This window comes from Pseudoxanthomonas sp. J35 (assembly GCF_000513995.1).
Classification (GTDB): domain Bacteria; phylum Pseudomonadota; class Gammaproteobacteria; order Xanthomonadales; family Xanthomonadaceae; genus Pseudoxanthomonas.
The window spans coordinates 166,698-224,368 of sequence record NZ_AZVB01000002.1 but is presented as its reverse complement, the minus strand read 5'-3'; the positions used below and the strand labels follow the sequence as shown (position 1 = coordinate 224,368).

Here is a 57,671-nt window from a genome sequence, read left to right as displayed (position 1 = left end):
AGAACCCGGCTTACCGGCCGGCTCCGCCACTTCCTTTCATCCCTGCCCTGGAGGGTGCGCCCGGCTGCCGGCCGGCGGCGGTCATCCTCCCGGTGAAGCCGTTTCGCGCGAAACCTTCCCCTGAATACAGGGCGTTGTCCTGGCGGTGCTGTCCCGGGACAGGGTGCGCCTGCGCGGATCTCACATGGCCTTCACAAGTGCGAAATCTCAAAATTTGAGACTAAACAGCGACTTGTGGAAAACCCTTGAACTTGTCTGTGAACATCGCTGCAACTCATTGACGCAACAGGCGATTTTTTCCTTGAAATCCTGTTGACAACCCTGTTGGTGAATCCTAAGGTGGGCTCCCGGGGGAAAACCGGGGTTTTTGTGGTTTTCCGTGGTTGTAGAGCCTCCAGCAGCAGGGTGCGGGTAGCAGCGACGTGTTCCAGGGCGAGACCGCCATCACAGTGGACGACAAGGGACGGGTGGCCATTCCCACGGCCTACCGCGACCTCGTCGCGCGCGAGTGCGGCAACCGCCTGGTCATCACCTACAACCCGTTCGAGGCCGGCTCGCTGTACCTGTACCCCCACGCGCAGTGGGAGCAGGTCCGCGACCAGGTCAACGCCCTGCCGAAGACCCGCGCCGCGCACCGCAGCCTGCAGCTGAAGCTGGTCGGCGCCGCCGTGCCGGTGGAGCTGGACGGCAACGGGCGCATTTCCATCCCTCCCAGCCACCGCAGCGCGGTGGGCATCGACCGCAAGGCGGTGCTGCTGGGCATGGGCGACAAGTTCGAACTGTGGAGCGAGCAGGCGCATCACGCGCAGATCCAGCGGACGCTGTCCGACGAGGATCTGAGCGAGCACATGCTCGATCTGAAGTTGTGACGGCGGGGGACCGGATGCGCACGGGCGCGCAGGCCGGCCACCCCGCTGCCCCGTCAGCGCCGGCGGCGCACCTGCCGGTGCTGTACGCGCAGGTCATGGACGGGCTGCGTGTGGTCGAGGACGGACGTTACCTGGATGGCACCTTCGGCCGCGGCGGCCACGCCCGCGGCGTGCTGCAACAACTCGGCCCGGGAGGCCGGCTGCTGCTGATGGACAAAGACCCGGAAGCGATCGCGGAAGCCGAACGCGGTTTCGGCGGCGACGCGCGCGTGTCGATCCGCCGCGGCAGCTTCGCCACGCTCGCCGGCTGGGAAGAGGCGCGTGACCTGGACGGGGTGCTGTTCGACCTGGGCGTGTCCTCGCCGCAGCTGGACGTGGCCGAGCGCGGCTTCTCCTTCGGCAAGGACGGTCCGCTGGACATGCGCATGGACCCGGAATCCGGCGAGAGCGCGGCGCAATGGCTGGCGCGCGCCGACGAGGCCGAGATCGCCGAGGTGCTGTGGCGCTACGGCGAGGAGAAGCAGAGCCGGCGCATCGCCCGCGCCATCGTCGCCCGCCGCGCGCAGCCGCTGACCCGCACCGCCGAGCTGGCCGCGCTGATCGCCTCGGTGGTGCCGCGCGGCAAGGACAAGAGCAACCCGGCCACCCGCAGCTTCCAGGCCATCCGCATCCACATCAACCGCGAGCTGGCCGACCTCGAGGCCGGGCTGGACGCGGCGCTGGCCGCGCTCAAGCCGGGCGGCCGCCTGGCGGTGATCAGCTTCCATTCGCTGGAAGACCGCATCACCAAGCAGTTCATCGCCCGCCACGCCAAGGCGCCGCCGGCCAACCGCCGGCTGCCGCAGGCGGAAGTCTTCGTGCCGGTGCTGGCCGACCTGGGCGGCGCGATCCGCGCCGACGAGGCCGAGCTGGCCGCCAACCCGCGCGCGCGCAGCGCGGTGCTGCGCGTGGCCGAGAAGCTCGACGGGCAGGGGAGGCGGGTCGCATGAGCCGGATCCTGCTCGCCGTGCTGCTGCTGGCCACCGTCGCCACCGCCATCGCGGTGGTGTACGAGCGCTACCGCCACCGCCAGCTGTTCGTCGAACTGACCCGCGCCGAGCGCGAGCGCGACGAACTGAACATCGAATTCGGCCGCCTGCAGCTGGAGCAGGCCACCTGGGCGCAGGCCAACCGCATCGACCAGGTGGCGCGCGAACGCCTCGGCATGAAGTTCCCCGAGGCCGAGGACATCGTGGTGGTGCGCCCGTGAGCCGGCCCAACCGCAACCGCAGCGCGTTCGACCTGCGCGGCCGCATGATGCTGGTCGGCGTCGCGCTGGGCCTGTGTTCGGTGGCGCTGGTCGGCCGCGCCGCCTGGATCCAGCTGGTCAACGCCGATTTCTACCAGCGCCAGGGCGAGGCCCGCTTCGTCCGCGAGATCCCGATCCCGACCTCGCGCGGCATGATCACCGACCGCAACGGCGAGCCGGTGGCGGTGTCCACGCCGGTGGAATCGGTGTGGGGCAACCCGCAGGAACTGCTGCGCCATCCCGAGCGCCTGCCGGAGCTGGCGCAGGCGCTGGGCGTGCCGGCCGACGAGCTGATGAGCCGGCTGTCGCAGCGCGCCGACAAGGAATTCGTCTACCTCAAGCGCCGGATCAACCCGGACCAGGCCAAGGCCATCCTCGCCCGCAACATTCCGGGGGTGTTCTCGCAGCGCGAGTTCCGCCGCTTCTACCCGCAGGGCGAGGCCATGGCGCACGTGCTGGGCTTCACCAACATCGACGACCGCGGCCAGGAAGGCCTGGAGCTGGCGTTCGACGAGTGGCTGCGCGGCAAGCCCGGTTCCAAGCGGGTGATCCGCGACCGCCACGGCCGCATCGTCGAGAACATCGAGCTGGTCAGCGCCGCCGAGCCGGGCAAGGACCTGACCCTCAGCATCGACCGCCGCATCCAGTTCCTGGCCTACCGCGAACTGCGCAACGCGCTGAACACCTACAAGGCCAGCAGCGGCTCGGTGGTGGTGCTGGACGTGGCCACCGGCGAAGTGCTGGCGATGGTCAACCTGCCCAGCTACAACCCCAACGCGGTCGGCGGAGCCAGCCAGGACGCGCACCGCAACCGCGCGGTCACCGACCTGATCGAGCCGGGCTCGACGATGAAGCCGATCACCGTGGCCGCCGCGCTGAGCACCGGCAGGATCACCCCGGCCACGCGCTTCGACACCAACCCCGGCTACATGTCGCTGGGCCGCTACACGATCCGCGACCACCACAACTACGGCGTGCTCGATGTCTCCGGCATCATCACCAAGAGCTCGAACCTGGGCGCGGTGAAGCTGGCCGAGCCGCTGTCGCCGCAGTACTTCTACGAGTTCATCCGCGGCTTCGGCTACGGCCAGGCGCCCAACAGTGGCTTTCCCGGCGAGGCGATCGGTTCGCTGCGCGAGCCGGCGCGCTGGGACGGCCTGACCAAGGCGACGATGGCCTACGGCTACGGCCTGTCGGCCACGCCCCTGCAGATCGCGGTGGCCTACGCGGCGCTGGGCAACCACGGCCGGCTGATCACCCCGACCTTCGTCAAGGGCCAGGTCAACGAGGCCCGCCAGGTGGTCAAGCCCGAGATCGCCGACCAGGTGCTGCGGATGATGCAGACCGTGACCGAGCCGGGCGGCACCGCCACCCAGGCCGCGATCCTCGGCTACCACGTCGCCGGCAAGACCGGCACCGCGCGCCAGGCCGCCGCCGGCGGCTACGCGCGCCGCTACACCACCACCTTCGCCGGCCTGGTCCCGGCGTCCAACCCGCGCTTCGCCACGGTGGTGGTGATCAACGACCCGCAGGCCGGTTCCTATTACGCCGGCCTGGTATCGGCGCCGGTGTTCCGCAACGTGATGGAGGATGCGCTGCGGCTGATGGACGTGCCGCCGGACGACATCGATACCTGGCTGGCCGCGCAGGCGCGCGGCGAGGCCAAGCGCCAGGCTTCGCTGCCGCCGTTGCCGGCGGCGCTGGAGGAGCCGGCCGAGGATCCGACGATTCCACCGGCGATGGTCGGTGGCGGGGGCGTGCCATGACCCGCCGCATGCCCCTGTCGCGCCTGATCCCCGACGTCGCGCTGCCGCGCGACATCGACGTTTCCGGGCTGGTGATGGACAGCCGCGAGGTGCGTCCGGGCGACGCCTTCGTCGCCATCGCCGGCTTCGGCACGCATGGCCTGGCCTTCGCGAAGCAGGCGCAGGAGCAGGGCGCGGCCGCGGTGCTGTTCGAACCGCCGGCCCCGGACGAGTACCCGGCGCCGGCCGATGCCATCGCCGTGCCCGGGCTGCGCGCGCGGCTGGGCGCGATGGGCGACCAGTTCCATGGCCATCCCTCGCATGCGATGACGATGGTCGGGGTCACCGGCACCAACGGCAAGACCTCGACCGTGCAGCTGCTGGCCCAGGCCTGGCACCTGCGCGGCATCGCCAGCGGCAGCATCGGCACGCTCGGCGCCGGCCGCCACGGCCAGGTGCGGCCGACCGGCTTCACCACGCCGCTGGTGCTGCCGATGCACGCGCTGCTGGCGCAGCTGCGCGACGACGGCGTGCAGGCGGTGGCGATGGAAGTGAGCTCGCACGCGCTCGACCAGGGCCGCGTGGACGGCGTGCACTACGACGTGGCGGTGTTCACCAACCTCACCCGCGACCACCTCGACTACCACGGCGACATGGACAGCTACGGCGCGGCCAAGGCGCGCCTGTTCACGCGACCCGGGCTGAAGGCCGCGGTGCTGAACCTGGATGACGCCTTCGGCCGCACCCTGCGTGGCTGCCTGGCGCCGGGCCTGCAGGCCGTCGGGGTGAGCTCGCGCGGCCAGGCCGGCGCCACCGTGCGCGCCGAGGCGCTCGGCTTCGACAACCGCGGCCTGGCCTTCGAGCTGTTCGCCGGCGAGGACTCGCATCCGGTGCGTTCGCCGCTGCTGGGCCGCTTCAACGTCGACAACCTGCTGGCCGTGGCCGGCGTGCTGCATGCGCTGGGCGACGACGTGCCGACGATCGCCACGACGCTGTCCCGGCTGCAGCCGGTGCCCGGGCGCATGAACCGCCTTGGCGGCGACGGCGTGCTGCCGCTGGTGGTGATCGACTACGCGCATACCCCGGACGCACTGGCCCAGGCGCTGACCAGCCTGCGCGCGCACGCCGCCGCGCGGCTGGTCTGCGTGTTCGGCTGTGGCGGCGACCGCGACCGCGGCAAGCGTCCGCAGATGGCGCAGATCGCCGAGGCCGAGGCCGACCTGGTCATCGTCACCGACGACAACCCCCGCACCGAGGACGGCGACGCGATCGTCGCCGACATCCTCGCCGGCTTCGCCGCGCCGCAGGCGGTGGTGGTGGAGCGCGACCGCGCCGCCGCCATTGCCAGGGCGATCGGCGATGCCGGCCCCGAAGACATCGTGCTGGTGGCCGGCAAGGGCCACGAGCCGTACCAGGAAGTGAACGGCGTGCGCCATCCCTTCGACGACACCGACGTCGCCCGCCGGGCGCTGGAGGCGCGCGCATGAACCGCCTTCCGCTCTCCCTGATCGCCCACTGGGCCGGCGGCGAACTGCATGGCGACGACACCGTGGTCGACGCGGTCAGCCACGACACCCGCCAGCTGCGCGGCGGCAGCCTGTACGTGGCCCTGCGCGGCGAGCGCTTCGACGGCCACGACTTCGCCACCGACGCCGCCATGCGCGGCGCCAGCGCGCTGCTGGTCGAGCGCCTGCTTGAACTGGATCCGCCGCTGCCGCAGATCCTGGTGACCGACAGCGAGCGCGCGCTGGCGCGGATCGCCGCCGGCATGCAGCGCGACCGCGCGGCGAAGGTGGTGGCGATCACCGGCAGCAACGGCAAGACCAGCGTCAAGACGCTGGCCCTGGCCGTGCTGCAGCGCGCCGGCCTGGCCTATGCCAACCCGGGCAACCGCAACAACGAGATCGGCCTGCCGCTGGCGGTGATCGACGCGCCGGAAGATGCCGACTTCGCCATCTACGAGATGGGCGCCGGCAAGCCGGGCGACATCGCCTACCTGACCGCGATCGCGCGGCCGGACGTGGCCCTGGTCAACAACGTCGCCGCGGCGCACCTGGAGCGGATGGGCAGCCTGCTCGGCGTGGCCGGGACCAAGGGCGCCATCTACGCCGCGCTGCCCGATGGCGGCACCGCGGTCATCAATGCCGACGATGCGTTCGGTGCATGGTTCGAGCAGCAGGTGGTGCGTCCGGCCGACAGCGGCCGCACGGTGCTGCGCTTCGGCGTGGACGCCAGCGCCGACGTCACCGCGCGCGACATCCGCGTGGCGGGCGAGGGCAGCCGCTTCGTGCTGGTGACCCCGGCTGGCGAGGCCCAGGTCGAGCTGGCGCTGCCGGGCCGCCACAACGTGTGCAACGCGCTGGCCGCCGCCGCGATCGGCCTGGCCTGCGGCATGGAGCCGGAGGCGATCGCCGCCGGCCTGGGCGATGCGCGCCCGGTCGCCGGCCGCCAGGTGGCGCACGCGCTGCCCGGCCATGCGCTGCTGGTCGACGACAGCTACAACGCCAATCCCGGTTCGGTGGCCGCGGCGATCGACGCGCTGGCCACTTCCGGCGACGAGGCCTGGCTGGTGCTGGGCGACATGCGCGAGCTGGGCCCGGAGGCCGAGGCGCTGCACGCCGACGCCGGTCGCCGCGCGCGCGCCGCCGGGATCGCCCGCCTCTACACGCTGGGCCCGCTGAGTGCCGCCGCCGCGCGCGCCTTCGGCGAGGGCCGGCATTTCGACACCCACCAGGCCCTGGCCGCGGCGCTGCACGACGACCTGCGCGCGCGGGTCCCGGCCGGTGCCGCCCCGGGCAAGGCCCTGCGGGTGCTGGTGAAAGGTTCGCGCGGCAGCGCGATGGACAGGATCGTGACCGCGCTGCTCGCGCAAGGGGATGCCGATGTTGCTTGAACTGGCGCGCTGGCTGCAGGGCCTCGAGAACTTCTTCGGCCTGTTCGGCTACCTGACCTTCCGCGGCATCCTCGCCGCGCTGACCGCCCTGTTCCTGTCGCTGTGGCTGGGGCCGGCGGTGATCCGCAGGCTTGGCCAGCTCAAGGGCGGCCAGCCGATCCGCAAGGACGGCCCGCAGTCGCACTTCTCCAAGGCCGGCACCCCGACCATGGGCGGCGCGCTGATCCTGATCACCGTGCTGCTGTCGGTGCTGCTGTGGGGCGATCTGCGCAACAAGTACGTGTGGGTCGTGCTGCTGGTGATGGCCGCGTTCGGCGCGATCGGCTGGTACGACGACTGGATCAAGATCGTCAAGCGCGACCCGAACGGCCTGAAGTCGCGCTGGAAGTACCTGCTGCAGTCGATCTTCGGCCTGGCCGCCGGCCTGTACCTGTACCTGTACGCCGACGTGCCGGCGGCCACCACGTTCTACGTGCCGTTCTTCAAGTCGATCGCGCTGCCGCTGGCCGGCGTCGGCTTCGTCGCCATCGCCTACTTCTGGATCGTCGGCTTCTCCAACGCGGTCAACCTGACCGACGGCCTGGACGGCCTGGCGATCATGCCCACGGTGCTGGTGGCCTGCGCGCTGGGCGTGTTCGCCTACGCCTCGGGCAACGCGGTGTTCTCCACCTACCTGCAGATCCCGCAGGTGCCCGGGGCCGGCGAGCTGATCATCATCTGCGCGGCGATCGCCGGCGCGGGCCTGGGCTTCCTCTGGTTCAACACCTACCCGGCGATGGTGTTCATGGGCGACATCGGCGCCCTGGCGCTGGGCGCGGTGCTGGGCACGATCGCGGTGATCGTGCGCCAGGAGCTGGTGCTGGTGGTGATGGGCGGCATCTTCGTCATCGAGACCCTGTCGGTGATGATCCAGGTCGCCTCGTTCAAGCTCACCGGCAAGCGCGTGTTCCGGATGGCGCCGATCCACCACCACTTCGAGCTGAAGGGGTGGCCGGAGCCGCGCGTGATCGTCCGCTTCTGGATCATCTCGGTGATCCTGGTCCTGGTCGGCCTGGCCACGTTGAAGGTGCGCTGATGAACGACCTCTCGCGCCAAGCGACCCGGCTGGAGGCCATCGGCGGCCACTTCGACCCGTGGCTGGCGGCCGCGGCCGTGGCGCTGGCCTGCCTGGGCGTGGTGATGGTCGGTTCGGCCTCGGTGGCGATCGGCGAGAACCTGGGCGTGGGGCCGTTCCACTACCTGGTGCGCCACGTGGTCTTCCTGTGCGTCGGCATCGGCCTGGCCGTGCTGGTGATGCGCACCGAGCTGAAGACGGTGGAGAAATACAACCAGCTGCTGCTGCTGGGCTGCTTCGTCCTGCTGCTGCTGCCGTGGCTGCCGGGCCTGGGCGTGAGCGTCAACGGCGCCCGGCGCTGGGTCAACCTGGGGCTGTCTCGCTTCCAGGTGGTCGAGGCGGTGAAGGTGCTCTACATCGTGTGGCTGGCCAGCTACCTGGTCCGCTTCCGCGACGAGGTCAACGCGACCTGGCCGGCGATGCTCAAGCCGCTGGGCGTGGCGGCGCTGATGGTGGTGATGCTGCTGGCGCAGCCGGACTTCGGTTCGGCCACGCTGCTGCTGGGCATCACCGCCGGCATGCTGGTGCTGGGCGGGGTGAACCTGCCGCGGATGTCGTTGCCGATCGTGCTGGGTCTGCCGCTGCTGGTGATCGTCGCGATCATCGAGCCGTACCGCCTGCGCCGCATCACCTCGTTCATGGACCCGTGGAAGGACCAGCTGGGCGCCGGCTACCAGCTGTCCAACGCGCTGATGGCGGTCGGCCGCGGCGAGTGGTTCGGCGTGGGCCTGGGTGCGTCGGTGCAGAAGCTCAACTACCTGCCCGAAGCGCACACCGACTTCATCTTCTCGGTGATCGCCGAGGAGCTGGGCTTCGCCGGCGTCTGCCTGGTGATCGGCCTGTACATGCTGCTGGTCGGGCGCGCGCTGCACCTGGGCCTGAAGTGCGTGGAGATGCGCCGCCACTTCGCCGGCTACATCGCCTTCGGCGTAGCCCTGTGGATCGGCATGCAGGGCTTCGTCTCGATCGGCGTGAACCTGGGCATGCTGCCGACCAAGGGCCTGACCCTGCCGCTGATCTCCTCCGGCGGCTCCAGCGTGATGATGACCTGCGTGGCCATCGGCCTGCTGCTGCGGGTCAGCTACGAGCTGGACCGCGCCGAGCGCCAGCGTGCCGTGCGCCAGGATGCGATGCCGGCCGAGCCCGCCGCTCCGGCCGCCGCGCCCGCCGCGCCGGCGCCGGCCGCCGCGCCGCGTGCGCCCGCGAAGGTGGCCCCGGTGGCTGCCGCCACGGTGCCGGCTTCGGCATCGGCCATCCTGCGCGGGCGCGGCACCTCGCGCATCGAACCGACCTTCGGAGGCCTGCCGTGAGCAGCGTGCAGCCTTCCGCTTCCGCGCGCCCGGTGATGGTGATGGCCGGCGGTACCGGTGGCCACATCTTCCCGGCGCTGGCCGTGGCACACGAGCTGCGCGAGCGCGGCGTGCCCGTGGTCTGGCTGGGCGCGGCCGGCGCGATGGAGACGCGGCTGGTGCCGCAGCACGGCATCGAGATCGACACGCTGCCGGTGGCCGGCGTGCGCGGCAAGGGTGCCGCGACCCTGCTCGCCGCGCCGTTCCGCCTGGCGCGCGCGGTCAACGCGGCGCGCGCGGTGCTGCGCCAGCGGCGTCCGCGCGCGGTGATCGGCTTCGGCGGCTTCGCCTCCGGCCCCGGCGGGGTCGCCGCCTGGCTGTCGGGCCTGCCGCTGCTGGTGCACGAACAGAACCGCGCGCCGGGCATGACCAACCGCGTGCTGTCGCGCCTGGCGCGGCGCACGCTCGCCGGCTTCCCGGGCAGCTTCGCCCGCGAGGAAGTGGCCGGCAATCCGGTGCGCGCCGCGATCGCGGCGCTGCCGCCACCGCAGCAGCGCCTGGCCGGCCGCGAAGGTCCGCTGCGCCTGCTGGTGCTGGGCGGCAGCCAGGGCGCACGCGCGCTCAACCAGGCCGTGCCGGTGGCGCTGGCCGCGCTGCGCGACCTGCCGGTGCAGGTCCGCCACCAGTGCGGCGAGAAGCTGCGCGCGGAAGCAGACTCCGCCTATGCCGCGGCGGGCGTGGACGCCAGCGTCGAGGCCTTCATCGACGACATGGCCACCGCTTATGCCTGGGCCGACCTGGTCGTGTGCCGCGCCGGCGCCTCCACCCTGGCCGAGCTGTGCGCGGCCGGCGTCGGCAGCGTGCTGGTGCCGTTCGCCGCCGCGGTCGACGACCACCAGACCCGCAACGCCGAATACCTGGTCGAGAACGGCGCCGCCCTGCTGCTGAAGCAGGACGCACAGCTGGCCGCGAACCTGCAGGGCGCGCTGCGCGCGCTGGCCGCCGACCCCGCGCGTCGCATGGCGATGGCCATGGCTGCGCGCGGCCTGGCGCGCCCGGACGCCGCCGCACGGATCGCCGCCATCGTCCTCGAAGAATCCCTTTCCCCCGATACGTCTACTGGAGTTTCCCCATGATCCGCCGCCTGCACGACACCGGCGACCTGGTACGCGCGTTCCCGCGCGTGCATTTCGTCGGCATCGGCGGCACCGGCATGAGCGGCATCGCCGAGGTGATGCTGACGCTGGGCTACGAGGTGTCCGGTTCGGACACCGCCGACAACGCCGCGACCCGCCGCCTGGTGCGGCTGGGTGCGCGGGTGATCCGCGGCCATTCCGCCGCCAACGTGCTGGGCACCGACTGCGTGGTCGTCTCCAGCGCGATCCGCGAGGACAACCCGGAACTGATGGAGGCGCGCAGCCAGCGCATCCCGGTCGTTCCGCGCGCGGCGATGCTCGCCGAGCTGATGCGCTTCCGCCGCGGCATCGCCGTGGCCGGCACCCATGGCAAGACCACCACCACCTCGCTGACCGCCGCGGTGCTCAGTGAGGGCGGACTGGACCCGACCTTCGTGATCGGGGGCCAGCTGCTGGCCGCCGGCGCCAACGCCAAGCTCGGCGGCGGGCAGTGGCTGGTGGCCGAGGCCGACGAGAGCGACGGCAGCTTCCTGCGCCTGAACCCGCTGATCTCGGTGATCACCAACATCGATGCCGACCACCTGGAGAACTACGGCGGCGATTTCGCCCGCCTGCAGGGCGCGTTCGCCGAGTTCCTGCAGCGCCTGCCGTTCTACGGCCTGGCAGTGCTGTGCATCGACGATCCGGAAGTGGCGAAGCTGGCCGCGCAGACGCCGCGCCACGTGATGACCTACGGCACCGCCGAGAATGCCGACGTGCGCGCCGACGACATCGTCCAGGAAGGCCCGCGCATGCGCTTTACCCTGCGCCTGCCCGAAGGCGCGACGGTGCCGGTGAGCCTGGCCCTGCCGGGCCGCCACAACGTGCTCAATGCGCTGGCCGCCGCCGCGGTGGGCTGGCAGCTGGGCGTGTCGCCGCAGGACATCGCCTCGGCGCTGGAGAAGTTCGCCGGCATCGGCCGCCGCTTCAACGACCTGGGCGAGGTCAGCACGGTCACCGGCGCAACGGTGCGCGTGGTCGACGATTACGGCCACCATCCGCGCGAGCTGGCGGCGGTGTTCGCCGCCGCCCGTGGCGGCTGGCCGCACAAGCGCCTGGTCGTGGCCTTCCAGCCGCACCGCTACAGCCGCACCCGCGACCAGTTCGACGCCTTCGCCGCGGTGCTGTCGGAGGCCGACGCGCTGGTGCTGAGCGAGGTCTACCCGGCCGGCGAGGCGCCGATCCCGGGCGCCGACGCGCGCGCGCTGGCCCGCGCCATCCGCGCGCGCGGCCGCAGCGAGCCGGTGGTGGTGGGGCAGGTCGGCGACCTGCGCCACGTGCTGCCGGACGTGCTCCAGGACGGCGACCTGCTGCTGATGATGGGCGCCGGCGACATCGGGTACATCGCCCACCAGATCGCCAGCGACGGCTTCACCAGCGCTGCGGGGGGACAGGCATGAGCATCACCACCGTGCTGCCGCCGCCGCGCTACACCGACCCGACCGTGTTCGGTCGCGTCGCCGTGCTGATGGGCGGGACCAGTTCCGAGCGCGAGGTTTCGCTGGATTCCGGCCGCAACGTGCTCGACGCGCTGCGCGCCCACGGCGTCGACGCGCACGCGGTCGACGGCATCCCGGTGCTGGTCGAGGCGCTGGCGCAGAAGAAATTCGACCGCGTGTTCAACATCCTGCACGGCGGCGACGGCGAGAACGGCGTGGTCCAGGGCCTGCTGCAGGCGCTGGGCGTGCCGTACACCGGCGCCGGCGTGCTCGGCTCGGCGCTGACCCTCGACAAGATCCGCACCAAGCAGGTGTGGCTGGCGTTGAACCTGCCGACCCCGCGCTACGTGCGCCTGGAGCGCGGCGCCGACGCGGCGACCGTGCACGCGGCCGCGCGCAACCTGGGCCTGCCGGTGATCGTCAAGCCCTCGTGCGAGGGTTCCAGCGTGGGCGTGTCGCGCGTGCTGGACGAGGCCGACCTGGACGCCGCCGTGGCGCTGGCCGCGCGCTATCCGGGCGAGCTGCTGATGGAGCAGATGGTGGTCGGCGACGAGCTGACCGTCGGCATCCTCGGCGACGTGGCGCTGCCGTCGATCCGCATCGTGCCCAAGGGCGCGTGGTACGACTACAACGCCAAGTACATCGCCGAGGACACCCAGTACCTGTGCCCGGGCCTGGACGGCGAGGACGAGCTGCGCGTGCGCGAGCTGGCGCTGGCCGCGTTCCGTGCCGCCGGCTGCACCGGCTGGGGCCGGGTCGACGTCATGCGTTCGCGCGCCACCGGCGCGCCGAGCCTGCTGGAAGTGAATACCGCGCCGGGCATGACCAGCCACTCGCTGGTGCCCAAGGCCGCCGCCCAGGTCGGCATCGGCTTCGAGGAGCTGTGCTGGCGGATCCTGGAGCAGACGATATGAAGCCGGGATTCGGGATGACCGGACATCCGTCCGTGAAAAGCCGGGATTCGGGATTCGTGGGAGCGGAGCTGCTGCGTGCTGGCCGGTCGTCGGCCGGCGTGGGCGTGGCTGTTGCCCTTTCGAATCCCCAATCCCGAATCTCCAATCCCGCGGAACACCGGAGGTGTTCCGCATGAACGCCCTGCTGCGCATCCTGGCCTGGCTGCTGGCGGTGGCGCTGGTCGCGCTGCCGGTGGTGGCCGTGCTCAACGGCTGGGTTGGCGCCGAGCGCTGGCCGTTGTCGCGCCTGCGCGCGACCGGGCAGTTCGAGCGGGTCCAGGCCGAGCAGCTGCGTGCCGCGGTAGCGCCGCACGCCGCGCGCGGCTACTTCGCGGTGGACCTCGATGCCGCGCAGCACGCGGTGGAGCAGCTGGCCTGGGTCGAGCACGCGCAGGTGCGCAAGCAGTGGCCGGATGCGCTGGTCGTGCACGTCGTCGAGCACGAGCCGTTCGCCTTCTGGGGCGAGGACCAGCTGCTGTCGAAGCGCGGCAAGCTGTTCCCGCTGCCGAAGGACCTGGCCGGCGAGCGCATGCCGCACCTGGACGGCCCGGAGGCGCGCACCGCCGAGGTGGTCGAGATGTACAACCAGGCACGCGAACTGTTCGCGCCGCTGGGCTACGGCGTCAGCCGCCTGGGCATGGACGCACGCGGCAGCTGGTCGATGACCCTGGACAACGGCCTGGAAGTGGTGGTCGGCCGCGACGACGCGCGCGCGCGCCTGCAGCGCTTCGTGCGCGTGCTGCCGCAGCTGCTGGCCAGGCAGACGCGCCCGGCCACCCGCGCCGACCTCCGCTACACCAACGGCTTCACCCTGGCCTGGGATACCCCGGCCAGCCGCCACACCCAATCCCCCACGAACCCGCAGGCGCGCGTCGCCGCGCGCACGCAACCACGGCAGGCGAGCAGTACATGAACCGCAAAGGCGACAAGTCCCTCATCGTCGGACTCGACATCGGCACCTCCAAGGTGGTGGCGCTGGTCGGCGAGTACTCGCCCGGCAACCCGATCGAGGTCATCGGCATCGGTTCGCACGAGTCGCGCGGGCTCAAGCGCGGCGTGGTGGTGGACATCGAATCGACCGTGCAGTCGATCCAGCGCGCGGTCGAGGAGGCCGAACTGATGGCCGGCTGCGAGATCCGCTCGGTCTACGCCTCGATCTCCGGCAACCACGTGCAGTGCAAGAACTCGCCGGGCATCGTCCCGATCCGCGACGGCGAGGTCACCTGGGCCGACCTGGACCGCGTCCTCGACGCGGCCAAGGCGGTGGCGATCCCGGCCGACCAGCGCATCCTCCACGCGATCCCGCGCGAGTACGTGCTCGACGATTCGCAGGAAGGCATCCGCAACCCGGTCGGCATGACCGGCGTGCGCCTGGAAGTGCACGCGCACCTGGTCACCTGCGCGCAGTCGGCGGCGCAGAACATCACCAAGTGCGTGCAGCGCTGCGGCCTGCAGGTCGACGACCTGATCCTGTCCTCGCTGGCGTCCTCGGTGGCGGTGCTGACCGCCGACGAGCGCGAGCTGGGCGTGGTCCTGGTCGACATGGGCGCCGGCACCACCGACATCGCGGTGTTCATCCAGGGCGCGATCTGCCATACCGCCTCGCTGCCGATCGCCGGCGACCACGTCACCAACGACATCGCGCACATGCTGCGCACGCCGACGCCGGAAGCCGAGCAGATCAAGGTGCGCTACGCCTGCGCGCTGGCGCAGCTGGCCACCGCCGAGGAAAGCATCCAGGTCCCGTCGGTCGGCGACCGCCCACCGCGGCGCATGCCGCGCGCCTCGCTGGCGCAGGCGGTACAGGGCCGTTACGAGGAGATCTTCGAGATGGTCCAGGCCGAACTGCGCCGCTCCGGCTTCGAGGAGCTGGTGCGCGCGGGCATGGTCCTGACCGGCGGCGCCTCGAAGATGGAGGGCGTGGTCGAACTGGCCGAGGAGATGCTGCAGATGCCGGTGCGCATCGGCATCCCGCAGCACGTCAGCGGCCTGGGCGAGGTCGTCGGCAACCCGGTCCACGCCACCGGCGTCGGCCTGCTGCTGATGGGCAGCCAGATCGAACACCCGCGGCGGCCGTCGCTCCCCAGCGGCCGCGCCGGCAGCTTCCTGAAGAAGCTTTTCAAGTGGTACGGCGGGGAGTTCTAGGAGCCGTGATTCGGGATTGGTGATTCGTGATTCGTGGAAGCGCGGGTTGCCGGTTGTGACAGGCAGTCACGGACAGGCGGGTTGGAGGCAGGGCGGAGAAGGTACGGCAGGAAAGAGGAAGGGAAGGCGGAAGGGAAAGTGCAGTAAAGCTGGCAACGGGCGGTGGGTCTGCAGGACGGCGGACCGGTCGCACAGGCACAAACCAACAAGAGAACGCCGGAGAGGTCGAGGCGGGTTCGTCGAATCACGAATCCCGAATCACCAATCACGGCTCCACCAGAGGACAACGGACATGGCACATTTCGAACTGATCGAGAAGATGGCTCCGAACGCGGTGATCAAGGTCATCGGCGTGGGCGGCGGCGGCGGCAATGCCGTGGCGCACATGGTCAACAGCAGCGTCGACGGCGTTGAATTCATCACCGCCAACACCGACTCGCAGGCCATCAAGAACTGCGGCGCCAAGCTGCAGCTGCAGCTTGGCGGCAACGTCACCAAGGGCCTGGGCGCCGGCGCCAACCCGGAAGTCGGCCGCCAGGCCGCGCTGGAGGACCGCGAGCAGATCATCGCCGCGCTGGAAGGCGCCGACATGGTCTTCATCACCGCCGGCATGGGCGGCGGCACCGGCACCGGCGCCGCACCGGTGGTGGCGCAGCTGGCCAAGGAGATGGGCATCCTGACCGTGGCCGTGGTCACCAAGCCGTTCCCGTTCGAGGGCCGCCGCCGCATGCAGGTGGCGCTGAAGGGCATCGAGGAGCTCGGCCAGCACTGCGACTCGCTGATCACCATCCCCAACGAGAAGCTGATCACCGTGCTCGGCCGCAACGCGACCATGGTGCAGGCGTTCCGCGCCGCCAACGACGTGCTGCAGGGCGCGGTGCAGGGCATCGCCGACCTGATCGTGCGCCCGGGCCTGATCAACGTCGACTTCGCCGACGTGCGCACCGTCATGTCCGAGATGGGCCTGGCGATGATGGGCACCGGCTCGGCCCGCGGCGACGACCGCGCCCAGGCCGCCGCCGAGTCGGCGATCCAGAACCCGCTGCTGGACGACGTCAACCTGGCCGGCGCCAACGGCATCCTGGTCAACATCACCGCCGGCCCGGACTTCACCATGGCCGAGTTCGACGAGATCGGCCGTTCGATCGAGGCATTCGCCTCGGAGGACGCGACCGTGGTGGTCGGCACCGTGCTGGACCCGGACATGCAGGACGAGGTGCGCGTGACCGTGGTGGCCACCGGCCTGAACCGCGCCACCGTGCGCCAGCCGGTCCGTGGCGAGCACCGCGAGTTCGGACGCGCCGACTTCAGCCAGCGCCAGGACGCGGTGCGCCCGGTGCGCCTGGTCCGCGACGGCACCACCGGCCTGTCGATCGACGACGGCTTCGCCGCCGACCCGGTCGCCGGCGCCGTCGGTGGCCTCGGCCTGCGCCGCGGCAGCGCCGCCAGCACCAGCGCCCCGGCCGCTTCGGCTTCGGCGCCGGCCCCGGCCGACCTGCCCAGCGACTACCTGGACATCCCGGCGTTCCTGCGCCGCCAGGCGGACTGACGCGGCGGCCGGCCCACGGGTCGGCCCCGCAGTGGATTACCGGCGGGACGCGCCATCGTCCTTGCCGGCGGCAGTAACCGGACACATATATGTCCGGAGTCCGTGTCCCTTGCTGCCGGGCCATGGAGGCCCGGCAGGTTTTCCCGGTCGCAGGCGCACCCCTGCCCGGGAGGCCGCCGCGGGAGCACGGCGGCAGTACGTTAAGATTCAGCTAAATGCGTGATATTCTCACCTGCTTCTCGCGACCCCAGATACGGACCATCCGTCGCACGGCGAACCCCATGACCCGGCAGCGCACCCTCAAGAACACGATCCGCGCCACCGGCGTCGGCCTGCACAGCGGCAACAAGGTCTACATGACCCTGCGCCCCGCGCCGGCCGACCATGGCATCGTGTTCCGCCGCACCGACCTGGATCCGGTCGTCGAGATGCCCGCCGCCGCCGAGCTGGTCACCGAGACCACGCTGTGCACCGGCCTGTCCTGCGGTCCGGCCAAGGTCCAGACCGTCGAGCACCTGATGTCGGCCGCCGCCGGCCTGGGCATCGACAACATGATCGTCGAGCTGTCCTCGGCCGAGCTGCCGATCATGGACGGTTCGGCCGGCCCGTTCGTGTTCCTGCTGCAGTCCGCCGGCATCGCCGAGCAGGACGCGCCCAAGCGCTTCATCCGCATCCTCAAGGACGTGGAAGTGCGCGACGGCGACAAGATCGCCCGCTTCAGCCCGTATGACGGCTTCCGCCTGGATTTCACCATCCAGTTCGACCATCCGATGATCCCGGCCAAGCAGTCGCAGCACCGGCTGGAGTTCTCGACCGCCGCGTACATCAAGGAAATCTCCCGCGCGCGCACCTTCGGCTTCATGCGTGACCTGGAGTACATGCGCGACCTCAACCTCGGCCTGGGCGGCTCGATGGACAACGCCATCGTGCTGGACGAGTTCCGCGTCCTCAACGAGGACGGCCTGCGCTACGCCGACGAGTTCGTGCGCCACAAGATCCTCGACGCGATCGGCGACCTGTACCTGGTCGGGGCCCCCGTGCTGGGCGCCTACGAGGGCTACAAGTCCGGCCACGCGCTCAACAACAAGCTCGCCCGTGCGCTGATGGCCGACGCCACCGCGTGGGAGAAGGTGAGCTTCGACGACGCGACGGCCCAGGCGCCGCTGGCCTACGGCACGCCGGCGCTGGCGTAAGCCGTACCGCTGGCTGACTGGCCGGGTCTCTTCCGAATCCAGCACTCCGGAGCTGCACGTTCAGCTCCGTAATGGCCCGCGCCCGTGTGCCTCCGGGGCTGGCATATAGGCTTCCGCTGGAATGCCCCGCCAGGCCTGACGATGCCGCCTGCGGCGGCTCCAAACCTGAACGCGGCATTCAGTCTGGTGACTGCTGACCGGCTTCAGGCACTTTCATGAAGCGTGAACCCGATCCGGGATCCGTTCCCGTCGTAACAAATCTTTAACCAGTTGCTAACGACGTGATGGATGGGTGACGTTAGGATGCCCCGCCGGTTGGCCTCAGGCAGCGTGTTTTACGTTGCCCGGCCGGTCCGGGAAGCCGGGGCCGTAGGTCCCGGTTCCAGGGAACCGGAAGGATCGGGTTCCCGCAGGGATGCCAATGCGTCGTCCACGGCTTTGCGGGCGGCCGCTGAAACCGGGGGAGCCGTTGCACCGGCCGAAGGGTGCGGATGCAGCGGACCGGTAGTCGTTTTGATGATGACTGCGGTGGGGTTCAGCCCGACGGAGCGGGCCGCATCGAGGAGTTCGGCCTCGGCGAGGCGCAAACGAGCCCGCCAGACCGGCGAATCGGTGACAAAAACGAGTTGTCCGCCGGAGACGTTGGCCAACCGGCAATGGGGCACCAGCCCCGGCGGCAACAGGGGACGCAATTGCTGGTCCAGCGCATCGAGCCAGAGGGCCCGGCGCAAGGTGGCGCCAGTTTCATCCGCGAACGCGGCTTCGGCGGCGGGAAGCGGGACGGCCGCCCTGCGGGCGTTGGACTTCGAACCAGGCATACCCGAAAGCATGAGCTATAAATTCATAGTAAGAAACCCGCGTGACGGTCGCGCCAACGGAATCAAGGGGCGCATCGGTGCAATCGCCACGCAGCGGCCCGCCCTTGCCTTCGCGGCGGTGTTGGCCACCGGTGTCCTGCTCGGCACCGGCGCCGGCGTGGCGATCGGGAGGGCCAATGCGCAGCACACCGAAGCGCGCCTGGCCCTGCAACAGGAGGAACTGGAGCAGGTCCGGCGCCAGTCCCAGAAGGAAATCAACGCCCTTGCCGCGCGCCTGGGCGAGCTGCAGGCCCAGGCCAACCGCCTCAACGCCCTCGGCGAGCGCCTGGCCGAGGCCGGCAAGCTCGAGGACGGTGAATTCGACTTCCAGGGCGCGCCCGGCCAGGGCGGCGGCGGCGTCGCCGGCGACATGCCGCTGGAGGACCTGGTCGCGGGGCTGGACGAGGTCCAGGCCCAGTTCGAGGCCTCCGGTCGGCAGCTGTCGGTGATGGAATCGCTGCTGTTCGACCGCCAGCTGGAGACCAACGCGCTGCCGGTGCGTTCGCCGGTGCGCCGCAGCTACATCACCTCCGGCTTCGGCAACCGCGCCGACCCGTTCGGCCGCGGCCGGGCCATGCACAAGGGCATCGACTTCCACGCCAACGTGGGCGATCCGGTGCTGGCGGTGGCCGACGGCGTGGTCAGCTTCGCCGGCGCGCGCAGCGGCTACGGCAACACGGTCGAGGTCGACCACGGCAACGGCTACGTCACCCGCTACGCGCACAACTCGCGCCTGAGCGTGAAGGTCGGCGACCTGGTCCGCGCCGGCGAGCAGGTCGCCAAGGCCGGCTCCACCGGCCGCTCCACCGGCGCCCACGTGCACTTCGAGGTGTGGGAAAACGGCCGGGTGGTCAACCCGCGCAAGTTCCTCGCCGATGGCCGCGCCCCGGTGAACGAAAGCCGCGGCCGCGGCTGATCGCGGCATCCACCGGCAGACCCGTCCCCGCGAGGGGGCGGGTCTTTCGTTTTGCGGACCCGGCCGCGCGCGCCGTGACCGATGGCAGGGTGTCTTGAGATCGCCGGCCGGCGTCCCAAGCTACAATGCCGTGTTGCCCAGGCAGGGCGCTTCGCGCCCGGCCGTCGCGGCCGCCGCAGGCGGACACCGGGCGTTCATTCCCAATTGGCCTCATCGATGATCAACAAACTGCTTACCCGTGTCTTCGGCAGCCGCAACGACCGGCTCCTGCGCCAGCTGGACCGCATCGTCGCCCAGATCAACGCGCTCGAGCCGGAGATGCAGAAGCTCTCCGACGAGGCCCTGCAGGCGAAGACCCCGGAGTTCCAGCAGCGCATCGCCGGAGGCGAGTCGCTGGACAAGATCCTGCCGGAGGCCTTCGCGGTCTGTCGCGAGGCCAGCCGCCGGGTGATGGGCATGCGCCACTACGACGTGCAGCTGATCGGCGGCATGGTCCTGCACCTGGGCAAGATCGCCGAGATGCGCACCGGCGAGGGCAAGACCCTGGTGGCGACCCTGCCGGTGTACCTCAACGCCCTGGAAGGCAAGGGCGTGCACGTGGTCACCGTGAACGACTACCTGGCCCGCCGCGACGCGGCGTGGATGGGCAAGCTGTACAACTGGCTGGGCCTGTCGGTTGGCGTGGTCTACCCGGGCATGCCGCATTCGGACAAGAAGGCCGCCTACGCCGCCGACATCACCTACGGCACCAACAACGAGTTCGGCTTCGACTACCTGCGCGACAACATGGCGCTGTCGAAGAACGACCGCTTCCAGCGCGGCCTGCACTACGCCATCGTCGACGAGGTCGACTCGATCCTGATCGACGAGGCGCGTACCCCGCTGATCATCTCCGGCCCGGCCGACGAGTCGCCGGAGCTGTACATCCGGGTCAACCGGATCGTGCCGCAGCTGACCCGCCAGGAGGCCGAGGACGCCGAGGGCGACTACTGGGTCGACGAGAAGGGCAAGCAGGTGCACCTGTCCGAGGCAGGCATGGAGCACGCCGAGGAGCTGCTGCGCCGCGCCGGCATCCTGGGCGAGGACGAGAGCCTGTACGGGGCCAACAACCTGGCCGTGGTCCACCACCTCAACGCCGCCCTGCGCGCGCACGCGCTGTTCCAGCGCGACGTGGACTACATCGTCCGCGACGGCGAGGTAGTGATCGTCGACGAGTTCACCGGCCGTACCCTGGCCGGTCGCCGCTGGTCCGACGGCCTGCACCAGGCGGTGGAGGCCAAGGAAGGCGTGCCGGTCCAGCGCGAGAACCAGACGCTGGCATCGATCACCTTCCAGAACCTGTTCCGCATGTACGGCAAGCTGTCGGGCATGACCGGCACGGCCGACACCGAGGCCTACGAGTTCCAGAGCATCTACGGCCTGGAAGTGGTGGTGATCCCGACCCACAAGCCGGTGCAGCGCGTCGACTACCCGGACCAGGTGTTCCTCAACCGCGAGGGCAAGTTCCGCGCGGTGCTGGCCGACATCCAGGACTGCCACAAGCGCGGCCAGCCGGTGCTGGTCGGCACCACCTCGATCGAGACCTCGGAGATGCTCTCCGAGTACCTGCGCAAGGCCGGCGTGCCGCACGAGGTGCTCAACGCCAAGCAGCACGAGCGCGAGGCGCAGATCGTCGCCAACGCCGGCCGCCCGGGCGCGGTGACCATCGCCACCAACATGGCCGGCCGCGGCACCGACATCGTGCTGGGCGGCTCGCTGGAGGCCGAACTGGCCGCGCTGGGCGACGAGTCCACCGCGCTGGAGAAGGCCAAGGTCCGCCGCGCGTGGGAGGCGCGCCACGAGCAGGTCAAGGCCGCCGGCGGCCTGCACATCATCGGCACCGAGCGCCACGAGTCCCGCCGCATCGACAACCAGCTGCGCGGCCGCTCCGGCCGCCAGGGCGACCCGGGTTCCTCGCGCTTCTACCTGTCGCTCGAAGACAACCTGATGCGCATCTTCGCCTCCGACTGGGTGCAGAAGGCGATGCGCATGATGGGCATGAAGGAAGACGACGTCATCGAGGACAAGCTGGTCAGCCGGCAGATCGAGAAGGCGCAGCGCAAGGTCGAGGCGCACAACTTCGACATCCGCAAGAACCTGCTGGACTTCGACGACGTCAACAACGACCAGCGCAAGGTCATCTACGCCCAGCGCAACGAGCTGCTGGAGGCGGACTCGGTCAAGGACAACATCGACGGCATCGTCGGCGACGTGGTCAACGAGCTGGTGACCCGCTTCGTGCCGCCGGAGTCGGTGGACGAGCAGTGGGACCTGCCGGGCCTGGAGGCCGCGCTGGAAGGCGAGCTGGGCCTGCGCCTGGACCTGCAGGGCCTGGCCAGGTCGAGCGAGGAGCTGGACGCGGAGGGCATCGAGCGCCACGTGCAGGAAGCGGTCGCGGCGATGTTCGCGGAGAAGGAAGCCCAGCTGGGCGAGGAAACCGCGCGCGCGCTCGAGAAGCACATCATGCTCAACGTGCTCGACCAGAGCTGGAAGGAGCACCTGGCGCGCATGGACTACCTGCGCCAGGGCATCCACCTGCGCGGCTACGCGCAGAAGCAGCCGAAGCAGGAGTACAAGAAGGAAGCGTTCGAGCTGTTCTCGGAGATGCTGGAGAACGTCAAGCGCCAGGTCGTGAGCCTGCTGGCGCGCGTGCGCATCCGCAGCGAGGAGGAAGTGGCTGCCCTGGAAGCGCAGGAGCGTGCGCAGGCCGAGGCCAAGCTGCGCCAGGCGCAGTTCCAGCACGCGATGGCCGAAGGCTACGACACCGAAGACGAGGTCGCCGCGATCGAGCGCGAGCGCATGGCCTCGGTGATGGGCGCCGCCGCCCCGGGCACCGTGGTGCGCGATGCGGCCAAGGTCGGCCGCAACGATCCGTGCCCGTGCGGCAGCGGCAAGAAGTTCAAGCATTGCCACGGGCAGCTCAGCTAGCTGGGCTGCCCGTGGGTGCCGCCCGCTGAGGCGGGCGGCACACCGGGTTCCGCATTGCGGATCCCGGTGCCACGGCCTTGCTTCCGATCCCCCGCGCCTTCGGCGCGCCCCCCTTACCAAGGGGGGGCTTTCCTCCAGATACGCCTGCCTGGGGACTTGGCTTCGCCTCGTCCTGCAGTGGTGCCTGCATGCGTTTCCGTACCTTGGTCGCGCCATGCGTATGTGTGGAGCGGCGATTTCGGGATGCCGGCCGGTACTCAGGCGTCCGAGGATTGCGCGCGCGGTGGGGGGTTGGGCATTCTCGGTTTCATGGGAGATCACTTGCGTTCGATACATGTGGTGGCGGGTGTCATCACCGATGTCCGCGGCAGGGTGCTGCTGACGCGCCGCGGCGAGAACAGCGACCTTCCCGGCCTGTGGGAATTTCCCGGCGGCAAACGCGAGCCCGGCGAGACCTCGGAGCAGGCGCTGGCCCGCGAGCTGCAGGAAGAGCTGGGTATCGACGCGGAAGTCGGCGAGCTGCTGATAGAGGTGCCGCAGCAGTACCCGAGCAAGCGCCTGCGCCTGGAGGTGCGGAAGATCACCGCCTGGAAGGGCAATCCGCGCGGGCGCGAAGGGCAGGCGCTGACCTGGGTCGCGCCGGAGCGGCTGGCACGCTATTCGATGCCGCCGGCCGACGTGCCGGTGGTGGGCGTGCTGCGCCAGCCCGAGCGCTACCTGGTCACGCCCGATCCGGGCGCCGACCTGGCCGGTTGGCATCGCGCGCTGGCGCGTGCGCTGGATTCCGGTATCGAACGCATCCAGCTGCGCGCACGCAGCCTGGCGCCCGAAGCCTACGCAGCACTGGCGCGCGAAGTGGCGGCGGCATGCCGTTCCGCCGGCGCCGAGCTGCTCCTCAACCGCGATATCGCACTGGCCGCGGAACTGGGCGTGGGCGTGCAGCTGGGCAGCGAGCAGCTCGCTGGGCTCGGTAAGCGTCCGCTGCCGGCCGCGCAGGTTGTCGGCGCGTCCTGCCACACCCTGGAAGACCTGCGCCAGGCGCAGGCGCTGGGCTGCGATTTCGCCGTGCTCGGGCCGCTGCAGGAGACCGCGACGCATCCGGGAGCGACGCCGCTGGGCTGGGATGGATTCGTGGCCCTGCGCGAACAGGTCGCGCTGCCGATCTACGCGATCGGTGGCCTGGCTGACGCCGACCTGGCCACCGCACGCGGGCATGGTGCCCAGGGCATCGCCGCCATTCGCGCGCTGTGGCCTTCCGCCACCCAGGCTGCTGCTGCGCATTGAGCCGCCCCGCAACAGCCCGAACGTAGCCCGGATAAGGCCGAAGGCCGCATCCGGGGAATGAACGCAAGCTTCCGGATCGGGAGGCCGGCGCCGCCGCACTTGCCCCGGATGCGCTTCGCTTATCCGGGCTACTTGTTCCCTCTGGCGCGCCCCCGGGCATCAGCCACCCCCGTAGAGTCGGGCTCGCCCGACTCTGCCGCCGAGGTCCCCGGCGCCCTCACAGCGCCGAGCGGGGCAAGCCCCGCTCTACAAGGCACGTATCGCCCTCCAACGGGCGGGCGGAACGCCCGATACCGGCCTGTAGCGAACCCTACCCCCGCCCCGCCATCTCCCGATATCGCGCATCCAGTGCCGCGACCGGCCCATCCAGATGCTCCGGGTGTCCGTCGTTGACCAGCACGTCGTCGGCGATCGCCAGCCGCGCCTCGCGGCTGGCCTGCGCCCCGATCATGCGCGCGGCCAGGGCCTCGTCCACGCCGTCGCGGCGCATCAGCCGTGCGTGCTGCAGTTCGACCGGGGCATCGACCACCACGATGCGATCCAGCCACGGGTAACCCGCGCGTCCGCCGGCCTCGGCCAGCAGCGGGATCGCGGCGATGGCGTAGGGACTGGCCGCGGCGCGGCACTCGGCCTCGAGCTGGCGACGGATGGCCGGGTGGGTGATCGCCTCCAGCGCACGGCGCGCCTCGGCATCGGCGAAGATCCGCTCGCGCAGCCGTCGCCGGTCGAGACTGCCATCGGCCTGCAGCATTTCCGCGCCGAAACGTTCGACGATCGCGGCCAGCGCCGGCTGGCCCGGTTCGACCACCGCCCGAGCGGCCAGGTCGGCATCGGCGACATGGATGCCCAGTGCCTCGAAACGGCGCGTGACCTCACTCTTGCCGGCGGCCACGCCCCCGGTCAGGCCGATGATGAAATCGCTCATGTCGGTGCGGGCAGGGGAGGGACGCGCATTGTAGAAGCACGCGGCCGGGCGGCGTCACGCGCCGCGGAACGGTACGAGCCGGCGGGTTCGCCTCAGGAGCGAACTCGGGAGTTGCGTGCGCCTTCCACCCGCTAGGCACCCGAAGGCGTCAACGCCGGAGGATCAGCCCGACAGCCCCGCGAACCGCAGGTAGGTGTCGATCATCCGCTCGCCCCAGAAGAAGACGATCCAGCCGGCGATCGCCAGGTAGGGGCCGAACGGGATCGGCGTGGCGCGGTCGCGGCCCTTCCAGGCCAGCCAGATCGAGCCCAGCACCGCGCCGATGACGGACGACAGCAGGATCACCGGCAGGATGCCCTTCAGCCCCACCCAGGCGCCGATGGCGGCCAGCAGCTTGAAGTCGCCGTGGCCCATGCCTTCCTTGCCGGTGAGCTGCTTGAACAGCCACCACACGCTCCACAGCGACACGTAGCCGGCCACCGCGCCCAGCAGCGCCGGCTTGGCCGGCATGAACAGGTTGTCCAGGCTGGCGACCAGGCCCAGCCACATCAGCGGCAAGGTCAGCTGGTCCGGCAGCAGACGGGTGCGCAGGTCGATGCCCGAGGCGGCGACCAGGAACCAGGTGAACAGCATCGCGCCGAAGCCCTGCCAGCCGAAGCCGAAGCGCCAGGCGCAGACCACGGTGAGCAGGCCGGTCAGCAGTTCCACCAGCGGGTACTGGATGGAGATGCGCTGGCCGCTGTAGCGCGAGCGGCCGCGCAGCATCAGCCAGCTGAGCACCGGGATGTTCTCCCACCACTTCAGCCGGTCGCCGGTGACCGGGTCGTGCGAAGGCTCGACCACCACCCCGGGCGGCGGCGGGTCGTAGATCTCCGGCAGCTCCAGCACTTCCCGCGCGTCCCGCTTCCACTCCCACTCCAGCCGCCGCGGCAGGCGCAGGATGACCACGTTGAGGAAGCTGCCGACGGCCAGGCCGACGGCAGCTGCAAGCGGGTAGCCCAGCTGGGGGTGCTGGTCGAGGAAGGCCATGCGTTGTTGTTCTTGTTGTCCGGGGCTTAGACCGTGGCGGCCAGCTTGAAGATCGGCAGGTACATGCCGATGACCATGCTACCGACCAGTACACCGATGACCACCATGATCATAGGCTCCATCAGGCTGGCCAGCGCGTCCACGGCGTTGTTGACTTCCTGCTCATAGTATTCGGCTACCTTAAACAGCATCGTGTCCAAGGCGCCGGCCTCCTCGCCGATCGCGGCCATCTGGATAACCATGTGCGGGAAGAGGTTGGTCTGCTTCATCGCCAGGTTTACCGGGTAGCCCACGGCGACATCATCGCGGATGCGGTACACGGCCTTCTCGTACACGGAATTGCCGGTAGCGCCCGCGACCGAATCCAGTGCCTCGACCAGTGGAACGCCCGCTTTGAACGTGACCGCAGTGGTGCGGGCAAAGCGCGCGATCGCGCTGTTGTGGAGGATTGGCCCAACGACCGGGATCTTGAGCACAACCTTGTCTAGGAAGTGCTGGAATGCCGGCGAACGCTTATAAAAGAAAAGGAAGCCGAAAATCCCGGCGGCCATCACGATCAGGAACATCCACCAGTAAGACACCATGAAGTCGGATGCCGCTACGATCATCTTGGTGAATGCTGGCAGATCCGCGCCAAAGCTTTTGAACGTGGTCTCGAACTGCGGCACCACGAAGATCAGCAGGATAGCGCTGACGATAATCGCCACGGCGATGGTCATGATCGGATAGAACAGCGCCTTCTTGATCTTGCCCTTGAGGGCCTCGACGTTCTCCTTGTAGCTGGCGATGGTGTCGAGCACTGTCTCCAGCACGCCAGCGCCTTCGCCGGCCCGCACCAGGTTTCGATAGAGCTCATCAAACTGCACCGGGTGCTTGCTGATAGCTTCGTACAGCGAAGAGCCGCCCTCGATGTCGGTGCGGATCTGGTCGACCATCGCCTTCATGCGCGGGTTCTTGTGCCCGCCGGCGATGATTTCCAGGGACGACACGATGGGCACACCCGATTTCATCATGGTGGCCATCTGCCGGCTGAAGAAGGCGATGTCCTTGGGGGCGATCGTCTTGCCGGCCGAGCCGAACAGGGGCTTGGGCTTCGGCTTGACGACGGTCGGTGTGATGCCCTGTCGGCGCAACTCCGCCCGCAGCAGATTGGCGTTCTTGGCGGGTTGCTCTCCCTTGATTTTTACGCCGCGCTTGTCGGTACCCTCCCAGACGAAGGGCACGAGCTGGCTGGTAGCCCGATCGACAGGTGCGGGCGGCTTCCTCACGGCACTGCGGGACGCGGACATGCTCGTTCTCCCCGCCGGCATCCCCTCGCCGGCATGATGGCCGCATGGTAGCGGGTAAAACCGTCGCTGACAGCCACCCCGATCACGCTTCGGCCAGTGTGCCGGCGGCCCGGCCGGTTGGCGTGCCGCGCCCCGGTGCCCAAGGCATTCCCCCGTACCGCCATGGGTGATGGGTCTTCACAGTCGGAGCCGGCCGGGGAGCGGCTCGCCATCCCGAAGGTGCTGGATGGACAATTTGCGTCACTTTTTGACTTGTAGGGTCACATCGTCTCCTGCGCACTGGATCACAGGAGGAATGTGCCGGGTCACCGGGCGTTCCCCGGCGGGTACTGCTACGATGAATGGGCGCGGCCGGGGAGGCCGAGTTGGCATATAACATGCGTGCCTTCTGGCACGTGGCGAACCCGCCGCGCGATGCCCGCGTTCCGGAGAGGACACGGGTCTAGTTACGGCAAGTGTCCTAACCAAACTACCGCTCTAGGGGAAAATCGATGAAAAAGAACATGCAGGGCTTCACCCTGATCGAACTGATGATCGTCGTGGCGATCATCGCCATCCTCGCGGCCATCGCGCTGCCGGCTTACCAGGACTATCTGATCCGTTCGCAGGTGTCTGAGGGTGCCAGCTTGGCTGCGGGTGCCAAGACTGCTTTGGCTGAGTACAAGGCCAATACCGGTTCTTGGCCTGCGGACAACGGGGCAGCCGGTCTTGCTGCTTCGACTGAAATCACCGGCAAGTACGTTACCGGCGTGGATGTCTCTACCGCTGGCCAGATTGCAGTGACGTTCGGTAACGACGCGAACTCTGCGATTTCCGGGCAGACGCTCGTGTTCTCGGCGATCAGCAACGTGGGTAGCATCGAGTGGAGCTGCACCCCGAGTACGGTCAACGGCAAGTATCTGCCTTCCAATTGCCGCAGCTAACTGGTGTACGACACTGGAAGGGCCGCGCAAGCGGCCCTTCTTTTTTGCCCGATTGCTCTCCAAGACCGGAACAACTCCATGCAGCGTCCGGGGAATATTTGGCTCTGGCTGGTCGCCTTCATTATTCTGGGCCTCGCGATATTTGTATATCTACCTGGATTATCTGGTGGGTTCCTGTTTGATGACTTTGCCAACTTGCCGGCCTTAGGGCGGTATGGTGCTGTCGAGAGCTGGACGACGTTCTGGCGCTATATAACCTCGGGTACGGCTGACCCCATAGGTCGCCCCCTATCGCTTCTTACGTTTCTTATTGACGCAAACGACTGGCCTGCTAACCCCCGTACTTTCAAACAGACAAATCTAACCCTGCATCTGATCAACGGCATCTTGCTTGGGTTTCTGCTCGCGCGCCTGACGAAGGAAGTTGGGGTTGATGGTGGGCGTGCGGTCGCAGCGGCGATCCTTGGGGCGGGACTCTGGCTCCTGCACCCCCTATTCGTCTCGACCACCCTGTACATCGTGCAGCGCGAGACCATGCTGCCGGGAACCTTCATTCTGCTCGGCTTGACCGGCTACTTCGCCGGCCGTGAACGTGCTCGGAGGGGTCAATGGTTCGGCGTATTTCTGGCTGGCGGCTCCCTTCTTGTCTGCACGGTGCTTGGCGTCCTGAGCAAGGGCAATGGGGCACTGCTTCCAGTCTTAGCTTGGTTGCTTGATGTAGTGCTTTTGGGGAGGGGGCGGCCCCCAATGCCACCCCGTGTGAGAGCCGGATTCGTATGGATGCGGAGGGTATGCATAGTCTTGCCGGCCCTGATCGTGCTGATCTATCTGGCCAAGGTCGGCTGGAATGGCTTCTTGTACGGTATGCCTCCGCACCGCCCTTGGACGTTGGGAGAGCGCCTGATGACAGAGGCGCGCGTCGTGACCCAGTATTTGGGGCTACTGTGGTCGCCACGGCCCTACACTACCGGCCTCTTCAATGATGCCGTAGTGATTTCGAATGGGTTGTTCCAGCCAATTACAACTTTCTTCTCGGTCTCGTTTCTGATCGGGTTGGGCATCTCGGCTTGGCTGCTTCGCAGGCGCTGGCCAGCCTGGGCGGCTGCGGTGTCGTTCTTCTTTGTCGCCCATCTGATGGAGTCCTCTGTGGTGGCTCTGGAGCTGTACTACGAGCACCGCAACTACGTTCCGGCTTTCCTTATGTTTTGGCCCTTGGCGCTCTGGTTGGTCGGGATCTCGTTCGGCAGGGACGGGGTTCCCCAGCCTGTCAGTACTTTCCTTGGGGTTCGAGTCCTACTCGCGGGAGTCCTGCCGCTGACTCTGGCTGGCTTGACCTGGATGCGTGCCGACCTCTGGGGTAACACGGATGACCAAGCCGCCGTATGGGCGTTGCGCAACCCTGATTCGCCGCGTGCGCAGGCCTATGCTGCGCAGCTACAACTGGCACGAGGGGACCTTGGTGGTGCGATCGATCGGTTGGAAAAACTGCGCTCCCGGTTAGGGGCCGATATCCATGCAAGCCTGAATTTGGTCGGTGCGAAATGCCATGCTGGAACCCTGAGAGAGCGAGACTTGGAGCTCGCGGGCCATGCGCTGCGGACTACGCGCAGTTTCGAGCGGATGGGTTATGACTGGTTTGTGCGCAGCATCGACTCGGCCGCGAGAGGGGGTTGCAAGGGCATGGACCTCAATGCCTTGCATCAGTTACTTCAGGCAGCCCGGGAAAATCCGTACGCAAGTCAAATCCCTGGACGTGTGCAGGACATTTTCAACCTTGAAGGGCGCATCGCCTTGGCGAAAGGTGACTTCGAGGCGGCCTTGGAAGCCTTCGACAAGGCGCTAGAGGTCCAGCCGAGACCCGGAGTAGCCTTGGCCCAAGCAGCAATGCTGGGGGGGGCGGGGGCGCCGGAGGCAGGCTTACAGCATCTTGATCGGTACGAACAGCTCAGCGTGCGACGGGCACCTCCCGCAATCCGGGATATGGCAGGAATTCATGAACGCCTCCTTGAGAGTGATGGCTACTGGGAGAAGGAGTTTCCAAGACTGCGGTCACAGTTAGAGGCGGAAAGGGCGTTCTCGGCCGATTAGTCTGGCTCAAAATGCTCCTTCGTGGCCCGCTTTTTGCTTGGTCTCCGGCAGAGGATCTAAAGCCGGCGGGGGAAGGTGACCATGAAGCAGAATGGATTCACTCTGATTGAACTGATGATCGTCGTGGCCATCATTGCCATCTTGGCTGCGATCGCCCTGCCGGCCTATCAGGATTATTTGGTGCGAACGCAGGTGTCGGATGGACTAAGTTTGGCTATGGGGGCGAAGAACGCCGTTTGGGAGTACACGTCCAACACGGGCGGCATGCCGGCTAATAACGCTGCAGCGGGCTTGCCTGATCCTGCTGACATAAAGAGCAAGTACGTCGAGCGCATTACTGTGGGGCCTACAGGGATCGAGGTAGCCTTTGGTAATGCTGCAAACGCCGCCATCGCGGGCCAGACCCTTGTCCTTTCCCCCTACACGGGTGCCAACGCGGGCTCCATTAACTGGAGCTGCGCGGGAGGAACGTTGGATCCTAAGTATCGGGCAACAGTGTGTCGCTGAGGGCTCTGTTGAGCGGTGAGCTGACTAGGGTTCTGTTTCTGCCGGTGTTCCGTTGGGGGGCGTTCCGGAGTCCCCGCTATCCGCGCGGCGTTTGGGTCTTCTTCAGCCCGGGCGCACGATGAACATCAATAGGTCTTTGCACTCTATAGAGCCCTGACGTGCAGCGGAGGCGTGTGTGCTGGTCCTAATGGCGATAATGGGTCCCGTTTGGTGGTGCGCTATTGGGCGTACATCGCCTGTCAGTAATAGCGCGCTGAGCTTAACGCGATGATCGGCTTGCTACGCTATCGCCCAGGCGCCTGGTTACGTAGTGGTGGAACATTGCTGGCATGGATGCTCGCGCGTGCCGCGGCGCAGTTCATCACGTTGCTTTTGCTCGCCAAGACTTTGGGCGCAAGCGAGTACGGTCGGCTTGTAGTTGTTATCTCCCTCGCAACGTTGGTTACACCACTGGTTGGCCTGGGGCTTAGCAACGTCGTGCTCCGCAATGGAGCTAAGGATCCGGGCAATCTCCCGTTGTACCTGGGTATTGCGACCCATTGGTGGGCATGGACCTTGTTGCCCGGCCTCGCTTTGGCAATGTCAATGTTGCTGTGGTTGTTCCCGGATGGCGCCCCGCTGCTCGCGGGCGCGACGGCAGTGGGTGCCGAAGTCGCCGCCAGTTCATTAGGAGACCTGCGGGCGCGCCACTGTCAGGCAGAGCGCCGAATTGGTGCCTCGGGTGTAATCAATGCCGGGCTTCCGTTGTTGCGCTTCCCCATGTTAGGTCTGTTGTTCTTCATAGTCCCGAGCGCGACCATTGAGCTTGTGCTGTGGGTATACACCGTCAGCAGCGTGACATACCTGCTGATACTGTTAAGGCCCTTGCGGGCACTTCCACACCGGGGGCGGGGCGGAGAGGCCATGTCGGGCAGTAGTGGCTTACCATTCACGGTAGCTATCGTCTCCGTAAGGCTGCAGTCGGAGTTCAATAAGCCAATCCTCGCGCATTCGGCGTTTTCCTTAGCTGGCAGTTACAACGTTGCACAGCGCTTTGTGGAATTAGCCAGCATGCCACTACTAGCGTTACAGGAGGCGTTGTGGCCCCGCCTGCATGCGCACGCGAGCCCCTTGGAATCCTGGTTACGCACGGGCGCATGGCTGCTTTTTATGTCGCTGGCCTGTTCTGTCGTGCTTTGGCTGGCAGCTCCCTTCTTGCCCTGGCTATTAGGGCAGGACTATACGTCCGCAATGGATACACTCAGGATGTTGGCCTGGTTGCCGACGCTCCAGACATTACGCTCGCTGCTCAACTTCCACGCCATCCATTTTGGACGTATGCGCTGGATTGGATGGACCTATGCCGGAGGAGCAGTTACCAGTGTCCTCATTGTTGCGACTCTGGTTCCCGTAAATGGTTTGGCTGGCGCAGTGGTGGCCGCGTATGCCAGCGAAGTTATGATGACTGTTCTATTGGTTGGCGGCATGAAGTTTGCCAAGGCGTGACTCGGAGAGCTGATGTCCCTGTTTGATTCGCTACGCAACTCTAGGATGTTGCGCAAGCCCCTGCTGGGGCTTGCTCGTCTGGTACTGGATCAGATGCAGGGAGGTCCAAGGGTGCTTCGGCGCGCGCTGTATGATGCTATGCCGGGGCCCTATGCTATTGCCAGCCATGCGGAACATTTCGTCGTGTCCACGAAGGACAAGGTTATCGGCAGGGAGGTCTTCCTGTACGGTGAGTTTGACTTCCATAAGCTTGTCACGGCGTTTCAAGTGCTGAGATCTGAGGGCCATAAGACGCCGTGCCATCTAATAGACGTCGGCGCCAATATCGGCACGATTGCGATCCCGGCTATCAATCGGGGGCTGGTAAAATCAGCCACAGCAATCGAACCGCACCCAGATAACTTGAAGCTTTTGCACGCTAACATCGCTTTGAACGGGATGGTGGACAAGGTTCGAGTATTGCCGCATGCGGTGGGATCTCAGGCTGGGGTCAGCTTGATGCTTGAGGAATCTGCCGATAGCAGCGGCAATCATTCCATTGGGTCGATGGGAATCGCTGTGCGGTCCCTGCGTCTCGACGATATCGATTTTCCAGAAGGTTGTTTACTCTGGATGGATATAGAAGGCTATGAGGGGCATGCGCTAACGGGTGGAGCACGCCTGCTGGCTCAAGGGACGCCTGTCGTTTCAGAGTTCAATCCAACGTTCCTGAAGCGGTCGGGTGGCCTGGCGTTGTTCGAGAGTGCACTAGCGGGTCGCCGGTTATACGATCTCGAGATGCCTGCTGTTGGAGTGGTTACCCTCGATAAGATCGCCCAAAGGCTCAGGACTAAATTGGACCATGATCAATGGACTGACATCTTGGCCCTGCCATGATGCTTCCGGCAAAGTGGCGGTACTTTACTTCACCGAGAACGCTGGTTCGGCACTGACCGTCCACGAGAAGCTGCGTGCGGTCGTTCCCTGTAGATTGCGACGACGGCTCTATGCTGTCTAACGCAAGGGTCAACGCGATGAAGGTCACGATCGTGAGCAGCGTCCCCGTGTTTCCTGTTATCGGGGGTAACCGCGCCAGAATTCTTGAGTTCAGTAAGGCCATGAGGGAGCTGGGGCACGAGATTCAGTTCATATACTTGCCACTAAGGCGGCAGCACATTGATCTGGAGGCCCATGAGCAATTCTTCGGGGGCGACAATTTCAACCACCTCCACAATGGAGGAGTGCTGGGTTCTATCTGCCAGTGGCTTCGGGGCGAGTTACGCAGCAAGCTGAGGAACGCACTTCAGCAGTATCTTGGCCTGCGTGGTTGGTACTACTCCACTCTCGATGGCTCATACAATCCTGGGTGGAGCATACAAATACGTCGCCTTGTGAAGGATGCAGACGTTGCAATCGTCGAGTATGTGTTCAACACGCGCGCATTCGAAGGATTTCTTCCTGGCGTCTTGCGGGTGCTGGATACGCACGATGCGTTTGCGGAGCGCCACCTCACCTATGCCAAGAAGGGTCTCCGTAATGGATACTGGATTTCCTTGCGTGCGGAGGAGGAGGCCCGGGGGCTCCTCCGTGCTGATCGTGTCATGGCGATTCAAGAGAGTGAGGCTACACTATTTCGCGAACAGCTCGCGCATAGTGAGAGAAAGCCAGATGTAATTGTGATCAGCCATTTTCCTTCCATAAAAAACCGAATCTGTGACTATTCCAAGAACGATGTTGCGGTATTCGTCGGATCTGACAATCCCGCGAACAGGCAGGCCCTTGTTAATTTCACCCTGAACATCTTGCCGCTGATCCGCATGAAGATTCCTGGGTTCCGGCTTCTAGTCGCCGGTAGGATCAGTGACTTCGCAAGATCTTTCGACGACGTTGAGTGCTTGGGATTCGTTGATGACGCCGGGGAGGTTTACCGTGAGGCGCCGCTTTCCATCAACCCCATGCTCACGGGTACTGGCATTGCAATCAAACTCCTTGAAGCGATGAGCCATGGGGTGCCGAGCGTAACGACGCAGACCGGGGCTCGTGGATTTCCTTCTTGCTACCAGGTTGGAAATATCGTCGTCGAAGACGAAGACTGCGTCAGCTTCGCGGATGCAGTCATCCGTCTATGTTCTGATGAAAGGCTGAGATCGGAGATGGGTGCCGCTTGCCACGAGGCTGCCCAAGCGTGGCGCTCCGGCCAGCTCAGGTCGCTACAAGAGTGCCTTGAGAGTTGAATGTCATTCGGTGCTAGCGCTTATGTATTACTGGATTCCCGCCAGGGGTGGGCCAGGCTGGCGTACACTCGTAAGTACGAATTTGACACTTGGGTTGCGCTAAATTGTAGTGCTTGCTTCCGGGCGGCCGCCTTCATCGACTGATGTAAATCCGGGTCCTGGGCCAAGCACCGGATGGCTGTGACGAATGATGCGAGACTGCCGGAGCATAGGAATCCAGTCAAAGAGTCTTCCACAAGCTCTGCAACCGCCGTATCTGCGGATGCAATAACCGGTAGCCCGCAGGCCATTGCCTCCGCGACTGCCAATCCGAAACCTTCGCTGCGAGACGGGAATAGGAACGCATCCGCATGCTGCATGGCAGATATCACCTGAGATGTTGATAAGTGCCCAACGTCGTGCATATTTGGCGACATTCTGGACTTGTCTCTCTCCGCCGCAGGTCCTCCGGTGTAGTGCAACTCGAAGCCGTCACCTAACTCCCGCATGATGGGTGCAAGGAGATCAATGCCCTTGCGTCGGATCCAGGTGCCCACGTAGAGCAGGCGGAACGGTTCATGGGGCTGGCGTGCTCGCTGCCCTGGTTGGAAGGCGTCGATGTCGATGCCATTACGTATTACCTGGATTGGAACGTTGCAAAGGGTCCGATGAGCTTGATCTGCGGCATACCTGCTAACGGCCACCACGCGGTCGGCCCGATTTAATACGCGCCTCTCAATCGGGGCGATCCAGAAACGATGGTATGCCGCGCGAGTCCAGCCTTTGTATCGGCGTAAAGAGGGGGCGTGAACTGCATGATGCAGCGTTGCGACAACAGGTAGATGGCAGGGAATGAATCGTGGGTGTAGCCACGTGTTTACGTGGCATATGGTGGCCCAGCGAGGAGGGGCGGGTGTTCGCACAGTCCACGGCGCATACTCTGCCCGAAGCGGTAGCCAGTCGATGGCCGTCCTGATCCCGGCCGCTTCCAGGTCTTCGGCTAAGCGTTCGGTGAATATGTCAGTTCCGGTTCCAGCCCGGATAGTAGGAAACCAAATGCCAGGTTCATTCTTGGCTGCAGCGGTCATTTCCTGCGGTCCTGAAGATTCAAGCGCTTCTTGGCCTCCGGGTGGCGGACTCGCTCTGCCAATCCTTCCGCTTCCGCGGCAAACGGCATCGCAGGAGTCGCGCCTCACCCTTTCAGGTCTAGAGGGTTCTCCTATCATGACCCCGCCGATGGTAGCTCCTGTGGTGCTGGGGCTGTTGGCTCTTCCGTTAACTCGCTAAGCAGTCACGAGTGCGGTGAATGCGGATCTAATGTTGTCCGCAGCTGGTCGTAAAAGCGATCCCAAGAGAACTGTGAGGCGAACTGCCTCGAAGATGTGCTTAGTGAGTCACGATCCTGAGCTAGCAGTTCAGTTATGAGGCGGGTGAAGGTGTCGTAGTCGCCCGCCGGGACTAACCGTCCGCTCACTCCATCAGCGACAGCATCCGGGACCCCTCCGGTTGCAAAGGCGATCGTTGGCAAACCGTGAGCCGCGGCCTCGACAGCAACCATTCCAAATCCTTCAACGTCTCCCGGCAGCTCGCGCACTGGAAAGATATGTAGGTCTGCCGCGGCATAAGCTAAAGAGAGAATCTCGTCACTACATGAACCCAGTATCACTACGTTGTTTCTAACACCGGCTTGGCAGATCGCCTCCTGTAACCTGGCTTGAAGATCCATTGACGAGCGAGTAAGCGCGTTTGGTGCGTTGTCCCCAATGATTACGAGACGCACACGAGGGTGGGTCTTGGAAATGGCAGGAAGGCAACGCTGGACGAACTCCACGAGTCCCTTGCGCTCCGTAAGCCGTCCGACGCTCAACAAAACTGGATCCTGGCCTAAACCAAACTCCAGTCGGAATCGTCGTCCTCCGTCGATGTTGTCGCATCCGGGGAGGTTGGTCCCAGGGTGCACTATCTGGATGTTTCCGCCTGCAACGCCGAGCCGACGCGCAATTGTTGCGGTGTTGGCGCTGTTTGTAATAGCTAATGCGAGACGACGCAGGAACGGTAACCAGAGGAGTCGATAGATGGGGTGGCGGGTGACGAGGTCCAAGCCATGCACATACGCCGCGCTGCGTGCTCCGCATCGAAGGGAAGCCATAAACGCGATGGGTGCAGTCAGGCCACTCCCGGCAAGAACGACGGTAGCGGGTTGCGATGCGGCGGACCATGTGGCTCTTGTGGCTCCAAGCAGAAATCGCGCGAGGCTACCTGTTGGTACCTGATGGACTTCGACCTCTGGAGGAAGGCTCGCCGTGCAACCCTCCGGCCCAACTACTACCAACCGGAAGTGCCGTGACAGCGCAAGGGCGACGCGGTAATTCAGTCGCTCCATGCCGCCACGTAATGGCGGCAGGTTGCGGGTGACGAGGATGGCTCGCGGGGGGCAAGCTCTGGTTGATTCATTCGTCACGGCGGGTGTCGTGGCGTGCAGCCAGATAGGTCAGGCTCGTAATCTGTTCGGAAACAAGTCCGATAAGAAAGATGATCACCGAGGCGCTGAAGAGCAGCATGCTCATATTGGTGAAGCGGTGCATGGTAGCGTAGGTGAAGCCGTAATAGGCCAGACCTGTGGCGAAGAAAGCTGCAGCCAACGGCGCAAACAGCTTCAACGGCGAATAAAGCGTCGCGATCTTGAAGATGATCAGCAGGAAGCGCACCCCGTCCTTGATCGGCCGGATGTGGCTGCCGTTGCCGACGCGCTTCGCCACCGGGATCGGCACGTAGGCCACCGGGTAGGCGCTGCGGAAGAAGGCCATGGTGCTGGTAGTCGGGTAGCTGAAGCCGTTGGGCAGCAGGTGCAGGAACTCGCGGAACTTCGCCGCCCGGGCGGCACGGAAGCCGGAGGTCAGGTCGGCGACCTGGTGCCCGGTCATGCGGCTCGCCAGCCAGTTGTAGAAGCGGTTGGCCAGCCCGCGATGCAGGTTGGCCTGGCCACTGTCGTCGCGGGCGCCGACCACCATGTCGTAGCCCTCGGCCAGCTTGTCCAGCAGCTGGGGGATGCAGGCAGGGTCGTGCTGGCCGTCGGCATCCATGAACACCAGGGTCCCGCCGTTGGCATGGCGGGCCCCGCGCTTGATCGAGGCGCCATTGCCCATGGAGTAGGGGGTGGACAGGACGGTGGCGCCCAGCGAGCGGGCCACTTCGGCCGTGTCGTCGGTGGAGCCGTCGTCGACCACGATGACCTCCGCCTGGGGGAGCAGGGCCCGCAGCGCGGGCAGCACCCGGCGCAGGCCGGCCGCCTCGTTCTTGGCAGGCAGGATGACGGAAATGTCCAGAAGGTCCCCCGGGAGCTTTGCTGCGCCGGGAAGATTACCCCACCCGGCGGGGCGTCGGCGGCGGGCAGGCGTGACCGCCGCCAATGTTCCGCCCATCGGCCGCGATGTGCCGGCGAACGGGAGGGCGGATTGCCCCGGGGCCGTCCACGGGCGGCACTTTGCGCTATCTTTTCGCCCCATTAGGGTTCCGGGGACCAACGATATGAATGTAGCGGCCACTGCCAACCTGGTCGGGATCACCGGTATTGCCCGGCGGCTGGTCCTGGATGGGGCGCTGGACGAGGCGGCCGCCCGTGCCGCCATGGCCCAGGCCGCCGAGGCCAAGGTTCCGCTGGCGCAGTGGATCTCCGACAAGAAGCTGGTCGGCCCGGCGCAGCTGGCGGCCGCCAACGCCGTCGAGTTCGGCATGCCGCTGCTGGACGCGTCGGCTTTCGACCCGGCCCAGAACGCCATGAAGCTGGTCAGCGAGGAGCTGGTCCAGAAGCACAACGTGCTGCCGCTGTTCAAGCGCGGCAACAAGCTGTTCGTCGGCACCAGCAACCCCACCCAGACCGGCGCCCTGGCCGAGATCCAGTTCCATACCAACCTGGTCGTGGAGCCGATCCTGGTCGACGAGGACCAGATCCGGCGCACGCTGGAGCAGTGGCAGAACGTGGGCGGCCAGCTGGATGGCGCCCTCGGCGACGACGAGGAGGGCCTGGAAGACCTGGAGGTCGGGTCCACCGACGAGGAGGGTGGCTCCGAGTCCGGCGTCGACGCCAAGGGCGACGACACCCCGGTGGTCAAGTTCGTCAACAAGGTGCTGGTCGACGCGATCCGCCGCGGCGCCTCGGACATCCATTTCGAGCCGTACGAGACCGACTACCGGGTGCGCATGCGCATCGACGGCCTGCTCAAGACCGTGGCCAAGGCCCCGGTCAAGCTCAACCAGCGCATCGCCGCGCGCCTGAAGGTCATGGCCCAGCTGGACATCGCCGAGAAGCGCGTGCCGCAGGACGGCCGCATCAAGCTCAACCTGTCCAAGACCAAGCAGATCGACTTCCGCGTCAGCACCCTGCCGACCCTGTTCGGCGAGAAGGTGGTGCTGCGTATCCTCGACGGCAGCGCGGCCAAGCTGGGCATCGAGAAGCTCGGCTATGAGGCGGAGCAGCAGAAGCTGTTCCTGGACGCGATCCACAAGCCCTACGGCATGGTCCTGGTCACCGGTCCGACCGGCTCGGGCAAGACGGTGTCGCTGTACACGGCGCTGGGCATCCTCAACGACGAGACCCGCAACATCTCCACCGCCGAGGACCCGGTCGAAATCCGCCTGCCGGGCGTCAACCAGGTCCAGCAGAACAACAAGCGCGGCATGACCTTCGCCGCCGCCCTCCGCAGCTTCCTGCGCCAGGACCCGGACGTGATCATGGTCGGCGAAATCCGCGACCTGGAAACGGCCGAGATCGCGATCAAGGCGGCGCAGACCGGCCACATGGTGCTGTCGACCCTGCACACCAACGACGCGCCGCAGACCATCGCCCGACTGATGAACATGGGCATCGCGCCCTACAACATCACCTCGTCGGTGACCCTGGTGATCGCCCAGCGTCTGGCGCGCCGGCTGTGCCCCAAGTGCCGACGGGCGGTGAACCTGCCGGAGCATGCGCTGCTGGCCGAGGGCTTCACCCAGGAAGAGATCGACGAGGGCTTCACCGTCTACGAGCCGGTGGGCTGCGACGAGTGCACCGAGGGTTACAAGGGCCGTACCGGTATCTACCAGGTCATGCCGATGAGCGAGGAGATCCAGGCCATCGTCCTGGCCGGTGGCAACGCCATGCAGATCGCCGAGGTCGCGCAGCAGGCGGGGATCAAGGACCTGCGCCAGTCGGCGCTGAAGAAGGTCCGCGACGGCATCACCAGTTTGGCCGAGATCAACCGCGTCACCAAGGATTGAGTGCGGTGGTGGCGGTGGCCTGGCCGGCCATCGCCGTGCCGGTCACTCTTCCAGGGCGCCCCGTACCTCCGCCCGCCAAACCGTGACCGCCAACCGATCCTGCAGCCCCGGGCCAACCGGGGCTGGCCGGCACACGCCCCGACGGGCATCCTTGTGCGCTCCCTGGCTACCGGTTCCCCGATGTTCAGCATTCCGATACGCGTCTACTGGGAAGATACCGACGCTGGCGGCGTGGTCTACCACGCGCGCTACGTGGCTTTCCTGGAACGCGCGCGCAGCGATGCCTTGCGCGCGATGGGCCGGGGCCAGCAGGCCCTGCAGCAGGCCGGGCTGGTGTTCGCGGTGCATTCGATGCGGCTGGACTTCCTGCGCCCTGCGCGGCTGGACGACCTGCTCGAGGTCACCGCGGAGATCAGCCGGGTCGGCCGGGCCAGCGTGGTCTTCTCCCAGCGCATCCTGCGCGGGGACGAGGTCCTGCTGGCGGCGGAGGTGAAGGTCGCGTCGTTGCGCGCTGCGGACTTCCGCCCGTGCCCCATCGAGGAAACGCTTTACCAGGAACTCCAACGCCTCCAGGCCGGTCCGACCCCCTGACGCGGTCCCGTCCGTTATTGACAGCGGACGGACCGGCCGGGCCGGACACTGGGGCATACGAACAACGCAGAGGAATAAGGATGACCGGATCGATCCTGGCCCTGGTGGCCACCGTGGTGGAAGCACTGCCGGAGGACGCGGCAGCCGCCGCGAGCCAGGCGGCCTCCAGCGTGGCCCATGGCGGCATCAACTACCTGGACCTGATGCTGCGGGCCAGCCTGCCGGTGAAGCTGATCGTGCTGCTGCTGCTGGCCGGCTCGCTGATCAGCTGGGTGATCATTTTCCGCAAGCTGCGCACCTTCAAGGCCGCCGACCAGGAGGCCGACGACTTCGAGAACCGCTTCTGGTCCGGCGCCGAGCTGGGCAAGCTGTACGCCGCGGCCACCGACCGCAACCGCGTGGTCGGCGGGCTGGAGGCGATCTTCGAGGCCGGGTTCCGCGAGTTCACCCGCCTGCGCGACAAGCGCCGCCACGATCCCCGCGCGCAGCTGGAAGGCGCGCAGCGGGCGATGCGGGTGGCTTATACCCGCGAGGTCGGCGCGCTGGAGCGCAACCTCGAGCTGCTGGCCAACATCGGCTCCACCGCCCCGTACGTGGGCCTGGTCGGCACCGTGTTCGGCATCATGGTGACCATGCACGACATGGTCAGCCAGGGCCAGCAGGTCGGCATCGCCTCGGTCGCCCCGGGCATCTCCGAGGCGCTGTTCGCCACCGCCATCGGCCTGTTCGTGGCGATCCCGGCGGTATGGGCCTACAACCGCTATACCAGCCGCGTGGACCGCCTCTCGCAGCGCTACGAGAGCTTCGCCGACGAGTTCAGCTCGATCCTGCAGCGCCAGGCCGGCGGGGACGAATGAACCCCGTCCGCCTGACCGCCGGGAGCACGCCATGAGCACACTCGCCCGCCACAAGCGCCGCAAGCTCAAGTCCGAGATCAACGTCGTCCCCTACATCGACGTGATGCTGGTGCTGCTGATCATCTTCATGGTCACCGCGCCGCTGCTGAGCCTGAGCGTGGACGTGGACCTGCCGCAGTCCAAGGCCCGCGCGGTGGAAAGCAAGAAGGACCCGGTGATCGTCACCGTCGACGCCGAGGGCCGCTATTTCCTGAGCCTGCAGGGCGGCAAGGCCGAGGCCATCGACGCCACCGAGCTCAGCGCCCGCCTGTCCGCCTTCGTCGCCCAGAACAAGGACGTGCCGGTGTTCGTGGCCGCCCCGGGCGTGGCCGAGTACCAGAAGGTCATGGACACGATGGTGCTGGTCCAGGCCGCCGGCGTGCCGCGGGTGAGCCTGATGAGCCAGCCCGGCGGGCAGTCGTCCCGGTGATCGATGCACGCTGACGCCTTCTACCGCAACCCCGACGACCGCGAAGGCGGGCTGGCCGGCCCGTTCGCGCTGGCCGTGGCCCTGCATGTGCTGGTGGCGCTGCTGTTCTGGGTGGCGTGGTGGTGGTCGCCGCAGCGGCAGGTGGAGCCGGCCGCCGGTTCGCCGGTGATCGAGGCCTCGCTGGTGACCTCGCCGTCGGACCTGGCCGCCGCCCGGCGCCGCGCCGAGGAAGCGCCCAAGCCGGAGCCCGAACCGCTGCCGCCGACCCTGCAGGAAGTGGCGCCGGAGGAAACCGTGCCGCCGCCGCAGCCGCTGCCCACCCCGCGCCCGCAGGATGCGCAGGTCGCCCCGCAGCAGAAGGCGCAGGACTTCATCCCGGTCCCCGACACGGTCGACCAGGACGCCGCCCGCCGCGACGCCATCGCCCGGGAGAAGGCCGAGCGCGAGCAGGAGGAACGCCGCCGCCAGGAGCAGATCGACCTGACCGAGGAGCGCGAGAAGCAGAAGGCCGCCGAGAACCAGCGCCGCCTCGCCGCCCAGGCCGAGGAGGAGCGCCAGAAGAAGCTGGCCGAGATCCGCAAACAGCGCGAGCAGGCCGCGCGCCAGGCCGAGCTGGCCGAGCAGAAGCTGCGCCAGCTGGAACAGGCGCAGAAGCGCCAGGCCCAGACCCCCGCGCCGCCCGCCCAAGGCACGCCGGGGCAGGGCGGCACCAGCGAGGACCTGACCGCCAAGTACGCCGCCGCGATCCAGCAGGCGGTGACCAACCAGTGGATCCGCCCGGACACCGTGCCGCTGGGCCAGCGCTGCCGCGTCTCGATCCGCCAGCTGCCCGGCGGCGAGGTCATCGACGTCAAGGTCGAACCGGGCTGCCCTTACGACGAAGCCGGGCGCCGTTCCCTGGAGGCGGCGGTGCTGCGCGCCCAGCCGCTGCCCTACCGGGGCTTCGAGCAGGTGTTCCAGCGCAACCTGATCCTCAACTTCGAGGCCCGCGATCGCTGACGACCTGGCCCGTGCAGCCGCCCGCGGGTGGCGCCTTCCGCCGGTCACTCCGCATGGTGGGCCGGTAATCGGCTCCCCGCTGCGTTCACGCCGTTTTCGTTCATGATTGCGAAAATGTTCACGCTTACGCTGTTATCCCTTCCCATCCCCTGTTGGACCGGATCCCCGACGACCTGCCCATGAAGACCCCGCTGCGCTGGTTCGCAATCCTCCTGTCCCTCCTGCTGCCCTTTGCCGCCTCGGCGCAGCAGGGACTCGAGATCGACATCGTCGGCGGCAACGCCTCGGCCCTGCCGATCACCATCGTGCCGATGCCGTACCAGGGCAGTGGCGCCCCGCCGCAGACCGACGTGTCCAAGGTGGTGCGAGACGACCTGGCGCGCTCGGGCGTGTTCCGCCCGCTGCCTGACGAGCAGATCGTCGAGCGCCCGACCCGCGGCGGCGAGATCAACTACCCGACCTGGAAGCAGCTGCGCCAGGACTACATCGTCGTCGGCCGCATCCTCGACGCCGGCGACGGCGGCTACCGCATCGAGTACGAGCTGTTCGACGTGGCCAAGGCCGAGCGCCTGCTGGGCCTGGCCATCACCGCCCGCCCGAACGCCACCCGCGACGCCGCCCACCAGATCGCCGACGCGATCTACGAGAAGATCACCGGCGTGCGCGGCGCGTTCTGGACCCGCATCGCCTACGTCACCGCCAGCGGCACCGGCAAGGACATGCGCTACGCGCTGAACGTGGCCGACGCCGACGGCTGGAACCCGCAGGTGGTGGTGCGCTCGGCCGAGCCGCTGCTGTCGCCGGCGTGGAGCCCGGACGGCCGCAAGCTGGCCTACGTCAGCTTCGAGCGCGGCAACTCGGCCATCTACGTGCAGGACATCGCCACCGGCGCCCGCGAGCTGGTCAGCAGCTTCCGCGGCATCAACGGCGCGCCGGCGTTCTCGCCCGACGGCCGCAGGCTGGCCATGTCGCTGTCGCGCAGCGGCAATCCGGAGATCTACATCATGGACCTGGGCAGCAAGCAGCTGACCCAGCTGACCAACCATTTCGGCATCGACACCGAGCCGACCTGGAGCGCCGACGGCAGCCGGATCTACTTCACCTCCGACCGCGGCGGCCGCCCGCAGATCTACCAGGTGCCGGCCAGCGGCGGCACCCCGGCGCGGGTGACCTTCCAGGGCAACTACAACGCCACCGCGTCGGTGTCCTACGACGACAAGAAGATCGCGGTGGCGCAGGGCGCCGGCAACACCTACCGGATCGCGATCATGGATACCAGCCTGGGCTCGCCGCGCTGGAGTACCGTATCCACCGGGCCCCTGGACGAATCCCCCAGCTTCGCCCCCAACGCCAGCATGCTGCTGTACGCGGCGCGCGAGGGCGGGCGCGGGGTGCTGTATGCCGTCTCCGCCGACGGCCGGGTGCGCCAGCGCCTGGTCCTGGCCGACGGCGATGTGCGCGAGCCGGCATGGTCGCCGTACCGGGTTGCGCGTTAAGATTTCGTTGTACCATAGCGGGGCTGCGTCACACCCCCCAACCTTTCATTCGCAGTAACACCCTCAAGGACAGATCATGAACACCTCCACCCGAGTGCTTCTGGTTTCCCTGCTTTCCGTGGCTGCCCTGGCCGGCTGCTCCAAGAAGGTCAAGGAAGCTCCGGTCGCCGATACCACCCCGACCACCCCGACCGCCCCGGCCCAGACCGGCACCGGCGCCTACGGTCCGGAAGACCTGGACACCGACGCCTGCCTGCGCCAGCGCGTGATCCACTTCGACTTCGACCAGTACACGATCAAGCCGGAGTACCAGGCCATCATCGCCTGCCACGCCAAGTACCTGCGTGACCGCCCGTCCGCCCGCCAGACCCTGGAAGGCCACACCGACGAGCGCGGCAGCCGCGAGTACAACATGGGCCTGGGCGAGCGCCGCGCCAATGCCGTGGCTTCGGCCCTGCAGGCCGCCGGTGCCTCCGCCAGCCAGCTGACCGTGGTCAGCTACGGCGAAGAGCGCCCGCTGTGCACCGAGTCGAACGAGTCCTGCTGGGCGCAGAACCGTCGCGTCGAAATCGTGTACACCGCGCGCTGATCCATGGCGTCCAAGCGTCCGACGCTGATGCTGGTCGTGGCGGCCCTCGTGGCCGCCACGCCCGCCCATGCGCAGAAGCTGAGCCTGGCCGACCGGGTCGCCCGGCTCGAGCTGCAGGCCAACAACACCCAGGCCAACCAGGACCTGCTCAACCAGCTCGACCAGCTGCGCACCGAAGTGCAGGCGCTGCGCGAGGCGGTGGAGCAGCTGCAGCACGAGAACCAGCAGCTGCAGCAACGCAGCCGCGACCAGTACCTGGACCTGGACGGCCGTCTCAACCGGCTGGAGGGTGGCGCCCTGCCGGCCCCGCCTGCCACCGCCGGCACCGATGCCGCCGCGTCCGCTCCCGCGGCCCCGGCCGCGCCCGTCGATACCGCGCCGCGCGTCTATGGCGATCCGGGCTCGCTGGCCCAGTTCGGCGACGAACGTGCCGCCTACAACACCGCATTCGAAGCCCTGAAGGCCGCGCGCTACGACGAGTCCGCGCAGCTGTTCCAGGCCTTCCTCGAAGCCTTCCCCGCCGGCATCTATGCCGCCAACGCGCTGTACTGGCTGGGCGAGAGCTACTACGCCACCGGCAACTACCGCCTGGCCGAAGAGCAGTTCCAGGCCCTGGTGGGCCGCTACCCGACCCACGACAAGGCCGCCGGCGCACTGCTGAAGGCCGGCCTGTCGCAGTTCGGCGATCGCCGCGTGGCCGAGGCCGAGTCCACGCTGCAGCAGGTCATCAGCCGGTATCCGGGCACCGACGCCGCGCGCATCGCCGGCGACCGACTGCACTCGATCCAGATCGGCCAGCTGCGCTGAGGCGCGGGCCCCGATCATGGACACGCACGCCCCGCAGAACCGGCTGCGGCTGACCGAGATCTTCCTGTCGCTGCAGGGCGAGGCCAACACCGCTGGTTGGCCGACCGTGTTCGTGCGCCTGACCGGCTGCCCGCTGCGCTGCCAGTACTGCGACACCGCCTACGCCTTCCATGGCGGGCAGTGGTGGGACATCGACGACATCCTTGCCGAGGTCGCCCGCCACGGCGTGCGCCACGTCTGCGTGACCGGCGGCGAGCCGCTGGCGCAGAAGCGCTGCCTGGACCTGCTGCGGCGCCTGTGCGATGCCGGCTACGACGTCTCGCTGGAGACTTCCGGGGCGCTGGACATCGCCGGCGTCGACCCGCGCGTGTCGCGGGTGGTCGACCTCAAGACGCCCGGCTCGGCCGAGATGGCGCGCAACCGGCTGGAGAACATCCCGCTGCTGACCGCGCGCGACCAGGTCAAGTTCGTCCTGTGCGGCCGCGCCGACTACGAATGGGCGCGCGGCATGGTCGCCGAGCATCGCCTGGCCGAGCGCTGCGACGTGCTGTTCTCGCCGAGCAAGAGCGAACTGGACCCGCGCGAGCTGGCCGACTGGATCGTCGCCGACCGCCTGCCGGTGCGTTTCCAGCTGCAGCTGCACAAGATCCTCTGGAACGACGAGCCGGGACGCTGAGCCCGGTGGCCTGGCGTTTCGCCGCGCGTCCTGTGCCGCGCACGCCTGCCGGTGCCGCGCCCCGGGGCCGCCTTACAATGAGTGCCCCCACACCCCACCGCATTCCCCGCATGAAGAACGCCGTCGTCCTCGTTTCCGGAGGCATGGATTCGGCCGTGGTCCTGGCCATCGCCCGCGAACAGGGCTTCGCCGTGCACGCGCTGAGCGTGCGCTACGGCCAGCGCCACACCTCCGAGCTGGACGCGGCCGACCGCGTCGCCCGCGCGCTGGGCGCGGTGGCACACAAGACCGTCGAGGTCGACCTGCGCAGCATCGGTGGTTCTGCGCTGACTGACGACATCGAGGTCCCGGAGGCCGGCGGCGAGGGCATCCCGGTCACCTACGTGCCGGCGCGCAACACGATCATGCTGTCGGTGGCGCTGGGCTGGGCCGAGGTGCTGGGCGCGGCGGACATCTTCTGCGGCGTCAACGCGGTGGACTATTCCGGCTATCCGGACTGCCGCCCCGAGTTCATCGAGGCCTTCGAGCGCCTGGCCAACCTGGCCACCAGGGCCGGCGTGGAGGGGGCGGGCATCCGCATCCACGCGCCGCTGATGCGCATGGGCAAGGACGACATCGTCCGCGAGGGCCTGCGCCTGGGCGTGGATTTTTCGCAGACGGTGTCCTGCTACCGCGCCGACGCCGAAGGCCGCGCCTGCGGCCACTGCGACGCCTGCCGCCTGCGCGCGGCCGGGTTCGAGGCCGCCGGCGTCGCCGATCCGACGCGCTACGTGGGCTGAACGCCCGGCGCCGGCCGCATCGTGGCCTGCAGGCAGCGCGGCCGGCTGATCGTGACCCGCGCTCCGTGGCCGGCTCAACGTGGCGGGTTCATATCGCGTCCGGCGCTCCGTGTCCGGCTCATCGTTGGCCCGCGCTTCGTGGCGGCTGAACGTGGCCGGCTCATCGCGTCCGCTTCGTGTCCGGCTCAACGTGGCCCGCGCTCTTTTGTAGAGCGGGGCAAGCCCCGCTCTACGAGCGTAGTGATCCAGGTCTACCTACGGCACCGCGCGCGCGGCATGATCGGGTAAAATGCCCGCCCGGCCGCGCGCCGGCACACGTGGGCCGTTAGCTCAGTCGGTAGAGCATCGGACTTTTAATCCGCTGGTCGTTGGTTCGATTCCAACACGGCCCACCATCATCCCGGCCCGGACCCGCGAGGCATCCGGGCCTGCACAGAACCCCGTCGCGCACGGGGTTTTTTGTCGCCGGATGCCGGCGAACCGCAACATCGCAAGGACGCCATGAGCGCAGAAGACGCGCAGCTCAGCCCGGAACAGGTTTCCCGCAGGAACGGAATCCACGCCTTCGCCACGGTCGTGGGCGTGCTGGTGGCGCTGGCGGCCGGCGCGGTGCTCTGGTTCTGGCTGGCCGCCGATTACCCGGTCATGCGCTACGTGTTCATCGTCGCGGCGCTGCCAACGGCGTACCTGCTCGGGCAGTGGCCCACGGCGACCTGGCTGGCCGCGAGCGCGCGCTGTGCGGCCTGCGGCGCCGACTACGCCGTCTCCGAGACCGACAAGCAGGAGACCTTCCTGTCGGCCACGCCGCGCCGGCGCGAGTCGGTGGTGGGCAAGTCGATCTCCGGCCCGAACGAGGGCAAGACCCTGGTGCGCAAGGAGAGCTGGACCGAGGAGCGCTACCAGGTGGTGGTCACCCGCACCTGCAGCGCCTGTGGCGACATGCGCCAGAAGCACTCGGTCCGCACTGTCACCACCAACAAGGTCAGCGACGACATCTACCGACGCTGAGCCCGCTCAGCACCGCGCGCTGCGGTAGATCCGCGAGTAGCCCCAGCCGTCCCAGGCGGTGAACAGGCCGGTGTCGCCGGTCAGGGCGAAACGGGTGGCGACGATCGTCGCGGGCACCCACTTGCAACGCCATTGCCTGGCCTTGCGGTAGGCCTTCATGAAGTCGCGGAAACGGCTGGCGCCGCGGGTATCCCGCGGACCGGTGTCGGTTGTGTCCATCGCTCGGTCCCCTGGCAGGTGCGCGCTGCCGCGCGCGTTCCAGTCCAGCGCTGGCGCTGGCGGGGCGTCCATCAGGCGAATCTGAAATCGGGCCGTGGGTCGGTTGCCGGTCGGACCTGAACGGGCAAGGTCCGGGCTGGCCGGCGCGGTTGATCGCCCGCGGGCCCGGACGCATATTCGAGGCTCCTCCCGCCCGCCGGTACGCACCGCGCCCCGTCTCATCCCGTGAGACGCGGCCGCGCCAGGCTGCGATCTCCCCGGCCCTGCCTGCCCATGCCCCTCCAGGCTTTCCATCCCGCCGTCGCCCGCTGGTTCGAGGGCGCCTTTCCCGGGCCGACACCGGCCCAGGTCGCGGCGTGGCCGGCGATCATGGCCGGGCGCAACACCCTGGTCGCGGCGCCCACCGGTTCTGGCAAGACCCTGACGGCGTTCCTGGCCGCGATCGACGCCCTGGTCCGCGAGGGCCTGGACAACGGTGGCGAGCTGGCCGAGCGCACCCACGTCATCTACGTCTCGCCGCTGAAGGCGCTGTCCAACGACATCCGCCTGAACCTGGAGGCGCCGCTGGCCGGCATCCGCGACGCGCTCGCGGAACTGGGCCTGCCCGACGTGGAGATCCGCGCCGCGGTGCGCACCGGCGATACCCCCCAGGCCGAGCGTGCGCAGGTGCGGAAAAAGCCGCCGCACATCCTGGTGACGACGCCCGAATCGCTGTACGTGCTGCTCGGCTCGGCCTCGGGCCGGGCCATGCTCGGCAGCGTGCGCAGCGTGATCGTCGACGAGATCCACGCGCTGGCCGACGACAAGCGCGGCAGCCACCTGGCGCTGTCGCTGGAGCGGCTGGAAGCGCTATGCGGTCGCCCGCTGGTGCGCATCGGCCTGTCGGCCACGCAGAAGCCGGTGGAGGAGGTGGCACGCTTCCTGGTGGGCGCCGCCAACGTCTATCCGACCCGCGCCGGGCTGCCCGGCTGGCACGGCCCCGATCCGCTGGCCGGCAGCGACGCGGTGCTCGGCGGCAAGGCCACCACCGACGTGCCGGACTGCGCGATCGTGGACATCGGCTACGCCAGGCAGCGCGATCTCGCCCTGGAAGTGCCACCGACGCCGCTGTCGGCGGTGATGTCCAACGAGCAGTGGGAACAGGTCTACGAGCGCCTGGTCGAGCTGGTGCGCGCGCACCGCACCACGCTGGTGTTCGTGAACACCCGGCGCATGGCCGAGCGCGCGGCCTTCAACCTGGGCGAACGGCTGGGCCGCGACCAGGTCGCCACCCACCACGGCAGCCTCTCCAAGGAGCTGCGTCTGGAGGCCGAGCAGAAGCTCAAGCGCGGCGAGCTGCAGGTGCTGGTGGCCACCGCCTCGCTGGAACTGGGCCTGGACATCGGCGATGTCGACCTGGTCTGCCAGCTCGGCTCGCCGCGCTCGATCGCCGCCTTCCTGCAGCGCGCAGGCCGCGCCGGCCACCACGTCGGCGGCGTGCCGAAGGCGCGGCTGTTCCCGCAGACCCGCGACGAGCTGGTCGAGTGCGCCGCGCTGCTGGACTGCGTGCGCCGCGGCGAACTGGACGCGCTGCGCATCCCGCCGGCGCCGCTGGACGTGCTGGCCCAGCAGATCGTGGCCGAGGTCGCCGCGGCCGAATGGGACGAGGACGCGCTGTACGACTGGTTCCGCCGCGCCTGGCCGTACGCGCGGCTGGAGCGGGCGAAGTTCGACGAACTGGTGAAGATGCTCGCCGACGGCTTCAGCGACCGCCGCGGTCCGCGCGCCGGCTGGCTGCACCGCGACGCGGTCAATCGCCGCCTGCGCGGGCGCCAGGGCGCGCGCATGGTCGCGACCATGTCCGGCGGCACCATCCCCGACACGGGTGACTACGCCGTGGTCCTCGAACCGGCCTCGACCTTCATCGGCACGGTCAACGAGGACTTCGCCATCGAGAGCATGGCCGGCGACATCTTCCAGCTGGGCAACGCCAGCTACCGGATCCTGCGCGTCGAGCCGGGCCGGGTGCGGGTGGAGGATGCGCAGGGCATGCCGCCGAGCATCCCGTTCTGGCTGGGCGAGGCGCCCGGGCGCACCGACGAGCTGTCCTCCGGCGTATCGCGCCTGCGCGAGGCCCTGGCCGAACGCATGCGCGACGTGCGGGTGGTGCAGGTCCCAGCGCCGGCGGGCGGCCCCGAGGGCGCGAGCTTCGGTGACGGGGGAGCGGGGCAAGCCCCGCTCTACGGTGCGCGCCTGGACGGGGAAGGGACCACGGTCCCGATGGCGGTTCCCGCCGGCGATGCCGATCCCTCCGTTGTAGAGCGGGGCTTGCCCCGCTTCCACCCAGGCGATCCGACGACACCCGGGGATGCCGACGGCGATGCCATCGATCCTGCATCCGCTATCCCCGCATCCCCCACCTTCCAGCTCGCCGGCACCGAGGACGCCATCGCCTGGCTGTGCGACGAGGTCGGCCTGGGCGAACCGGCCGCGCGCCAGCTGGTCGACTACCTGGGTTCGGCGGCGATCGCCCTGGGCGCGATGCCGACGCAGAAGCGGATCGTGCTGGAGCGCTTCTTCGACGAGACCGGCTCGACCCACCTGGTGATCCACAGCCCCTACGGCAGCCGGCTCAACCGCGCCTGGGGCCTGGCCCTGCGCAAGCGGTTCTGCCGCCAGTTCAACTTCGAACTGCAGGCCGCGGCGACCGAGGATTCGATCGTGCTGTCGCTGTCGACCAGCCACAGCTTCCCGCTGATCGAGGTGTCGAAGTACCTGCATTCGTCCTCGGCGCAGGACGTGCTGGTGCAGGCGCTGCTGGACGCGCCGCTGTTCCCGGTGCGCTGGCGCTGGAACGCGACCACCGCGCTGGCGCTGCCGCGCTTCATCGGCGGCAGGAAGGTGCCGCCGCAGCTGCAGCGGATGAAATCCGAGGACCTGCTGGCCACCGTGTTCCCCGACCAGGTCGCCTGCCTGGAGAACATCGTCGGCGAGCGCGAAGTGCCGGACCATCCGCTGGTCGCGCAGACCCTGCACGACTGCCTGCACGAGGCGATGGATACCGAGGGCTGGTTGCAGGTGCTGCGCGGGATGGAGGCCGGCGACATCGAGGTGCTGGCCTGCGACGTGACCGCGCCCTCGCCGCTGGCGGCCGAGGCGCTCAATGCACGCCCCTACGCCTTCCTCGACGACGCGCCGCTGGAGGAACGCCGCACCCAGGCCGTGCAGACGCGCCGGTTCGCCGATCCGCAGTCGGCCACCGACCTGGGTCGGCTCGATGGCGCGGCGGTCGAGCAGGTGCGCGAGGAGGCGTGGCCGCGCGCCCGCAATGCCGACGAGATGCACGAGGCGCTGACGGGCCTGGGTTTCCTCGCCGCGTCGGAAGTGGAGCCGGCGTGGGAACCGCTGCTCCGCGCGCTGGTGCGCGACGGCCGTGCCACCTGCGTCACCGCCGCCGGGCGGCAGTGGTGGGTCGCTGCAGAGCGCCTGCCGCAGCTGCTGGCGCTGCATCCATCGGCGCTGCAGCAGCCGGGCATCACCGTGCCGCCGGAATACGCAGCGGTCGAGTGGACGGCCGAGGACGCGGCGGTGGCGCTGCTGCGTTCCCGACTCACCGGCCTGGGCCCGGTCACCGCCGCGGCGCTGGCCGACAGCCTGGCGCTGCCGCCGTTGGCCACCGACATGGCCCTGCTGAAGCTGCAGTCGCAGGGTTATGCCATGCAGGGTCGCTTCACCCCCGGCGTGGCCGGGGAGGAATGGTGCGAGCGCCACCTGCTGGCGCGCATCCACCGCTACACGCTCAAGCGCCTGCGCCGCGAGATCCAGCCGGTGGCGCCGCGCGACTTCATGCGCTTCCTGTTCGACTGGCAGCGCGTGTCGAAGGATGCGCAGGTCAGCGGCCCGGAGGCGCTGGCCGGCGTGCTGGCGCAGCTTGAAGGTTTCGAGGCGCCTGCGGCAGCCTGGGAAGGCGAGCTGCTGCCGGCGCGCGTGCGCGACTACTCGATCGCCTGGCTCGACGACCTGTGCACCGCCGGCCGCATGATGTGGACGCGGCTGCGTCCCTCGGCCGAACCCGATTCCGGCGCGCCGTCGCGCGGTACCGGTTCGCTGCGCGGCACCCCGGTGCTGCTGCTGCCGCGGCGCAGCGTGCCGCACTGGACCGGGCTGGCGCCGGCGCCGCAGGAGGAAGCCGGGCTGTCCTCGCGCGCGCAGAAGGTGGCCGACTTCCTCGCCATGCAAGGCGCCTCGTTCTTCGACGAGATGCTGGCCGGCACGCGCCTGTTGCAGACCGAGCTGGAGGACGCGCTGGCCGAACTGGTCGCGCGCGGCCGCGCCCACTGCGACAGCTTCGCCGGCCTGCGCGCGCTGCTGGTGCCGGCCTCGAAGCGGCCGGCGACCGGACAGGGCCGGCGCCGGGCGATGACGCTGGGCATCGAGGATGCCGGGCGCTGGACCCTGGTCCGGCGCGTGCTGCCGGTCGATGGCGCCGATGCCGGTGAAGCCAAGGCCGCGGCGGGCACCGCATCCGCGCGTCCCCCGCGCCCGGACCCGGAGGCGCTGGAGCACGTCGCCCGCGTGCTGCTGCGCCGCTACGGCGTGGTCTGCTGGCGCGTGCTGGAACGTGAGGCCGCCTGGCTGCCGCCGTGGCGCGAGCTGCTGCGTGTCTACCACCGCCTGGAAGCGCGCGGCGAGGTGCGCGGCGGCCGCTTCATCACCGGCCTGTCCGGCGAGCAGTTCGCCCTGCCGGAAGCCATCGGTCTGCTGCGCAAGGCGCGGCAGAAGCGCGACGACGGCAGCCTGGTCTGCGTCAGCGCGCTGGATCCGCTGAACCTCTCCGGCACCGTGGTCGCCGGCGACAAGGTGCCGCGCATCGCCGGCGCACGGCTGGCCTATCGCGACGGCGTGCCGGTCGCCGCCCTGGTCGCCGGCGAGGTGCGGCCGATGGCGCCGATGGAGGCGCTGGATCCGGAGGGGCAGGCGGCCGTGCGCAAGGCCCTGCTGCGCGAACCGGCCTCCGGCCTGGACGCCTTCCTCGCCCAGCTCCAGGTCTCCACGCCCCTGTAGAGCGGGGCTTGCCCCGCTGCTGTTCCGCGATGCCGCCTCCGGAGACGTGGGAGCCGGGCAAGCCCGGCTCTACGGTGCGTGGCGGCGCGTGCTCAGCCTTCCTCGCGGATGATCTCCAGCACCGCCTCGCCGTAGCGGCCGAGCTTGCCGCCGCCGATGCCGCCGACCCGCGCCAGTTCCGAGATCGAGGCCGGGCGCAGCTGGGCGATGTCGCGCAGGGTGCGGTCATGGAAGATCACGTAGGCCGGCACGTTCTGCTCGCGCGCGGCCTGCGCGCGCCAGGCGCGCAGCGCGTCGAACAGGGCGCGGTCGCCGGCGTCCACGTGCAGCGTACTGCCGCTGCGGGATGCGCCGCCGTCGCCACGCCCGCGCTTGCGCGCCGGTTCCTCGCGCAGGTGCACGGGTTGTTCGCCGCGCAGCACCGGGCGCGCGGCCGCGCCCAGGCGCAGGCTGCCGTGGCCCTCGGCATCGACTTCCAGCAACCCGTTCACCACCAGCTGGCGGAACACGCTGCGCCAGGTGCCGGCGTCCAGGTCGGAGCCGATGCCGTAGGTCGACTGTTCGTGGTGGCGGAACTGGCGCACCTTCTCGGTGTCGGCGCCGCGCAGCACGTCGATCAGGTGCGCGGCGCCGAAGCGCTGGCCGGTGCGGTAGACGCAGCTCAGCGCCTTGCGCGCGGCCTCGGTCGCGTCCCAGGTGCGCACCGGCTGCAGGCAGTTGTCGCAGTTGCCGCAGGGCTGCGGATAGGTCTCGCCGAAGGCGGCCAGCAGCGCCTGGCGCCGGCACATCGCCGATTCGCAGTAGCCCAGCAGCTGGTCCAGCTTGCGCCGCTCCAGCGCCTTGCGTTCCTCGCTGGCCTCGCCCTGCTCGATCATCTGCCGCAGCAGGACCACGTCGCCCAGGCCATAGCCCATCCAGGCCTCGGCCGGTTCGCCATCGCGGCCGGCGCGACCGGTCTCCTGGTAGTAGCCCTCGATCGACTTGGGCAGGTCGAGGTGGGCGACGAAGCGGACGTCCGGCTTGTCGATGCCCATGCCGAAGGCGATCGTCGCGCACACCACCACCCCGTCCTCGCGCAGGAAGCGGCGCTGGTTCTGCGCGCGCACCTCGGCCGGCAGGCCGGCGTGGTAGGGCAGGGCGGTGATGCCGTGGCCGGCGAGGAATTCCGCGGTTTCCTCGACCTTGCGCCGCGACAGGCAGTAGACGATGCCGGACTCGCCGGCATGGCCGGCCAGGAAGTCGAGCAGCTGCCGTCGCGGGTTGTCCTTGTGCGCGACCGAGTAGCGGATGTTCGGCCGGTCGAAGGAACTGACGAAGCGGCGCGCGTCCTGCAGGCCCAGCCGCTCGGCGATCTCGCGCTGGGTCGGCGGGTCGGCGGTGGCGGTGAGCGCGATCCGCGGCACCTCCGGCCAGCGTTCGTGCAGCACGGTCAGTTCGCGGTACTCGGGACGGAAGTCGTGGCCCCACTGCGAGACGCAGTGCGCCTCGTCGATCGCGAACAGGGCGATGCGGCTGCGTTCCAGCAGCGAGAGGAAGCGCTGGGTCAGCAGCCGCTCCGGCGCCACGTAGAGCAGGTCCAGGCTGCCGTCCAGCAGGTCCTGCTCGACCTGCCGCGCCTGCGCGGCGTCGAGGGTGGAGTTGAGATAGGCCGCGCGCACGCCGAGCTGGTGCAGCGCCTCGACCTGGTCCTGCATCAGCGCGATCAGCGGCGACACCACCAGCGCCGTGCCCGGGCGCAGCAGCGCCGGCACCTGGTAGCACAGCGACTTGCCGCCACCGGTGGGCATCAGCACCAGGGCATCGTTGCCGGCGGCGACGTGCTTGATGATCTCCTGCTGCCGGCCGCGGAAGGCGTCGTAACCGAATACCTGGCGCAGCACGTCCAGCGCGTCGCCGGAGGCGGGGATGTCGGCGATGCGCGGGGCGGAGGTCTGGAACAGGGACGTCATGCGCTCAGGATACCGGGCGCGACAAGCGACGACGCTGAACCGGCGCGCGCGGAGCGGTGGGAATCCGCGGCGATCCGCGGTAGGAAACAGCCGCGCCGCGTGCGGGACGCGGATGGGCAGCCGCCTCAGGCCTTGCGCTGGAACGAGAACAGCGCCGCCAGCGGATGCTTCCGCCGCTCCAACGTCGCCCGCAGCAGCTGCGCACCCAGCGCCGAGTAGGTGATGCCGTTGCCGCCGTAGGCCATCGCGAACAGCACGCGCGGTCCCCACTGCGGATGCGCACCGAACCACGGCAGCCCGTCGGCGGTCTCGGCGAAGGTCCCGGCCCAGGCGAACGCCGGCCGCAGCGGCAGCCACGGGAACAGCTTGCGCGCCTTCTCCAGCAGCCTGTCGGCCTTGCCCTTCACCCGCGCGTCGCGGCGCGCCGGCACGTCCACCTTGTCGTCCTCGCCGCCGACCAGCAGGCGCTGGTCCGGCGTCGTGCGCAGGTAGAGGTAGGGCCGTGCGGTTTCCCACAGCATCATGCCGACGAGCGCGCCGAGCTGGCCCGGCAGCGGATCGGTGACCAGGGCGTAGCTGCTGCGGTTGCGCGCCACCGGCTTGCGCAACCAGCGCTGGCTCTCGTAGCCGCAGGCCAGCACCACGTGGCCGGCACGGACACGGAAGCCCGACGCGGTGCGCAGTTCCACCCGCCGCGAGCCGGCCTGCATGTCGACCACGTCCTCGTGGTCGTGCACCGGCGTGCCGGTGCGATGCAGGCGGCGCAGCAGCCGCTTGGCCATCAGGTAGGGATCGACCTGCGCGGCCTGGTGGCTCAGCAGCGCCGCCGGCGCGTCGAAGCCGAAGTCCGCCTTGATGTCGCCGGCGTCGTACCATTCCACGTCGATGCCGTGGCGCTGGCGCGCTTCCAGTTCCTCGCGCATGCCGCGCACGTCGCGGCGGCGGCTGGCGTAGTACAGGCTCCGCGACCGGGTGAAGCACACCCCGCCGAGGCGGGAGGCGCGCTCGCGCAGCCAGTCGATCGCGTCCACGCAGGCCCTGTAGGCCAGCGCCGCGTCCGCCTCGCCGTGCTGGCGGGCCAGGTCGACCAGGTGGGTGTCGATCTCGTATTGCAGCAGCGCGGTGCTGGCCGAGGTGCTGCCCCAGCCGAGGTCGCGGCGTTCGAGCACCGCCACCGAGTGGCCGTGCGCGGCCAGTTCGTCGGCGATGAGCGCGCCGGTGATGCCGCCGCCGACGACAGCCACGTCGCAGTCGAGGTCCGCCTGCAGTGGCGGGAGGGGAGCAGCGAGGCCATTGCGAATGGCCCAGAAGGGATAGCCGCTTTTCAGGTCCATGGCCGGCAGTCAAACCGGCCGGCGCGCACGATCCCGTGAAGCCACGCGCCGGTCAGACCGGCGGCACCGCCGTGGCCTGGCCGGCGTAGCGGAACGGCGGGGTGGACATGACCATCTCCGCCAGCGAGTAGGCCAGCTCGCGCTCGGCCATGACCGCGCCGTCGGCGCCGTGCGACAGCAGGTGCCGCACCTCGGCGTCGCTGTGCGCGCGGGCCAGCACCGGCAGGCCGGGATTGAGCACGCGCAGCTTGGTGATCGCCTCGCCGGCCTCGAGCGGCTGCGGGATCGCGAGGATGGCGATGGCCGCCGATTCCGGATGGGCCTCGGCCAGCACCCGGTCGGAGGCGGCGTGGCCGCGGATGGCGGGGATGCCGGTGGCGTGCGCGCGCTCCACGTGCAGCGGGTTGTCGTCGATCACCACAAGCGGCACACCGCGTTCGCGCAGCACGTGGGCCAGCTCGCTGCCGACCCGGCCGTAGCCGATCACGATGGCGTGGTTGCCGGCCTGCAGCGGCGGGCCCGGCGCCGGTTCCGGCAGCGGCTGCACCGGCGCGGCCTCGCGGTGCGCGGCCTCCCAGCGGTCCAGCAGCATGAAGATCAGCGGGTTGAGCATGATCGAGACCAGCGCGCCGGCCAGCACCAGCGCCTGCCCGGTCGGCGGCAGGATCTGCAAGGACACGCCCAGGCCGGCGATGATGAAGGCGAATTCGCCGATCTGCGCCAGCGAGGCGGAGATGGTCAGCGCGGTCATCTTCGGGTGGCCGAAGGCGCGCACGATCAGGAACGCCGCCGCCGACTTGCCGAGCATGATGATCGCCACCGTGCCCAGCACCTGCCACGGGTGCTCGAGCAGGATCGCCGGGTTGAACAGCATGCCCACCGAGACGAAGAACAGCACCGCGAACGCGTCGCGCAGCGGCAGCGAGTCGTTGGCCGCCTTGTGGCTGAGCTCGGACTCGTTGAGCATCATGCCGGCGAAGAACGCGCCCAGCGCGAACGACACACCGAACAGCGCCGCCGCGCCGAAGGCCACGCCCAGGGCGATGGCCAGCACCGACAGGGTGAACAGCTCGCGCGAGCCGGTGCCGGCGATCTTCTCCAGCACCCACGGGATCACCCGCCGTCCGACCAGCAGCATCACCGCCACGAACAGGCCCAGCTGGACGAAGGTCCAGCCGATGCTGGCCAGCACCTGGCCCGCCGAATGCTTCTCGCCGGAGGCTTCCGGCCCGAACAGGCCGGCGATCACCGGCATCATGACCAGCGCCAGGACGCAGGCCATGTCCTCGACGATCAGCCAGCCCACCGCGATCTTGCCGCGTATGGTCTCCAGCAGGCGGCGTTCCTCCATCGCCCGCAGCAGCACAACGGTCGAGGCGGTGGCCAGGGAGAACCCGAACACCACGCCGTGCAGGTGCGACCAGCCCATCAGCCAGGCCACGCCCCAGCCGAGCAGGGTCGCCGCCGCGATCTGCGCCAGCG

The 57,671-nt window shown here is 68.5% G+C and carries 45 protein-coding genes, 1 tRNA gene, 1 other RNA gene and 2 pseudogenes (2 of these 49 cut by a window edge); 39 read left to right on the top strand and 10 right to left on the bottom strand.

Annotated elements, in window-relative coordinates:
* The 16 genes from rnpB to lpxC all read left to right on the top strand — a co-directional run.
* Positions 1-29: RNase P RNA component class A (rnpB, locus tag PSEJ35_RS16555), an RNA gene on the top strand (it extends 374 nt beyond the left edge of the window).
* 393 nt (positions 30-422) lie between these two features.
* Entirely contained in the window at positions 423-869 is a 447-nt protein-coding gene (gene mraZ, locus PSEJ35_RS0102760; protein WP_028916454.1) for a division/cell wall cluster transcriptional repressor MraZ, read from the top strand.
* A gap of 14 nt (positions 870-883) precedes the next feature.
* Positions 884-1,858 (top strand): 16S rRNA (cytosine(1402)-N(4))-methyltransferase RsmH, encoded by a 975-nt coding sequence (rsmH, locus tag PSEJ35_RS0102755; protein WP_028916453.1) that lies wholly within the window; start codon positions 884-886, stop codon positions 1,856-1,858.
* Positions 1,855-2,118 (top strand): cell division protein FtsL, encoded by a 264-nt coding sequence (gene ftsL, locus PSEJ35_RS0102750; RefSeq protein ID WP_028916452.1) that lies wholly within the window; start codon positions 1,855-1,857, stop codon positions 2,116-2,118. Before rsmH ends, ftsL begins: the two co-directional genes overlap by 4 nt.
* A 44-nt stretch (positions 2,119-2,162) precedes the next feature.
* The gene (locus tag PSEJ35_RS0102745; protein ID WP_051412449.1) at positions 2,163-3,923 is read left to right on the top strand and encodes a penicillin-binding protein 2; all 1,761 of its coding nucleotides are present in this window, start codon (positions 2,163-2,165) and stop codon (positions 3,921-3,923) included.
* Positions 3,920-5,389, top strand: a complete 1,470-nt coding sequence (locus PSEJ35_RS0102740) for a UDP-N-acetylmuramoyl-L-alanyl-D-glutamate--2,6-diaminopimelate ligase (protein ID WP_051412440.1) — start codon at positions 3,920-3,922, stop codon at positions 5,387-5,389. The genes PSEJ35_RS0102745 and PSEJ35_RS0102740 overlap by 4 nt, the downstream gene beginning before the upstream one ends.
* A complete protein-coding gene (gene murF, locus PSEJ35_RS0102735; RefSeq protein WP_028916449.1) occupies positions 5,386-6,795 on the top strand; it encodes a UDP-N-acetylmuramoyl-tripeptide--D-alanyl-D-alanine ligase in 1,410 nt (469 codons plus the stop codon). Before PSEJ35_RS0102740 ends, murF begins: the two co-directional genes overlap by 4 nt.
* Positions 6,785-7,870, top strand: coding sequence for a phospho-N-acetylmuramoyl-pentapeptide-transferase (gene mraY / locus PSEJ35_RS0102730; RefSeq protein WP_024870186.1), 1,086 nt, complete (start codon positions 6,785-6,787; stop codon positions 7,868-7,870). Before murF ends, mraY begins: the two co-directional genes overlap by 11 nt.
* Entirely contained in the window at positions 7,870-9,219 is a 1,350-nt protein-coding gene (ftsW, locus tag PSEJ35_RS0102725) for a putative lipid II flippase FtsW (protein ID WP_028916448.1), read from the top strand. The genes mraY and ftsW overlap by 1 nt, the downstream gene beginning before the upstream one ends.
* A 35-nt stretch (positions 9,220-9,254) precedes the next feature.
* Positions 9,255-10,334: an undecaprenyldiphospho-muramoylpentapeptide beta-N-acetylglucosaminyltransferase gene (murG, locus tag PSEJ35_RS0102720; RefSeq protein WP_084635408.1), complete on the top strand. Its 1,080-nt coding sequence runs from the start codon at positions 9,255-9,257 to the stop codon at positions 10,332-10,334.
* A complete protein-coding gene (gene murC, locus PSEJ35_RS0102715; RefSeq protein WP_028916446.1) occupies positions 10,331-11,773 on the top strand; it encodes a UDP-N-acetylmuramate--L-alanine ligase in 1,443 nt (480 codons plus the stop codon). Before murG ends, murC begins: the two co-directional genes overlap by 4 nt.
* A complete protein-coding gene (locus tag PSEJ35_RS0102710; RefSeq protein ID WP_028916445.1) occupies positions 11,770-12,726 on the top strand; it encodes a D-alanine--D-alanine ligase in 957 nt (318 codons plus the stop codon). The genes murC and PSEJ35_RS0102710 overlap by 4 nt, the downstream gene beginning before the upstream one ends.
* Before the next feature lie 172 nt (positions 12,727-12,898).
* Positions 12,899-13,678: a cell division protein FtsQ/DivIB gene (locus tag PSEJ35_RS0102705; protein ID WP_028916444.1), complete on the top strand. Its 780-nt coding sequence runs from the start codon at positions 12,899-12,901 to the stop codon at positions 13,676-13,678.
* Complete coding sequence (gene ftsA / locus PSEJ35_RS0102700) at positions 13,675-14,910, top strand: cell division protein FtsA (protein ID WP_024870180.1); 1,236 nt, start codon at positions 13,675-13,677, stop codon at positions 14,908-14,910. Before PSEJ35_RS0102705 ends, ftsA begins: the two co-directional genes overlap by 4 nt.
* Before the next feature lie 292 nt (positions 14,911-15,202).
* Entirely contained in the window at positions 15,203-16,459 is a 1,257-nt protein-coding gene (gene ftsZ / locus PSEJ35_RS0102695; RefSeq protein ID WP_028916443.1) for a cell division protein FtsZ, read from the top strand.
* A gap of 281 nt (positions 16,460-16,740) precedes the next feature.
* Positions 16,741-17,652 carry a UDP-3-O-acyl-N-acetylglucosamine deacetylase gene (gene lpxC / locus PSEJ35_RS0102690; protein ID WP_024870178.1) on the top strand — a complete coding sequence of 304 codons (912 nt, stop codon included), beginning with the start codon at positions 16,741-16,743 and terminating at the stop codon, positions 17,650-17,652.
* Positions 17,653-17,987: 335 nt separating this feature from the next.
* Here lpxC and PSEJ35_RS16790 read toward each other — a convergent pair whose 3' ends face one another.
* Positions 17,988-18,470: a DUF721 domain-containing protein gene (locus tag PSEJ35_RS16790; protein WP_084635405.1), complete on the bottom strand. Its 483-nt coding sequence runs from the start codon at positions 18,468-18,470 to the stop codon at positions 17,988-17,990.
* Positions 18,471-18,480: 10 nt separating this feature from the next.
* Here PSEJ35_RS16790 and PSEJ35_RS0102685 point away from each other — a divergent pair, with 10 nt between their 5' ends.
* The 3 genes from PSEJ35_RS0102685 (at position 18,481) to PSEJ35_RS0102675 (ending at position 23,676) form a co-directional block, all read left to right on the top strand.
* Positions 18,481-19,425, top strand: coding sequence for a M23 family metallopeptidase (locus PSEJ35_RS0102685; protein WP_028916442.1), 945 nt, complete (start codon positions 18,481-18,483; stop codon positions 19,423-19,425).
* Positions 19,426-19,641: 216 nt separating this feature from the next.
* Entirely contained in the window at positions 19,642-22,392 is a 2,751-nt protein-coding gene (secA, locus tag PSEJ35_RS0102680) for a preprotein translocase subunit SecA (RefSeq protein WP_028916441.1), read from the top strand.
* A 309-nt stretch (positions 22,393-22,701) separates the two neighbouring features.
* Positions 22,702-23,676, top strand: a complete 975-nt coding sequence (locus tag PSEJ35_RS0102675) for a Nudix family hydrolase (RefSeq protein WP_028916440.1) — start codon at positions 22,702-22,704, stop codon at positions 23,674-23,676.
* Between the two features lie 310 nt (positions 23,677-23,986).
* Here the strand turns inward: PSEJ35_RS0102675 and coaE are convergent, their stop codons facing one another.
* The 3 genes from coaE to PSEJ35_RS0102660 form a co-directional block, all read right to left on the bottom strand.
* Positions 23,987-24,601, bottom strand: a complete 615-nt coding sequence (coaE, locus tag PSEJ35_RS0102670) for a dephospho-CoA kinase (RefSeq protein WP_028916439.1) — start codon at positions 24,599-24,601, stop codon at positions 23,987-23,989.
* Positions 24,602-24,763: 162 nt separating this feature from the next.
* Positions 24,764-25,630, bottom strand: coding sequence for an A24 family peptidase (locus PSEJ35_RS0102665; RefSeq protein WP_028916438.1), 867 nt, complete (start codon positions 25,628-25,630; stop codon positions 24,764-24,766).
* Positions 25,631-25,656: 26 nt separating this feature from the next.
* Positions 25,657-26,919 carry a type II secretion system F family protein gene (locus PSEJ35_RS0102660; protein ID WP_028916437.1) on the bottom strand — a complete coding sequence of 421 codons (1,263 nt, stop codon included), beginning with the start codon at positions 26,917-26,919 and terminating at the stop codon, positions 25,657-25,659.
* A 491-nt stretch (positions 26,920-27,410) separates the two neighbouring features.
* Between PSEJ35_RS0102660 and PSEJ35_RS0102655 the strand changes: the two genes are divergently transcribed.
* The 6 genes from PSEJ35_RS0102655 (at position 27,411) to PSEJ35_RS16780 (ending at position 34,135) form a co-directional block, all read left to right on the top strand.
* The gene (locus tag PSEJ35_RS0102655; RefSeq protein WP_028916436.1) at positions 27,411-27,842 is read left to right on the top strand and encodes a pilin; all 432 of its coding nucleotides are present in this window, start codon (positions 27,411-27,413) and stop codon (positions 27,840-27,842) included.
* A 78-nt stretch (positions 27,843-27,920) separates the two neighbouring features.
* On the top strand, positions 27,921-29,930 hold the full coding sequence (locus PSEJ35_RS15210; RefSeq protein ID WP_037082219.1) for a hypothetical protein: 2,010 nt from the start codon (positions 27,921-27,923) through the stop codon (positions 29,928-29,930).
* Positions 29,931-30,011: 81 nt separating this feature from the next.
* Complete coding sequence (locus PSEJ35_RS0102645) at positions 30,012-30,437, top strand: pilin (protein WP_028916435.1); 426 nt, start codon at positions 30,012-30,014, stop codon at positions 30,435-30,437.
* Positions 30,438-30,704: 267 nt separating this feature from the next.
* Positions 30,705-31,922 (top strand): hypothetical protein, encoded by a 1,218-nt coding sequence (locus PSEJ35_RS17105; protein ID WP_156924710.1) that lies wholly within the window; start codon positions 30,705-30,707, stop codon positions 31,920-31,922.
* Positions 31,923-31,934: 12 nt separating this feature from the next.
* Positions 31,935-32,798, top strand: coding sequence for an FkbM family methyltransferase (locus tag PSEJ35_RS16785; protein WP_084635403.1), 864 nt, complete (start codon positions 31,935-31,937; stop codon positions 32,796-32,798).
* A 137-nt stretch (positions 32,799-32,935) separates the two neighbouring features.
* Positions 32,936-34,135, top strand: a complete 1,200-nt coding sequence (locus PSEJ35_RS16780) for a glycosyltransferase family 4 protein (RefSeq protein WP_198014133.1) — start codon at positions 32,936-32,938, stop codon at positions 34,133-34,135.
* A gap of 1,270 nt (positions 34,136-35,405) precedes the next feature.
* On the opposite strand, the gene PSEJ35_RS16775 is transcribed toward PSEJ35_RS16780, so the two are convergent.
* Together PSEJ35_RS16775 and PSEJ35_RS15190 are read right to left on the bottom strand one after the other, a co-directional pair.
* On the bottom strand, positions 35,406-36,497 hold the full coding sequence (locus PSEJ35_RS16775) for a glycosyltransferase (RefSeq protein WP_084635401.1): 1,092 nt from the start codon (positions 36,495-36,497) through the stop codon (positions 35,406-35,408).
* Positions 36,498-36,564: 67 nt separating this feature from the next.
* Positions 36,565-37,440, bottom strand: coding sequence for a glycosyltransferase family 2 protein (locus tag PSEJ35_RS15190; RefSeq protein WP_037082215.1), 876 nt, complete (start codon positions 37,438-37,440; stop codon positions 36,565-36,567).
* A gap of 202 nt (positions 37,441-37,642) precedes the next feature.
* On the opposite strand from PSEJ35_RS15190, the gene pilB reads away from it, so the two are divergent.
* From pilB to PSEJ35_RS0102575, 12 genes are all read left to right on the top strand, one after another.
* Complete coding sequence (pilB, locus tag PSEJ35_RS0102630) at positions 37,643-39,373, top strand: type IV-A pilus assembly ATPase PilB (RefSeq protein WP_028916434.1); 1,731 nt, start codon at positions 37,643-37,645, stop codon at positions 39,371-39,373.
* A 180-nt stretch (positions 39,374-39,553) separates the two neighbouring features.
* A complete protein-coding gene (gene ybgC, locus PSEJ35_RS0102625) occupies positions 39,554-39,964 on the top strand; it encodes a tol-pal system-associated acyl-CoA thioesterase (RefSeq protein ID WP_024870316.1) in 411 nt (136 codons plus the stop codon).
* 80 nt (positions 39,965-40,044) lie between these two features.
* Positions 40,045-40,821, top strand: a complete 777-nt coding sequence (tolQ, locus tag PSEJ35_RS0102620; protein ID WP_028916432.1) for a protein TolQ — start codon at positions 40,045-40,047, stop codon at positions 40,819-40,821.
* A gap of 31 nt (positions 40,822-40,852) precedes the next feature.
* Positions 40,853-41,290, top strand: a complete 438-nt coding sequence (tolR, locus tag PSEJ35_RS0102615; protein WP_028916431.1) for a protein TolR — start codon at positions 40,853-40,855, stop codon at positions 41,288-41,290.
* 3 nt (positions 41,291-41,293) lie between these two features.
* Positions 41,294-42,289, top strand: coding sequence for a cell envelope integrity protein TolA (gene tolA, locus PSEJ35_RS0102610; protein WP_028916430.1), 996 nt, complete (start codon positions 41,294-41,296; stop codon positions 42,287-42,289).
* 179 nt (positions 42,290-42,468) lie between these two features.
* Positions 42,469-43,785, top strand: a complete 1,317-nt coding sequence (tolB, locus tag PSEJ35_RS0102605) for a Tol-Pal system beta propeller repeat protein TolB (protein WP_028916429.1) — start codon at positions 42,469-42,471, stop codon at positions 43,783-43,785.
* A gap of 76 nt (positions 43,786-43,861) precedes the next feature.
* Positions 43,862-44,374 carry a peptidoglycan-associated lipoprotein Pal gene (gene pal, locus PSEJ35_RS0102600; protein ID WP_024870321.1) on the top strand — a complete coding sequence of 171 codons (513 nt, stop codon included), beginning with the start codon at positions 43,862-43,864 and terminating at the stop codon, positions 44,372-44,374.
* Between the two features lie 27 nt (positions 44,375-44,401).
* Positions 44,402-45,181 (top strand): tol-pal system protein YbgF, encoded by a 780-nt coding sequence (ybgF, locus tag PSEJ35_RS0102595; RefSeq protein WP_028916428.1) that lies wholly within the window; start codon positions 44,402-44,404, stop codon positions 45,179-45,181.
* Positions 45,182-45,197: 16 nt separating this feature from the next.
* Positions 45,198-45,857 (top strand): 7-carboxy-7-deazaguanine synthase QueE, encoded by a 660-nt coding sequence (gene queE, locus PSEJ35_RS0102590; protein WP_028916427.1) that lies wholly within the window; start codon positions 45,198-45,200, stop codon positions 45,855-45,857.
* 110 nt (positions 45,858-45,967) lie between these two features.
* A complete protein-coding gene (gene queC / locus PSEJ35_RS0102585) occupies positions 45,968-46,636 on the top strand; it encodes a 7-cyano-7-deazaguanine synthase QueC (RefSeq protein WP_028916426.1) in 669 nt (222 codons plus the stop codon).
* Between the two features lie 319 nt (positions 46,637-46,955).
* A tRNA-Lys gene (locus PSEJ35_RS0102580) sits at positions 46,956-47,031 on the top strand.
* A 106-nt stretch (positions 47,032-47,137) separates the two neighbouring features.
* Positions 47,138-47,644, top strand: a complete 507-nt coding sequence (locus tag PSEJ35_RS0102575) for a hypothetical protein (RefSeq protein WP_037082144.1) — start codon at positions 47,138-47,140, stop codon at positions 47,642-47,644.
* A 6-nt stretch (positions 47,645-47,650) separates the two neighbouring features.
* On the opposite strand, the gene PSEJ35_RS0102570 is transcribed toward PSEJ35_RS0102575, so the two are convergent.
* Complete coding sequence (locus PSEJ35_RS0102570) at positions 47,651-47,863, bottom strand: hypothetical protein (protein WP_156924708.1); 213 nt, start codon at positions 47,861-47,863, stop codon at positions 47,651-47,653.
* A gap of 267 nt (positions 47,864-48,130) precedes the next feature.
* Between PSEJ35_RS0102570 and PSEJ35_RS17830 the strand changes: the two are divergent.
* Both PSEJ35_RS17830 and PSEJ35_RS17825 read left to right on the top strand, forming a co-directional pair.
* A pseudogene (locus PSEJ35_RS17830) lies at positions 48,131-49,993 on the top strand (DEAD/DEAH box helicase); the annotation flags it as partial.
* Between the two features lie 336 nt (positions 49,994-50,329).
* Positions 50,330-52,906, top strand: a pseudogene (locus PSEJ35_RS17825) (ATP-dependent DNA helicase); the annotation flags it as partial.
* A 92-nt stretch (positions 52,907-52,998) separates the two neighbouring features.
* On the opposite strand, the gene recQ reads toward PSEJ35_RS17825, so the two are convergent.
* From recQ to ybaL, 3 genes are all read right to left on the bottom strand, one after another.
* Positions 52,999-54,855 (bottom strand): DNA helicase RecQ, encoded by a 1,857-nt coding sequence (gene recQ / locus PSEJ35_RS0102560; RefSeq protein ID WP_084635399.1) that lies wholly within the window; start codon positions 54,853-54,855, stop codon positions 52,999-53,001.
* 125 nt (positions 54,856-54,980) lie between these two features.
* Complete coding sequence (locus PSEJ35_RS0102555) at positions 54,981-56,189, bottom strand: FAD-dependent oxidoreductase (RefSeq protein ID WP_028916422.1); 1,209 nt, start codon at positions 56,187-56,189, stop codon at positions 54,981-54,983.
* A 52-nt stretch (positions 56,190-56,241) separates the two neighbouring features.
* Positions 56,242-57,671, bottom strand: the 3' portion of a protein-coding gene (gene ybaL / locus PSEJ35_RS0102550; protein WP_028916421.1) for a YbaL family putative K(+) efflux transporter. The gene runs 274 nt beyond the window's last position; the window shows 1,430 of its 1,704 coding nt (coding positions 275-1,704); the start codon falls outside the window, past its right edge — the gene reads right to left on this strand; its stop codon occupies positions 56,242-56,244.

Excerpts from the sequence above, each read along its gene's own strand:
- queC (WP_028916426.1), top strand. The coding sequence starts at position 45,968 with ATGAAGAACGCCGTCGTCCTCGTTTCCGGAGGCATGGATTCGGCCGTG.
- PSEJ35_RS16790 (WP_084635405.1), bottom strand. The coding sequence starts at position 18,470 with ATGCCTGGTTCGAAGTCCAACGCCCGCAGGGCGGCCGTCCCGCTTCCC.
- PSEJ35_RS15210 (WP_037082219.1), top strand. The coding sequence starts at position 27,921 with ATGCAGCGTCCGGGGAATATTTGGCTCTGGCTGGTCGCCTTCATTATT.
- tolR (WP_028916431.1), top strand. The coding sequence starts at position 40,853 with ATGAGCACACTCGCCCGCCACAAGCGCCGCAAGCTCAAGTCCGAGATC.
- PSEJ35_RS0102645 (WP_028916435.1), top strand. The coding sequence starts at position 30,012 with ATGAAGCAGAATGGATTCACTCTGATTGAACTGATGATCGTCGTGGCC.
- PSEJ35_RS0102570 (WP_156924708.1), bottom strand. The coding sequence starts at position 47,863 with ATGGACACAACCGACACCGGTCCGCGGGATACCCGCGGCGCCAGCCGT.
- PSEJ35_RS0102710 (WP_028916445.1), top strand. The coding sequence starts at position 11,770 with ATGAGCATCACCACCGTGCTGCCGCCGCCGCGCTACACCGACCCGACC.
- PSEJ35_RS0102675 (WP_028916440.1), top strand. The coding sequence starts at position 22,702 with ATGGGAGATCACTTGCGTTCGATACATGTGGTGGCGGGTGTCATCACC.
- PSEJ35_RS16785 (WP_084635403.1), top strand. The coding sequence starts at position 31,935 with ATGTCCCTGTTTGATTCGCTACGCAACTCTAGGATGTTGCGCAAGCCC.
- murF (WP_028916449.1), top strand. The coding sequence starts at position 5,386 with ATGAACCGCCTTCCGCTCTCCCTGATCGCCCACTGGGCCGGCGGCGAA.
- PSEJ35_RS0102685 (WP_028916442.1), top strand. The coding sequence starts at position 18,481 with ATGAGCTATAAATTCATAGTAAGAAACCCGCGTGACGGTCGCGCCAAC.
- murC (WP_028916446.1), top strand. The coding sequence starts at position 10,331 with ATGATCCGCCGCCTGCACGACACCGGCGACCTGGTACGCGCGTTCCCG.
- PSEJ35_RS16780 (WP_198014133.1), top strand. The coding sequence starts at position 32,936 with ATGAAGGTCACGATCGTGAGCAGCGTCCCCGTGTTTCCTGTTATCGGG.
- PSEJ35_RS0102575 (WP_037082144.1), top strand. The coding sequence starts at position 47,138 with ATGAGCGCAGAAGACGCGCAGCTCAGCCCGGAACAGGTTTCCCGCAGG.
- ftsA (WP_024870180.1), top strand. The coding sequence starts at position 13,675 with ATGAACCGCAAAGGCGACAAGTCCCTCATCGTCGGACTCGACATCGGC.
- PSEJ35_RS0102745 (WP_051412449.1), top strand. The coding sequence starts at position 2,163 with ATGATGCTGGTCGGCGTCGCGCTGGGCCTGTGTTCGGTGGCGCTGGTC.
- pal (WP_024870321.1), top strand. The coding sequence starts at position 43,862 with ATGAACACCTCCACCCGAGTGCTTCTGGTTTCCCTGCTTTCCGTGGCT.
- lpxC (WP_024870178.1), top strand. The coding sequence starts at position 16,741 with ATGACCCGGCAGCGCACCCTCAAGAACACGATCCGCGCCACCGGCGTC.
- mraY (WP_024870186.1), top strand. The coding sequence starts at position 6,785 with ATGTTGCTTGAACTGGCGCGCTGGCTGCAGGGCCTCGAGAACTTCTTC.
- PSEJ35_RS0102705 (WP_028916444.1), top strand. The coding sequence starts at position 12,899 with ATGAACGCCCTGCTGCGCATCCTGGCCTGGCTGCTGGCGGTGGCGCTG.
- coaE (WP_028916439.1), bottom strand. The coding sequence starts at position 24,601 with ATGAGCGATTTCATCATCGGCCTGACCGGGGGCGTGGCCGCCGGCAAG.
- secA (WP_028916441.1), top strand. The coding sequence starts at position 19,642 with ATGATCAACAAACTGCTTACCCGTGTCTTCGGCAGCCGCAACGACCGG.
- rsmH (WP_028916453.1), top strand. The coding sequence starts at position 884 with ATGCGCACGGGCGCGCAGGCCGGCCACCCCGCTGCCCCGTCAGCGCCG.
- PSEJ35_RS0102660 (WP_028916437.1), bottom strand. The coding sequence starts at position 26,919 with ATGTCCGCGTCCCGCAGTGCCGTGAGGAAGCCGCCCGCACCTGTCGAT.
- pilB (WP_028916434.1), top strand. The coding sequence starts at position 37,643 with ATGAATGTAGCGGCCACTGCCAACCTGGTCGGGATCACCGGTATTGCC.
- PSEJ35_RS17105 (WP_156924710.1), top strand. The coding sequence starts at position 30,705 with ATGATCGGCTTGCTACGCTATCGCCCAGGCGCCTGGTTACGTAGTGGT.
- ftsW (WP_028916448.1), top strand. The coding sequence starts at position 7,870 with ATGAACGACCTCTCGCGCCAAGCGACCCGGCTGGAGGCCATCGGCGGC.
- ybgF (WP_028916428.1), top strand. The coding sequence starts at position 44,402 with ATGCTGGTCGTGGCGGCCCTCGTGGCCGCCACGCCCGCCCATGCGCAG.
- ftsZ (WP_028916443.1), top strand. The coding sequence starts at position 15,203 with ATGGCACATTTCGAACTGATCGAGAAGATGGCTCCGAACGCGGTGATC.
- PSEJ35_RS0102665 (WP_028916438.1), bottom strand. The coding sequence starts at position 25,630 with ATGGCCTTCCTCGACCAGCACCCCCAGCTGGGCTACCCGCTTGCAGCT.
- queE (WP_028916427.1), top strand. The coding sequence starts at position 45,198 with ATGGACACGCACGCCCCGCAGAACCGGCTGCGGCTGACCGAGATCTTC.
- ybgC (WP_024870316.1), top strand. The coding sequence starts at position 39,554 with ATGTTCAGCATTCCGATACGCGTCTACTGGGAAGATACCGACGCTGGC.
- PSEJ35_RS0102555 (WP_028916422.1), bottom strand. The coding sequence starts at position 56,189 with ATGGACCTGAAAAGCGGCTATCCCTTCTGGGCCATTCGCAATGGCCTC.
- recQ (WP_084635399.1), bottom strand. The coding sequence starts at position 54,855 with ATGACGTCCCTGTTCCAGACCTCCGCCCCGCGCATCGCCGACATCCCC.
- PSEJ35_RS16775 (WP_084635401.1), bottom strand. The coding sequence starts at position 36,497 with ATGGAGCGACTGAATTACCGCGTCGCCCTTGCGCTGTCACGGCACTTC.
- tolA (WP_028916430.1), top strand. The coding sequence starts at position 41,294 with ATGCACGCTGACGCCTTCTACCGCAACCCCGACGACCGCGAAGGCGGG.
- tolQ (WP_028916432.1), top strand. The coding sequence starts at position 40,045 with ATGACCGGATCGATCCTGGCCCTGGTGGCCACCGTGGTGGAAGCACTG.
- PSEJ35_RS0102655 (WP_028916436.1), top strand. The coding sequence starts at position 27,411 with ATGAAAAAGAACATGCAGGGCTTCACCCTGATCGAACTGATGATCGTC.
- murG (WP_084635408.1), top strand. The coding sequence starts at position 9,255 with ATGGTGATGGCCGGCGGTACCGGTGGCCACATCTTCCCGGCGCTGGCC.
- tolB (WP_028916429.1), top strand. The coding sequence starts at position 42,469 with ATGAAGACCCCGCTGCGCTGGTTCGCAATCCTCCTGTCCCTCCTGCTG.
- PSEJ35_RS0102740 (WP_051412440.1), top strand. The coding sequence starts at position 3,920 with ATGACCCGCCGCATGCCCCTGTCGCGCCTGATCCCCGACGTCGCGCTG.
- ftsL (WP_028916452.1), top strand. The coding sequence starts at position 1,855 with ATGAGCCGGATCCTGCTCGCCGTGCTGCTGCTGGCCACCGTCGCCACC.